This window comes from Tannerella serpentiformis (assembly GCF_003033925.1).
Classification (GTDB): Bacteria; Bacteroidota; Bacteroidia; order Bacteroidales; family Tannerellaceae; genus Tannerella; species Tannerella serpentiformis.
Genome location: NZ_CP028365.1, coordinates 2,479,872 through 2,537,542, shown reverse-complemented (window position 1 = coordinate 2,537,542; position 57,671 = coordinate 2,479,872). Strand labels below are relative to the sequence as shown.

Genomic DNA, 57,671 nt, shown 5'->3' with positions numbered 1-57,671 from the left:
CTCATAGACTATGAAAGTTATCCCACAAGTGAAAAACGATTTTCATAGCATATAAAAGTAGCTTGTGAGGAGAAAAAGAGTTGTCATAAGGCATAGCGAGGCTTGGATGGGGGTCGAAGTCTTGGTGCGGCGGGCAAGTGGGCATGGATGAGCGTCGGAATGGTGGATTGCGGTGCAACGCCCGCCTCTATACTTTACAAATGCAAGAAAGAGCGCAAAAAGAGCGGCGATTTGTTACGATCATGGGCGAGTTAATGAAAGTTTCTATTTTCGCGCCGTTCATTTTGCTCGGTGCCAATGTGCATCTGACGAGAATGAGTGGTGAGATTTCAAACCAAAACATCGACAACGAATACTTTATATCCATACACCTTATGACCTACAAATACGATTGTAAAAAGCATGGCGGGCGGAGGCTTGGATGGGCCATGATGTCACTCTGCATCGTGGCCGCAACGGGGTTACAGCCAACTTGGGCTGCGGAGTTTGACCCGACAACAGGCCACATGACAGCAACGCAACAGAAAGGAATCATCACGGGACGGATCGTGGACGAAACGGGCGAGCCGGTGGTGGGTGCGAACATCGTCGTGAAGGGTACGACGACGGGAACAACGACGGATTTAGAGGGGCGCTTCTCGCTCACGGTGGAGGGTCCGAACGTTACGCTGGTAGTCTCTTACGTGGGCTACGAGCAGATGGAACTGCCTGCGGTGGCAGGTAGCACGCTGAATCTGCGATTGGTGCCAGACTGCAAAATGCTGGACGACCTGGTCGTGATCGGCTATGGAAGCAAGGACAAGAAGAGCCTGACGAGCTCCATCTCGTCGCTGAAGAACGACGACATCGAGCGGCTGGCACGGTCGGCCTCGACGGTGGACGGCATGCTGGGCGGCGCTGTGAAGGGCGTCTTCAGTGTGCAATCGAGCGGTGCGCCAGGGGCTGGGCCACTGATTAATGTACGCGGCATCACGTCGCCCATACCGCGGGATAAGATGACGAAACAGTCCAACGCCCCGCTGTACGTGATCGACGGTATGCCCTACTTCGTCGAGGACAACAACCTGAATCCGCTGCTGGCCATCTCACCGTACGACATTGAGAGTGTCGACATCCTCAAGGACGCCTCGGCTACGGCCATCTATGGTTCGCGCGGTGCCAATGGCGTGGTGATCGTCAAGACGCGCAACGGGAGGAAGAACGAAAAGATGACGATTGATGCGGGTTACACCCTCTCCGTCGGCAACCCGATCAAGGAATACAGCCCACTCAACCCGACGGAGTTCAGGCAGCTGCAGGGCGAGATCATGGACGGAACGGTGCGCCACATCCGCGAGAACCTGGGCGGAATGATGGACGCAAACATGTACACCGTGCTCCAATCGTTCGGGAAAGTGGAAGCGACGCTGGACGAGGATACGTACCTCTATAAACTGACGGCTTACAACGGGTTGCGTGACGACGTCTTCGGTCGTGCAAACACGAATTGGAACGACGAAATCACGCACCGGAACGCCACCACGCAGCAGTATTACGTCTCACTCCGAGGTGGATCGGCGGTGACGAACTACTCCGTGTCGCTGAACGCGATGGATCAAGAGGGCCTGATGAAAAACGATCGCCTGAAGCATTACGGCGGACGGATGGCTATCGACACGGAGGTCTCGAAATGGGTCAAGGCTGGGGCTACGCTGAGCTATTCGGGATCGGCACGCCATTCGGGCAACCTGCGGGAAGGCTTTCAGGAGGGCCTGACGGCGTGGCGCATGCGCCCGGATCTGCCGGTACGTGATGAGCAGGGCAACTTCATGCGCTTCGATGCGACGCCGCTCTACGGTGTGCCCATCATGAGCCCGAACCCCGTGGCGGTAAGGGACCGGAAGAACCGCGCCGTGTCGAGTCAATTCATGGGCAATGGGTATGCGGACGTGACGATCTTGGAAGGTCTCAAGGCGCATGCTGAAGTCAACGTCTCTGTCTTTGGTCAGCGCGACCGCACCTTCATCCCCTCGCATGCGCAGTCGCTTATCCCGGGCGTGGAGCTGAAGGCTGAGCTGGGCGAGGAATACAGCACAACGACGCAGACGTCGGCCAACGTCCGGCTCGATTACAACCGCTCTTTCGGGCACCATAACCTGGCGGCCCTGCTGGGCGTGGGTGCTGACCGTACGCACTATCAGCTCCGGACGCTGAGTGCTAGCGATTTCTTCAACGAATCGGACATGGACAACATAGGGTCAGCCAATACCTACCTGCCCATCATGGACGCTTATGCCCGCGGCGGACTGAACTCCACCTACGCGCGTGTCAGCTATGACTATGCGCAGCGTTACCTGACCGAACTGAGCCTCCGCAGCGACGCCTCGTCGAAGTTTGGGCCGAACAATCGCACGGCTGTCTTCCCGGCCGTCTCTCTGGGTTGGCGCTTGGGCAATGAGCAGTTCATGGCGGGGGCGTGCAGCTGGTTAGACGACCTTAAGCTGCGACTAAGCTGGGGTAAGACGGGGTCGACGAACGTGGACGACTTCTCCTACCTCCGCTACTACTCCAAAGGCGGACGCTACGGCGAGAAGCCGGGCGTGTGGTTGGAGCGCAACCTGCCCAACCGTGACATCCGCTGGGAGATCACCACGGAGTATAACGGCGGTATCGACTTCTCCTTCTTCGACCATCGGCTCTATGGCTCAATCGACCTCTACAACCGCACGACGAAGGGCGCACTTGTCAATTCGCCCTACTTAGCCGAATCGGGCATGAACAGCTATACCTCCAACTTGATAGACATGAGTAATCGCGGCTTCGAACTGGAGCTGGGTGGCGACATCGTCCGCACGGCGGACTTCACCTGGAGCACGTCGTTCAACATCGCCTCAAACCGCAACAAGGTCTTGAAGCTGAACGGGGCCAACCTGAACAGTCAGATGCAGGATCTGATCGTCGAGGGGGAACCCGTCGGCGTGATTAAGGGCTTCCGGACCAAGGGTATCGCCAAGGATCAGGCGGAGATCGACCGCCTTAACGCTCAGGCAGCAGCGAAGGGTTACGGGGCTTACCAAACGTCCCTCGGCGTGGGGGACTACATTCTGGAGGACGTCAATGGCGACGGCCGCATCACGTCGGACGATCGCACCGTGATCGGGTCGCCCCTGCCCAAGTTCTTCGGCGGATGGAACCATACGCTCACCTATCGCAACGTGGACCTCTCGCTTTTCATGCAGTTCTCGCAGGGCGGCAAGGCGTTCTACTCCGACGTGGGGCTGGACCTGGAGAGCACCCTCGGGCAGAGCATCACCCGGGAGACCTTCCGCCGCACCTGGACGCCGGAACGCCGCGATGCGCTCTTCCCCCGACTCGTCTACGGACAGTACAGCAGCTACAATGCGAAGACCAACGACCGCATGATTTACTCCACCTCCTATTTGCGGATGAAGAACATCACCCTGACCTACCGACTCCCCAAGGCGGCCCTGCGCCTCGTGGGCGTACAGAGCGCATCCGTCTTTGCGATGGTCACCAACTTGTTCACCCTCACGGCCTGGCCCGGACTGGATCCTGAGCTCGTGGGCTCCGGCATACACCGCGGACAAGGCAACGACGCCGATCCGTACCCCCTGAGCCGCACCGTATCGTTTGGCGTGCACCTACAGTTCTAATTTCCACACATCCCCAACTATACAGTAATGAAAACGACACATGCTATCATAGGTCTCTGCCTGGCCTTGGCCCTCACGGCCTGCGAATTGGTAGGCAGCTTAGATAAGATCGAACCGGAGCACAAGCTGACGGACAACAACGTGATCACCGACGCCAAATCGGCCGAAGCGGCCCTCAACGGCGTCTATCTCTCTTGGCGCACCTACCGCATTGGCTGGATGCGCCATCTGCTCGGTGCCCTCACCGGGGTCGAGAACGAAGTGAACATCGCGGGCATCGACGGCTTTGCCGACAACGAGGTGACGGACGACAACACCGGTGTGGAAAGCAACTACATCGAGCTCTACTTCGTGGTGCAGAACGCCTCGGCGATCCTCGAGCACCTGGAGTCCACCGCCGCCATCCAGTCGCTCAGCCCCGCGCGCCGCACGGAGATCGTGGGCGAGGTGAAATGTTCGCGCGCCTTGGCCCGCCTCATGCTGCTGCGTCAGTATGGCGAGTTCTACGACCGCACGTCCGCTTATGGCATCGTCCTCTACCCCGGCAATCGCTCCATCAAAGACAATACGGCCCTGCCGCGCGCCTCCGTGGAGGAGAGCTACCGCGCCATCCTCTCCGATCTGGACGAAGCCATTGCCAAGGCCCCCGAGACGAACACGCACTATCGCATGAGCCGACTCACCGCCAAGGCGCTCAAGGCCCGCGTGATGCTCTACAGGAAGGAGTTCGCCCAGGCGGCCACCCTGGCGCGTCAAGTGATCGCCGAGGCGCCCGCGGCCGGTTACGCGCTGGAGGACAGTTTCAAGCAACTCTTCGTGAACAGTTTCCAATCGCAGGAAATGCTCTTCGCCGTCTACGCGATGGCCCCCGATGAGCTCTACAGCGACGGAGTCTGGAACCGTTCGACGGCCGGCCCGGTCACCAGTAAGCTGGCCAGCGCCGTGGCCCCCTCCGATAGCGTGCCAGACAAGCGCTTCGCAGCCATATACAAGGACCTCGATCCCGGGCGGCCGGAGGTGGTGAACAATAAGTACCCCATCACGGAGGGCCTGGCGGGCACCAAACAAGATTCGCACTACTACATCCGTCTGGCCGAGATGTACTACCTCATCGCTGAGGCCGAGGCGCGTCTGGGCAACCCCACCGCCGCACGCGCGGCCCTGAAGGAGATCCTCTGCATCGACCGCGCTGGATATACCCAGGCCTACGTGGAGGCCATTCCGGACTCCCGCCTCTTGGAGATGATCCTCCGCCATAAATGGCTGGAATTCTTCACCGAAAACAGTGAGGAATGGTTCGACTTAGTCCGCTTCCACGCTTGGGACAACTACCCCATTGCCCCCTATTACGTCAAATCCGACCGACACCTCATCCTCCCGATCCCCCGCAAGGCACTCGGCGGAAATCGGGCCTTGAAGCAGAACCCCGGCTATTGACCCGACGCCCTGAAGTGTACCTTCCGAGAGGCTCACCCACACACAACTACGTTTAATTTCTACATAAACAAGAGATGAAAAAGTACTTATTCCTCGCAGTCATGGCCTTACTCGCCGTGGCATGCAAACAGAAAGCCTCAGATGGCTTCGTGATTGACGGCAAATTGACTGGTAACGTTGAGAATGCCGTAGTAAAGATCTTCGATGCGGCTGATCCGACGATGACCGTTGTCGACAGCGCCGTGGTTAAGGAAGGCAAGTTTCAGCTGAAAGGCAAAGTGGACGAGCCGACCATGTTCCAGCTGACGATAGATCTGCCCGACGCCTCGCTCTCGGAGCAGGAGCGCACGTTAGCTTATGCTTTTTACGTCGAGAACGCACCCATGACCTTCACAGCCGATGCGGCCACCATGCCTACGCTCTTCTACATCCCGGATCGTAAGACGGTGAACCCCGTCATCACAGGCTCACCCACGCAGGAGCTGAACGAGAAGTTCAACGCCCAGATGGCCGACAAGGAGAACCGCCTGAGCGAGCTCAGCGAGAAACAGGCCTCCGTGTACTACTCCGCTGAGGAGCGCACCGACAGCATCATCGCCGAGGCCGTCCGCATGGAGAGTGAAATTGAGGCCCTCCGCAAGGAGTGCAACGACGCCCGCCTGGACTTTATCCGCAAAAACGCCGCCTCCATCGTCGCGCTGGATCAAGCCGGCATACTCGTCTACGCGGATGAGCTGACAACGACGGACGTGGACGAGATCCTCAAGGTCTTGGAGCCCTCGTGGAAGGGTAAAGCACGTTATGATCTGTTGGTACAGCAGATGACGACGAAGAAAAACATGGCTCTCGGCTCCGTCATCCCCGACGCCGACTTCTCTACGACAGATGGCAAGACCGTCAAGCTGCACGACGTGCTCCCGAAAGAGGGTTACGCGCTCGTAGAGTTCTGGGCCTCGTGGTGCTCGCCCTGCCGCGCAGAAATTCCACATCTCAAGCAGATCGTGTCGAAGTACCCCGCCTTCCATATTATTAGCATCTCCGTCGACGACGACGACGCAGCCTGGAAGAAAGCCCTCGATCAAGACAAGCCCTCCTGGACGCAGCTCCGCTGCCCTGATGGCATCCAAGGCATGGCCAACAAAGTGTACGGCATTATGGGTGTACCGGCCTGCTTCTTGGTAGACTCAGAGGGTAAGATTGTTCGGGTTGGCGCCCGCGGCCCTGTCCTGGACATGATGCTCAGCCAATTGTACGCCTCCAATAAGTAATCCGTTAACGACGGTCTATCCCGTCGATCACTAAAGGGCATCCCCACCTCGGGGATGTCCTTTTTTTGTCTCGTTTTCCAACCCCTCAGCGCGGAGATCACTAAAATGGACCTCGTTTTCCTACTCTTCAGCGCGGAGACCACCCAAATGGACCTCGTTTTCCTACTCTCCAGAGCGGAGATCACCCAAATGCGCCGCGTTTTACAACTCCTCAGCGCGGAGAACACCCAAACGCGCCGCGTTTTACAACTCTCCAGAGCGGAGAGCTCCAAAATGGACCTCGTTTTCCTACTCTCCAGCGCGAAAAGCACCAAAATGGACCGCGTTTTGGGGCCATCCATCGCAAAGAGTCCCAAAATGGACCTCATTTAGGGGTCATCCATCGCAAAGAGTCCCAAAATGGATCGCGTTTTGGGGTCATCCATCGTGGATAGTCCCAAAATGGATCGCGTTTTGGTGCCATCCATCGCGGAGAGTCCCAAAATGGATCTCGTTTTGGGGTCATCCATCGCGAAGAGTCCCAAAACGCGCCTCGTTTTGAGGTTACATCTGCTGTAGGGGCGTATTGCATACGCCCCACAGGCGATCCCCACGGGATCGAATCAAGAAATGCGGCACGTTTTCCAGATATACCCGCTGTAGGGCGCAACAGCATACGCCCCACAGGCGATCCCCACGGGATCGAATCAAGAAATGCGACACGTTTTCCAGATATACCCGCTGTAGGGCGCAACAGCATACGCCCCACAAACGATCCCCACGGGATCGAATTAGGAAATGCGGCGCGTTTTCCAGATATACCCGCTGTAGGGCGCAACAGCATACGCCCCACAGGCGATCCCCACGGGATCGAATCAAGAAATGCGGCACGTTTTCCAGATATACCCGCTGTAGGGCGCAACAGCATACGCCCCACAGACGATCCCCACGGGATCGAATCAAGAAATGCGGCACGTTTTCCAGATATACCCGCCGTAGGGCGCAACAGCATACGCCCCACAGACACCCCCATCGGGGGTGAATAGGGAAACGAGAAGCGTTTGGGAGTACCACGGATGGAAGAGGCACCTATCGAGGAGACGAGAAGCAGTCGCCATCAAGCCGGGGCGGGTCACTACTCGCGCCTATCCCTATTATTGGGTAGAGATGAAGCTAAAAAATCGCTATCATTAGCGATGCTCCGAAGAGAGTTCATGCGATGGGAAAGGTCTACTTTTGCGTCCGTGATCAATGAACGTATTGAACGAATAATGGATAAAATGCTTTTCTCGGAAAACATGAAACTGGCCGATTTGATTTCCGCCAACCATAACCTCATTCTTATGCTGCCTCGTTTCGGCATTCCTCTGGGTTTCGGGGAGCGAAGCGTAGCGCGAGTATGCGCCGCGTACGACGTGCCAGTGGATTTCTTCCTCCTGGTCTGCAACGTCTACACCTTCGATGCCTATCTGCCGAATCGTGAGACCCTTCAATCGATCGACATGCGCCTACTCGTGCCCTATTTGCATGCTTCTCATCAGTATTACTTGCGTCATTTGCCCTATTTGGGACGTCTGCTCGACGGGATGGCCTCGAAAGTGGATAAGCGATATGGAAATATGTTGCGCCACTTCTTCGCGGGGTATAAAAATGAAGTTGAGGAACATTTCGACTACGAAGAACAGGTCGTTTTTCCCTACATCGAGCGACTGCGAATAGCCTCCGAAAACGGCGAGACCTTACCCGAATCGTATCATATCCATGACTATGCCGAGGCGCACGACAATATCGAGGATAAACTCAACGACTTGACCCAAATCATCTTCAAATACCTGCCGGGGAATGTGTCGCCTGAAGACTCTATCGACGTCGTCTTCGATATATTCCAATTATCGGCCGACTTAAACAAGCATGCGCTGATCGAAGATCGTATCCTCGTCCCGTATGTCGAAATGCTGGAGGCAAAACGTGCATGAGCCGCAAAAAGAAGGTACTTATCGTCGAGCCCTCCATCATCATTAAGGAAGGGCTGATCAAAATCCTGGGGAAGTCTCCGGAGCTGGACGTCCTACGCCCATCCGACGGCACGGAGGACTACGCAGAACGCATCTCCGTGGCACGTCCAGACATTTTATTGATCAACCCGACCGTAATGCCCTACTCCAAGCGCTACCCAGTCTATAGCTTAGCCCAGGAATACCCTCACATGACCATCATAGCCCTCGTTTACCAATATATCGACAACACCATCCTGCACGCTTTCCATAGCGTGCTCGAGATACGCGAGTCCGCCGAACGGATAGTCGATATCATACTCGAGGCCTACGCATCCACGTCCGATAGAGCCGAAATGCTCGACCCCGCAGGCGGTCACGAACTGACGCGACGTGAGACAGACGTCCTCGTACTCGTAGCCAAAGGGCTGATGAGTAAGGAAATCGCCGAACGCCTCCACATCTCCGTCCACACCGTCATCTCACACCGCAAAAACATCACCCGCAAGACGAACATAAAATCCGTGGCCGGCCTGGCACTCTACGCCCTGATGAATAACCTCATGGAAGAAGGCGACGCATCGTAGCCCGAGCGCCGTCCATCAGGTCGCCACGCCACTTATCCCACACGCGCGGCCGGGACAGCCTCCGATAACGAAGCGCGTTCCGGCCGCGTGGGCATTTTACCCTACTTTTGCGCCCACAAACATTACCCATCCATCCATTAATAGAGAATATGAAAGCATTAGAACGCATCGTCGCTGAGAAGTTGCTCAAGATTAAAGCCGTCAAGCTGCAACCCGGAAACCCCTTCACCTGGGCCTCGGGCTGGAAGTCACCCATCTATTGCGACAACCGCAAAACGCTCTCCTATCCCGCCCTCCGCACCTTTCTCAAGATCGAATTGGCACGCACCATCGTAGAGAATTTCGGTGAAGTGGAGGCCGTGGCCGGCGTCGCCACAGGCGCCATTGCGCAGGGTGCCCTGGTGGCCGACCTGCTCGGACTCCCCTTCGTCTACATCCGCTCCAGGCCGAAAGATCACGGACTGGAAAACCTGATCGAGGGCGAACTGAGACCCGGATCGAAGGTCGTCGTCGTGGAAGACCTCGTCTCTACGGGCGGTAGCAGCCTCAAAGCCGTCGAGGCCGTCCGCAATTTCGGTTGCACGGTCATCGGCATGGTGGCCATCTACACCCACGGCTTCCCCGTGGCAGAAGAACAATTCCAAGCCGCCAACGTGCGCCTCATCACCCTCTCAAACTACGACGCCGTGATCGAAGAAGCCCTCAAGACCGAATACATCACCCCGACCGAGGAGGCCATCCTGCAAGAATGGCGCAAAGATCCCGCCCACTGGAACCCACAGGACTAACCCCGACTACTCCCCCACCCTACCCCCTCCTTACTCCTCCTTAGTACATACATAATGACAGAATTCACCAGCACCATCCGCCCCATTCCCCACAACGACGCCCGCGTTTTCGCCATGCTTTCCGACCTCTCCAACTTGCAACGCGTGCGCAACAGCATCCCCGAGGACAGCATCAAAGCCTTCTCCTTCACCGACGACCATTGCAGCTTCGAAGTGAGCCCCATCGGGAAGATCGAGTTCCGCATCGTCGACCGCGAGCCCAACAAAACCATCAAGTTCGAGACCACTCAATCGCCCGTCCCCTTGCAACTCTGGATCCAGCTCAAACAAGTGGCCACGAGCGACACCCGCATGAAATTGACCGTCCGCGCCGACCTCAATCCCTTCCTCAAACCGATGGTCTCCAAGCCCATGCAGGAAGCCGTCGAAAAGATCTCCGAGATCTTGGCCCGCCTGCCCTACGAAGAGCAAGACCTCACCCCATGAAACGCCCTCACATTGCGTCCATCGTTGCCACGCTGCTCGTCGGACTCGTCACGGCCTGCACCGAGCCTAACCCCATCGACAACTATCCCGTTGCGCTACGCCTCGATCTGACCTTCAACGACAAGGCCCTGCGTACCGTCCCCTCCGCAGCCACCTACACCCACTACAGCCACCCGATAAGCTCCGCCTATCAGGCCTTCGGATTCGGAGGTGTACTCGTAGTGCATGGCGTCGACGCCAAATTTTACGCCTTCGACCTCTCCTGCCCGTACGAAAATCGCTCCTCCGTACGCGTCGAGCCCGACAGCGACATCATCTACGCCGTCTGCCCACAGTGCGGCACCAAATACCTCATCAACGATGGCAGCGGCGTTCCCGTCGAGGGTGTCGGACGGCACGGCCTCAAGCCCTACAAGACCGAGAGCGATGGGCGAGGCACCGTGATCGTATACAACTGATCGCAGTCCCCGCACGGGCACTATTTTTCACTCCAGCGTTTTGCAAAAATGAGATCGCGTATATCTTTGCCGCCGCTTTAGCGAAAGCAAAGCACACAATTGACATGATTGTCACACGCGGAAGTAGCTCAGTTGGTAGAGCACAACCTTGCCCCAAAGGATGGACAAACAGCCAACCTTGGCAAGGCAGATGCAAAAGCCGACAAAAAGCACCAAGCACACATTGACACATTATTGCGGAAGTAGCTCAGTTGGTAGAGCACAACCTTGCCAAGGTTGGGGTCGCGGATTCGAGTTCCGTCTTCCGCTCTCAAGACCCAGATCTGCGGCTCGAATGGTGGAATGGTAGACACGAGGGACTTAAAATCCCTTGGCCGACAACGGCTGTGCGGGTTCAAGTCCCGCTTCGAGTACACGCCTCCCCGATTTGCAATCGGGGTACATTCTATGGTCTACGGATTTTTTCATATGGTTCAGGAGAAGCAATTTCTCCCCTCAAATTTCCCATCGAGCTGCGGTTCGGTGGGATTTTTTGGCTTAAGTACAATGGCGCCAATCAAAAAGTACAAAAACGGGACGTGTTTTTCGCGCCCCGTTTTTTGTATCCCTTTCATACCTCGAAAGGGGGTATTTTCACCCCTTTTGATTGTCTACTTTACTTCTTGGAAGGTCGTCGAGTAGATCAGATTGAACACGACGATCTTATTGCTGCGTGTCTGCATTGTGGCACGGCTGCGGCTGAGGGCGGAAACCGTATCGCCCAGCGTCTCACCTTGGAGGGCATCGTGTAGCTTTTCCACCGTGTCGAGCATTTGCAGGGCCATGTCGCGCACCTTTTCAGGGGCGAGTTTGATCTAGCAACAGGTAGGAAGGAGGGATGTACAAACTCCTCAGCGGTGTTGATGGAGGGCCTTTTGTCGAAAAAAGGAGAAAGCAGCCAAAGCCGATAGCAGATTGGTGATAAAGTTCGAGAAGCACCGATGGCGGGTATGCTCTATCTGACAAACGCTTTTTCACCTGATCATTAACAGTCTCGATCAGAGATTTTTTCCGAGTCATAATCTTGTCATGTTGAAGCATTAAGGCATTCTTCACTGACTCTTCTTTAAATGAGTGACAAGGTGAACTCCATCGATAAAGAGCTGTTCGAATAGGTCTTTCAAGATATAGCCCCTGTCTCCGAAGAGCTTCCCGAAAATCCGTTTGTGGAAGTCCATGTGTTTCAAGAGGGCTCTGTCGTCTACATTGCCCAGAGTCAAAAGAGACGCATGACAAGACGACCGCAGATGCACAGTATACTTTTCCATATCCCTGCATCTTGTGGCAAGACACCACTTATCATATCAGGGCTATGTACCTCGTAATCCGACCCATTTTATGCGCTCCATCGCGGAGGACAAAAAAATGAGGCTCATTTTGGACTTCCCACGACGGAGAGTTCCAAAACGAGCCTCGAAATGATCCTCTCTACGCTTGAAGAGGATGCGGGGCGGCCGAACGAGCGGCCTAACGGCTTCTTATTTCACGATCACTTTATGCACGGAGCCGTCGCGCAGGGTGATGATGTACGCGCCGCGCTGCATGGGGATGCTCGTTTCGCCGGCGGGCAGGTCGATGCGCTTCACCAGGCGACCCGCCACGGAGTAGATGCTCGCTACGTCGCTGCGATCGATACGGAAATGGATTTGCTCCCCGTGCGACCACACGGCCGAGCTCATGATCAGCTCGTTGGAGACGTGATCGGGGCCGAAGGTGAGGGTCACTTCTTCGCGGACGCTGGGCACGATGTATTCGTACTCCCCATTCGCGTTGAGGATGCCCGAAAGCTCTTCCAGCGCGCCACCCTGCACACGGCGATTGGTACGCACCATCAGCGGGCGGGAACCTTTCGGATAGGAGGCGCTGAAGCGGAAGTTGCTCCGGCTGTTCACCGGCCAGATGCCTGCCCGCGGTGTGGTCGTGACGCCACTCACTTCGGGCATGGTGACCGTATGCGTGAGCACCGGATCCACGGCGTTGCCGACACAGAGGTAAACGACGCCGTCCGTGGAGAGGCTCAGCGCGAGGGGGTACTCCTCGCCGTCGATCGTGACGCTCTTTCTTTTCAGCTTCAGGTTGTTGAGGCTGTTCGGAGTCACCGACTTATAGTAGATGAGCGGATAGCAGCGCTTTTCGACACGCTCGCACGGGCGGATCTCGATATGGACATTCACGGAGCCATACGTCGTGAGTCGGTCTACGTCGATGGCGTCGCTGTAGCTGCCATTCAGGCCTTGGGTGGAGCCGATGGAGAAGTGCAGATCGGCTCCGCTGTCGAGGCGTAGGTCTTTCATCGTCAGCGTGCCGGCTTGCTGCTCGTAGCATTGTCCGCGGAGGCGCAGGGAGGTGAATCCCGGGTTCAGATGTCCGCCGTTTTCGACGTGCACGTCGGTGTACTGGATGCCGAAGCCGCCAAACGTAGACGTGGTGATCACATCCAGCGCGTTGCCCGGCAGCCAAAGCTCACTTGTGGGGCGCCCACAAGCGCCGATGGGCTCGAGGTGCAGATGGCGGGTGTACATTCCGGCGTAGTCTTTCGAGAGCATCTGCGGTTCGGAGATCAGCTCCAGGTGGCCTTCCCGTTCGTGCTTCTCGTCGGTCCAAAACTCCACTTGGTTGCGCGTTTTGAGCGTATCGACAAAGAAGCGCGCGTGGCGGATGGCGCCGCCCTTGACGTGGTCGAAAGAATCCGTGAGGAAGGAGAGCACGGTGTGGTCGAGCACCAACACATTCCGACGTTCGGTGGGCGTGTTGGGGCCGAATTGGATGAACATCGTGTCGAGCGGTGTCTCGCCCGGGGCATAAATCTTACCCTTATAGTGGCTGACGCACTCGCGGCAGCGCTTGCCGTCCACGGCATACTCGGCGAAGGGGGCGGTGCGGCGGCTGTAACCCAATTTGATGATGGGTTGGTCGCCGGGTAGGCCGCTCCAGGTGGTCCATTTTATGCGATCGTCTCCGGCGCGGATCAAACTGTCGTGGCAAATCAGGGAGTCTGTCTTGATCACGATCTCGGTGTTACCTCCCGCGTTGGTGAGTGCGTCAAGCTCGAGCACGCCGAAGGTCTCGATCACGGGTGACTCCAGCACGAGGCGTTGGTTGCCAGCTTTCAGCCGGGCGTCACTGTGGAAGGTGAGGCGGGCGGTGTGGTGTAGGTAGGCGCGTGGTGTTTCGCCGCTGCCGCAGCCCGTAGCCTGACAGGTGGTGGGGCAAGAGGGCGTGTGGAGGAGCATGTTTTCCGTCCAGTTGCCCTTGTTTGCCTGCGTTTTGAGGAAGAGCCCGTAGCCGCGTACGTCTTCGCCGTGCAGCAGGCCGTTCGCCGTCGGAGGGGTGCCCAAACCTGTGCCCTCACCGCCGGTATACATCAGATTTTTGTACACATCGATCCGATCCGAGGCCACGGCCGCAAATCCGCCGCTGCGGATGGGCTTCGTGCTGCCATCACTCGCCACGTAGGTGGTGAAGGTGAGTTGCAGATCGCGAGCCTTATTTTCGTTCGGGTCCAGATCGCAGTGAAAAGCGCTGTTATCACATCCGCCATTCACCCCGCCGGCATAGCCTACGCCTCTTCTGACGGGCTGACCGTCCCTTTCTTCGTAGTCGGTGCTAAGAAATGGATCCTCGCGTGTGCCGATATTGGCCAATCCGCCATAATTCAGTTTGATGTTGTTGTCTGCGCCGATGAAAAAGCTATTATCCGAATGCGTAGAGGTATAAGAAAGGTCTTGGAGGTAGACATTATTCCGCATTTCGTCGCAATCGCAGGCTTTGATCTTAGATAATTTCTCGAGGCTATCCGTCTGGGCGAGTAATAAGACCCCTCCGCCGATTCCGCCAGTGATGTCCACGGGGTCGCGCAGATCAATATCGCCCTCGCGAGTGCGAAAAACGACGTGCCCGGTAGTGTACCGCCCGGTGAGTAAGGCGCCGCGGTTCAAGATGATATTCCCCCGCCGACCGGCGTCGAGCACAAGGCTTTCGTTGTCGCTCTTATACTCCAGCGAGCGGTGTGCGGCGCCGCGGGCCATGGTGTTCAAGTCGTTCAGTGTGCCCGGGTTCTCCAATCGGCCGGCATACGCCGCCCAGCCTGCCGCGCTTTCCACGCCGCAGCGACCGAGTCCGCCGATGATGCCCGAATGTTCGTAGCGGAGCATGCTCTGGCCCGCGCGCTGGTGCAGATTGCCGCCGTTGCAGATGTATTCGCTGGAGTAGGGGATGGTGACGCGAGCGTTCCGGCGACCTCCGCTTGGCATATCTATCGCCAGGCGGGCAAAGTAGACGTTTCCGCCCTCCATGCCTTCCGTGCGCGTCATCTGTGCATGACTATCGTCAAATCCGGCTTGCAGATGGACCTCGGCCGTGCCACCCGTGCCTTGATAGATGAACGCATTGTCGGTGCCCGTTTTACTATTCCCGACGTAAGCCTCCGTGGGCGTGTAAATCTTGGAACCGGCCGCGTAGCCGAGGTAGAGATCGCCCTTTCGAGAGATCACGTTCAGCGTGTCGGCGTTCTGTCCCGCATATTCCACGCGAGCCGTACGGATGTTATTTGCGGCTACGAGGTTGGTTTCCGTACCTCCGCCGGCCGGACGTGTGATTTTTGTGACGTCGTTGAGGTACAAATTGCCACGATGACCATTCCGATCGGCCAATCCGGCATTATCGCAGCCCGAGACAAGGGCCTGATCCGGCGTGCGATCCTCCACCCAGAAGGTCAGAAGCCCACTCGCCACGTCGTCCGTATATCCCGCGGTGTAATCAATCCCTTGGGCTATCACGTTTCGACTCTCCGAGAGGATCAGAAGGTTGTTATTCATCCCCGGCTTCCACACCTCGTCGGTGCGAAACTCCGTATTACCCAGCGCCTGGATATGCATCGCGCCGCGATTTTGCGTCAGCGGTGCATAATAGGTAGGCGCCACGGGGTCGTTGGCTCCATTGATCGCGTGTTGCACCGTGTCGCTCGTGGAAGGAAGGAAAACGAGGTTGGCCTCGCAGGCCGTTTTGTTGTCATTATTGCCATAGTTCAAAATATAGAGCGGCTTCGTGCCGGTGATCTTCAAATTGGGCGTTCCAAACCCACCGCCGAAGTGCATGGTGAAGTTATCGAGCGGCAGACAGCCCTCGAAATTCTTGAGCATACCGCCCGAGTACACATTCAGGTGCTTCCTGCCGGCGCCTTGTGGACCCAGCTCAATCACGCCGGGGTTATTTCCGGTGAAAGCTGCTGGCACGGTGTCGGTATGCACATCCGCGTTGTTCGTTGTCCAATGATAATCCCCGTACAGGCCAAAAATGGACGCTGCAGCTCCCGTAGGCGGCGCGGCAATGGGGTGGTTGGTGATATGAGCCGTCGGTTGACGGTTGAGATAGGCTCCGAGGTGCGGCTTAGCAAAGTCGTGCGTCGCGTTTCCGTCTTCATATAAATCCTTAATTCCGCAGCACTTTTTCTTGTGATATAATTTTGTGTGTTGAGGAGTCTTTTTGCCTCTACATGTGATAGGAAGCGACCTTAGACTGGTATTAGTCCTTGCAGGCGCATAAAATCCCCCACCCAAGCCAATGGGGAAAATGAATACCACAAAGAAATGCTGTTTATTCAAGGAAAACTTCAGAGTAGTATGCTTTATTGGTATAAAGGTTTAGAACGTTCTGCCTTCCTGTGCGCACCCATTTCGCTGGCACACTGACAAATTGCAGGATAAAGGCTTTCAATCTGCTTGTCTTTTTCAACGGCTTAACCTTTTCACTGATACGACGGACGAGATAGAGATAGAAGTTCTTCAGCATGGCGGTAACCATCATGAACACCATGTTCTCAGCCATAAAGGAAAAGGGCAGATGTGCCCAGCCGAAGTCATTGTTCTGTATGTCGAAGTTCTTTTCACTTGCTCCTCGTCCATTGTAAAATGTAATGATGTCTTTCTCGGTTGATACCCAATCATTGGTAAAGGATACAGCGATATGTGTATATCACTCCGAACATATCCGTCTGTTTCTTACCACCCTTGTCCCTTAAAGGACTTCGCTGTACGACAAGCCTGTATGACTTTCCTTCAATGAGGTTGTCCATGTTGATGGATGTGACATCGTATTTTTCATAACCAACCTCGACGCTCTTCCATTCTTTCAGTTGGCGGAACTCTTCATAACGAGTGCCACAGTTGGCAGCACGTATATAGAATGTGTTACAGCGTTGCTCTACGGTTTGGATAATTTCCTTTGAGAACGACCCACAGTCGGCACGGAAACGCTCTATTGTCACACCAAGTTCTGAGATTACTCGGTCCATAATGCGACGAAGCGTGTCTTCCTGATGAAATTTCACATTGGTGTTTCCATCACGATTCTCACCTCCAACGATAATGCCCCCAATGGAAGCCCAACCAGGGAAGTAGCCAAAATCCTGTTTGTAAGAATATTTTGCATCGAACTTGTGGGCAGGAATAAACTGATGATCAAAGTCCAAGTCAACATGGCTGCCTACCTTTATAAGCCCCATCTGTCGTATCATTCGCAGAAGTAAGGTGTCCAGTTTCTCTGCTGCATTGAAGCTATACGACTTCCCAGAGATCTCGCTCTTATAGACGACATTCTCTTCGGCAAGATCCTTAAGTCCACGTCCTACAGTGTCGGCACCAGGCAGTTGCGTACCAGGTCTCTGCCTGAACTGCCCTATAAGTGTATTGATATTCTCAAGACATTCTCCACCACAAAGGTAACTGAAGAAGAGAGAACCGAAAATGCTTCCATGACTAAAAGCCTTATCGCTACACCCACGTTTGCCCAAGACAGATTCTGTAAGTTTTTCAAAGCCCAACTTTGAAAATACGTCCATAATATGATAAATTCCACCGAAAGAAGTGATATTCTCGTTTTTAATTGCTACCTTTACCATGTCAGATTTTTGCTTACTTGTTATGTTTGCAGCACCAAGATAGGTGAAATTTCTGACATATCCAAGTGTTCTGAGAACTTTGTTTCTCAGACACTTGGAGTTCTTACAAGAATTTATGCTGCGGAATTAAGGTGAGATAAAAAGTTGTTAAAGATGTATGGAAAGCAGAGAAAAGATTGGTGGAAAGGACAGGGCGCGGTTCCAGAAGATGGACAAAGAAAGAGTTAAAAGAATTAAAAGAAACAGGAAAAGTAAAGGGTTACGAAGGACATCACATTAATAGTGTAAAAGGACATCCAGAAGATGCTGGTGATTCGTCAAATATTGAATTTGTGAATAAAGGTGGAGAGCGTCTTAGTAGGCATAATGGTAATTACAGTAATCCATCAAGTGGGAAGAAAATCAATAGAGATTAAATCGGATATTGTTAAATTCATCATTTTTTTAATGATGAACCTTTACCATAAATAGTATAGCGTATATAGAAAAATAGAATATGAATAAAACATATAGATATTTAATTCATAGATTTCAGAACCAAGGTATTGAAGAATCCCAATCCGCCGGTGCAATCCTTATAGGAAAAGCGCCCCATATAGCCCCCGAGGCTTGGCTAAACACCCTGTATCCTCCGCTAAGTAAGAACGATGTCCAAGCATTGGAGAAAGAATTGGGCATGGAAATTCCCATCGATTATAAAAAAATCTTGTTAGATGTAAGCAATGGGTTAGACATATTGGTTGGAACCTTTTGTTTAGACGGGTTAAGAAGAAACTATAAAAGAAGCACTGATAAAAGTCGCCAACCGTTTTCGATTATTACGGCAAACATTCGGGAAAGACCTCGAAATGCCGCAGACGACCATTTCTTTATAGGCGGTTATGACTGGGACGGTTCTTATCTTTGTATAGATAAAAGAACAAGCACCGTGCACTATTGTGATAGAGACGATGCAACCTCCCTATTCCAATGGGAAACGTTCGAGCAAATGCTTATATCAGAGTTAAAGAGGATATACTCACTGTTTGATGAGAGGGGAAGAAAAATAGATGAAGACCTTTATACCACCCCAATTAAAAGGTAATATAAAGCCTCGTGATATTAGTCATATAAGGGTATCAGTGAACACCCATACAAGGGCATTGACGAACACTCTTATAAGGGTATTAACAACGGGTATACAATAAATCCGAATCGGAAACGTTATTAGAGGTAACTATTCAGCGATAAGGTGTATAAACTATTATTGATTACCAATAAGTCATATAAATAGATACAGGCAAATTCTAATAAAGAATGTCGTTTCGAGCCTTTTCGCCACAATGTTACGTTTATAAGTTCTTGATATTCAGCGATAAGGTTCATAGACTATTATTGATTATCAGTAAATTACACAAATAGGTGCAGACAAATTCTAATAAAGAATGCCTTTTCGAGCCTTTTTGCCACAATGTTAAGTTTATAAGTTCTTGATATTCAACGTTTATTATCGCTGAATAGTTACACCATTTCTTATGGATAATAGGTTGCTGTTTTGTTAGTTTACCTATAAGTTTGAAATGCTAAGACAAAGCTGAACAAATAACTTCAGTCTATGAATACAACGGATAATAGTCTATTCGGGTCAAACAACCCACACGATTCATCATGATTCCATAACGAGCGAAAAGTATGGCTTTTGTGATGTTTTATCGTGATGAGGCTACGCTATCAATACCGAAAAAAGTTTCTCATAACATTGTGATTCTAATTAAAAACGCCTTTGCAATTCTCATGCAAAGGCGTTTTTTTTATTTTCTTAATACAGATGTTCTGCTTAGAATACTGGTACTATCCAGAAGTGCATAGCACGATTTTCAGCTGGCAACTGATATTTCTTCAGTGGTTCAGAACCCCAGCTATCAATACCGCCCACACCCATCGTTGCACCATCCAAAGTGAGATTAGTGTACTTAGACAGTGGCACCTGATAGCTATGACGCTGATGCTTCTCACTTCCCTCATCGAGGTCAGAGATATTGTAATGTAATGCACTGGCAGAGAAAGCAGCCTCGTCAAATAATACTCGGAAACCACGACCACTGTTATCAGTCTGTTGCCACCAACGGATGTCACTCTTCGTACCTGTTTCCTGTGGACGGATGTAAGGGAAAAACTGCTTATCAGCAGTCTGCTCATAGCGTCCGATGCGCTGTGATAGCTTACGATCAGCATAGTTTTCAATAGGTCCACGACCATAGAATACCGACTTATCCATCTCGTAAGGCAACTGCATCAACATACCGAAGCGAGGAAGCTGAGGAGCCTTGCTATCTTCTTTGAATTCTATATCCATACTTACGTGGAGTGCACCATCTGATGCTATATGGTAAACGAGGCACAGCTGTCCGCCAACCTGTGGTAGTTCATACACCGCTGTGAGACTATTTATCTTCTTCTCAACCTGCAGTGATTTCAGTGTCATCGCAGGATTCTTCCAAACTGACAGACGCTTCTGGAAATTGGCTCCCATATCATTATCTGTCACAGCACGCCAGAAGTTAGGCTTCAAAGTACCACCTTCACCCCAAAAACTACGACCATCAACCTTATAACTGTTAAGGAAACCTGTCTTACGATCGAAAGTGATATCGAAGTTATTGCCAGCAAAGCGAACAAAGCTGTCCTTCACATTGTCTGTGACCTTTATCTTTTGCTTGACGATAGGCTCCATCTTTGGCATTGGTTGCCAAGGCTGTACCTCCATCTGCATTTCAGCAATAGTCTGCCCTGCAGCCATCAAAGGTTCGGCAGACTTCAACTTAAAGTCAATATTCAACAACACTTCACCATCAAACTCCTTACCTGCTATTGGCAAGGTGTATTCAACTGTCTGCTGTGGTGCAATATTCAATTGGTCAATCGTACCTTTCTCAACGATTTTACCTTCATTTACAAGGCTCCACTCCATACGATAGTTGCTAAGATTGCGGAAGAAGTATTCGTTATGGACAGCAATCTTACCCTGTTTGAGGTCGACGGGGTGTGCCCAAATATTCTGATATTCGTATGCAACCTCATAGGCATGTGGATTTAGTTGACGGTCAGGACCAATCATACCATTGCAGTTGAAGTTGTTATCTGATGGGTCCGTCTTATTGTAGTCACCACCGTATGTGTATTCGGTCTTCACATTGGCAGCATCAGCCGCACGTTCATAATCTTCCAAAGAGCGAGAAGCGTCAAAATTAGGGTTGCGATGTAAGCCTTGATCTACGAAGTCCCAATCGAATCCACCTTGGAACTTAGGATACTTGCGTACAAGGTCCCAGTAGTCTTTCAAGTTACCACCTGAGTTACCCATCGTATGATTATACTCGCACTGGATAAGAGGGCGAGTGCACTTTGCGTTCTTTAAACAATCCTCACAAGCCTTTGGAGAATAGTACATTGGGCAGAAGATGTCCGTAGCATAGCCGTTTAGCTCTGCCCGCTCATATTGTACAGGGCGACTCTGGTCCTGTAACTTAATCCAATTGTATGCATCATCAAAGTTCTTGCTATAACAAGTTTCGTTACTAAGACTCCAAAAAATGACGCTTGAGTGGTTAAACTTTGTTCCGACATTATGCTGATTGCGTTCCATAATCTGCTTGGCAAAGAGCGGACTGCCCGATATAGCATTCTTGCTGTAACCAAAGCCGTGGCTTTCCTGATTAGCCTCAGCAACAACGTAGAGTCCATACTCGTCGCAAAGGTCGTACCAAATAGGGTCGTCAGGATAGTGACAAGTACGCACAGCATTGACATTCAACCTTTTCATCAGTTTAATGTCCTGAAGCATACGCTCACGTGTCACAACATAACCACCGTCTGGGTCCATCTCATGACGGTTAGCTCCCTTGAAGAGAACAGGCTGACCATTGACCAGTACTTGTGCATTCTTTATTTCAACCTTGCGGAAACCAACCTTGAGTGGGATAGTCTCGATAGCCTTGCTCGTCTTAGCATCCTCTACATTAACATAGAGGTTATAGAGGTAAGGAGTCTCAGCCGACCACTTCTTAGGGTTTCTAAGTTCCATAAAAGCCTTTGCTTGTCCTGCCTTATCAGCTGTGACGACGGTCTTAGCTGCAAGATTATTATCTGCATCCTCCAATATTAAGAACGCCTTTGTGCTACCAGCAAGTTGGAGATTGACACTAAGTGTACCATCCTTATAGTCATTGGCGAGGTCAGGTGTTACACGAATATCTTTCAGGTGCTGCTTTGCATCGCGAGCATAGAGATAGCTATCGCGAGCAACACCACTGAGCCGCCAGAAGTCCTGATCCTCACAATAGCTGCCATCTGACCAACGGAACACCTGAAAAGCAAACTGATTTTCACCCTTCTTGATGTACTTTGTTACATCAAACTCTGGTCCAATCTTTGAGTCTTCACTGTAACCTACGAACTTACCGTTCACCCACAGATATACGCAAGACGTTACAGAGCCAAAATGAGCAATAACTTGTTTACCATCCCAGTTGTCTGGTAATAGTACGACGATAAGAACCTACGTGATTTTCCGTAAAAGGAACTTCTGGAGGGTTGTTCTTAAAGTTACCACGCCATGCAAAACCGATGTTCACATAGACAGGGTCGCCATAGCCATTCACCTCCCAGATACCAGGAACGGGGAAGGTTTTCCACTGAGAATCGTCAAAATCAGTGCGAAAAAAGTCGGTTGGACGTTGATCGGCATTCTCAACCCAATTAAACTTCCAATCTCCATTGAGCGAAAGATAGTTAGCTGATTGCTTCATATCAAACTTCCTACTGTGCACATTCTCAGTCGGTGCGAAGGCAAAGAAGTCTGTATGCGTTGCAAAACGATTGACGGCATTCACCTGAAGATCATGCCATTCGGTGAAAGTAGGCTCAACAATGGTTTTCTGTGCATGAATACCAGACACAGACATGCCCATCAGCAAAGCCGTTAGAAGAATCTTATCCATATTAATGATAATTTAGGCTTCTCTCTTTAAGTTCCTCAACTCATAAAAGAGTATATATCCTTAATTCCGCAGCATAAATTCTTGTAAGAACTCCAAGTGTTCTGAGAAACAAAGTTCTCAGAACACTTGGATATGTCAGAAATTTCACCTATCTTGGTGCTGCAAACATAACAAGTAAGCAAAAATCTGACATGGTAAAGGTAGCAATTAAAAACGAGAATATCACTTCTTTCGGTGGAATTTATCATATTATGGACGTATTTTCAAAGTTGGGCTTTGAAAAACTTACAGAATCTGTCTTGGGCAAACGTGGGTGTAGCGATAAGGCTTTTAGTCATGGAAGCATTTTCGGTTCTCTCTTCTTCAGTTACCTTTGTGGTGGAGAATGTCTTGAGAATATCAATACACTTATAGGGCAGTTCAGGCAGAGACCTGGTACGCAACTGCCTGGTGCCGACACTGTAGGACGTGGACTTAAGGATCTTGCCGAAGAGAATGTCGTCTATAAGAGCGAGATCTCTGGGAAGTCGTATAGCTTCAATGCAGCAGAGAAACTGGACACCTTACTTCTGCGAATGATACGACAGATGGGGCTTATAAAGGTAGGCAGCCATGTTGACTTGGACTTTGATCATCAGTTTATTCCTGCCCACAAGTTCGATGCAAAATATTCTTACAAACAGGATTTTGGCTACTTCCCTGGTTGGGCTTCCATTGGGGGCATTATCGTTGGAGGTGAGAATCGTGATGGAAACACCAATGTGAAATTTCATCAGGAAGACACGCTTCGTCGCATTATGGACCGAGTAATCTCAGAACTTGGTGTGACAATAGAGCGTTTCCGTGCCGACTGTGGGTCGTTCTCAAAGGAAATTATCCAAACCGTAGAGCAACGCTGTAACACATTCTATATACGTGCTGCCAACTGTGGCACTCGTTATGAAGAGTTCCGCCAACTGAAAGAATGGAAGAGCGTCGAGGTTGGTTATGAAAAATACGATGTCACATCCATCAACATGGACAACCTCATTGAAGGAAAGTCATACAGGCTTGTCGTACAGCGAAGTCCTTTAAGGGACAAGGGTGGTAAGAAACAGACGGATATGTTCGGAGTGATATACACATATCGCTGTATCCTTTACCAATGATTGGGTATCAACCGAGAAAGACATCATTACATTTTACAATGGACGAGGAGCAAGTGAAAAGAACTTCGACATACAGAACAATGACTTCGGCTGGGCACATCTGCCCTTTTCCTTTATGGCTGAGAACATGGTGTTCATGATGGTTACCGCCATGCTGAAGAACTTCTATCTCTATCTCGTCCGTCGTATCAGTGAAAAGGTTAAGCCGTTGAAAAAGACAAGCAGATTGAAAGCCTTTATCCTGCAATTTGTCAGTGTGCCAGCGAAATGGGTGCGCACAGGAAGGCAGAACGTTCTAAACCTTTATACCAATAAAGCATACTACTCTGAAGTTTTCCTTGAATAAACAGCATTTCTTTGTGGTATTCATTTTCCCCATTGGCTTGGGTGGGGGATTTTATGCGCCTGCAAGGACTAATACCAGTCTAAGGTCGCTTCCTATCACATGTAGAGGCAAAAAGACTCCTCAACACACAAAATCATATCACAAGAAAAAGTGCTGCGGAATTAAGGTATATAAGGACAACACGGCAAAGTAGCAAAAAAAACTGCAATCACCGATCTATCTCCCGAAAAATATGTATATTTGCTTGGATAATCAGTATAAATAACATTTATTGCATCCTAACATGAGTAGACAATACATTCTAACCCGCTCTCTTGTTTGCTGCCTTTTGGTAATTGGTGTTACAGATGTTGCCAATGCACAGAGACGACATAAAGCGATCACTACAGAGCAAAGGCAGCCATTATTCCTTGTCAATGACACCTTTCCTGTTATCGGCTCAATGGCAAAGGTAGGTGAAAAGCAGATGAATAAAGGTTTAGTTAATTCTGCTATCAATGCCCTTTCAGGACAAGCTGTCGGTGTAAATGTCGTTACAAATGGTCAGGACCGTATGGCAATGTTGACGAGTGTGCGCGTTCGTGGTACCACATCACTTACTGGTGGTAACGATCCTCTGGTCCTCATTGATGGTGTTTCAAGTGATTTGGCAACGCTATCTACTATTTACCCAGCTGATATAGAGAGCTTTACTATTCTTAAAAATGCGTCAGAAACATCTAAGTATGGTTCACGAGGAGCATCGGGTGTTATTGAGGTAAAGACAAGGCGTGGAAATGGTAGCAAGTTTCAGATTTATTACGATGGAGCAGTTGGTTTTGATAAAGTATGCAAACATCTTCGTATGCTGAATGCAGCAGAGTATATTAGTGCTGCAAAAGCTTTAGGGTTAGATTACGTTGACAAAGGTTATGACACTGATTTTCAGAAAGAAATAGTACGAATAGGATTTGTCAATTCACATCATGTGGCTTTTAGTGGAGGTAGTGACAAATCCAACTATCGTGCCTCATTAGGCTATGTGCGTGGACAGACGGTTATAAAAACTAAGGATTACAATAACTTCATGGCTAAGTTGGATATCTCGCAACTTGCCTTTGATGAGAAATTGAAAATAGATTTTGGCGTATTCGGTTCTTCCCAGCAAGATGAAAAGATATTCGATCTTCAGGCACTTTCCTATTCTACCGCCGCAATGAATCCAACACTTTCATTCCATAAAGTTGGAAATGGATGGCAAAGGAACAACAACGCTTCACAGATTGCACCGACTGAACCACTGCTCTTTGAACGAAACGACGAGAAGAATCTTACGTTCAATTCACATCTACAATTATCCCTGCAGCTTCCTCATAACCTGCAGTTGTCTGCCTTAGGTTCCTATTCCTATACCTCAACGGAGAATGGGAAGTTTGCTCCTACATGGGTATGGGCACAGGGATTAGCTTATAGAGGAGAACGAAAGGCAGAGGAAATATTAGGTAATATCTCTCTTGATTGGAAGCATCGTTGGGGTGCAAACAACCTCTCTGCCACCATTCTTGCCGAATATCAGAAGAAGAAGATGGCTGCCTTTTGGACACAAGTAAAGGGATTAGCCAACAATTACTTTGGTTATAACAACCTTGGTGTAGCTTCAGATCGTCCTTACGGAGGTACGGGGAGCAGTTATGCCGACCCAAGTCTTGCCTCTTTTATGGGTACACTTACCTATACATTGCTCAATCGATACACACTTAATCTGACAACACGTGCAGATGGTTCGTCAATGGTTGGTAAAGACCATACTTGGGGTTTCTTCCCTTCTATCTCAGCAACATGGAATATTAAGAAAGAACGTTTCCTTCGTGATAACAATACGGTTAGTCTTATGGACCTACGAACAGGCTATGGTCAGTCAGGAAACCTTGGTGGAATCAGTTCTTATCTGACTTTAAAACAGTATATTCCGGTTGGTTTAATCTCATATAATGGAACACCAACGGTCACAATGGGTACCTTACGAAATAGTAATCCTGACCTACGTTGGGAAACACGTAGCACCTTTAATATTGGTGCTGACCTTGGTTTCTTCAAAAATCGATTATTGCTCACAGCAGAGTATTACTATTCTAAGACAACTGATATGCTTTATGAATATGACGTACCAGTACCAACTTTCGCCTTTGATAAGCTGCTGGCAAATATCGGTTCAATGTCTAATAGTGGTTGTGAGTTGGGCATAGGCATCGTTCCTATCTCAAAGAAAGACATGGAGCTCAATGTTAACATTAATATGGCATGGCAAAAGAATAAACTCCTCTCCCTCAATGGCAAACTCAATGGAAGGGATATGACAGCATCAGATATTACTCCTATCGGTGGCATGAATGGTGCCGGTTTCCATGGCGGTTATAATGATATTATTTATCAGATAGTAGGTCAACCGTTAGGTGTTTTCTATCTTCCTCATTGCAAAGGAATCGTTGACAACGGACATGGACACAACAAATACGACATTGCAGATTTGAATAATGATAACGTAATCGACCTCAGTGATCATGGTGACAGATATGTTGCAGGACAGGCTACACCAAAGATGACGTTGGGGTCAAACATCAGTTTTAGATACAAAGACTTCGATGTCTCCTTACAGATGAATGGTGCTTTCGGGCATAAGATATTTAACGGCACAGCCCTGTCTTATCTGAATATGTCGAATTTCCCAGACTATAACGTCCTTGCAGAAGCTCCAGCACGGAATATCGTTGACCAAAACGTGACTGACTATTGGTTGGAACGTGGTGATTATCTGAACTTCGATTATCTTACAATCGGTTGGAACACACCCGTTAGAAACAAATATTTCAGTTCATTACGTGTATCTTTCAGCATCAATAACCTCGCAACAATTACAAGCTATAGTGGTTTGACACCGATTATTAATAGCTATGTAGTTGACAACACGTTAGGCATTGACGACAAGCGCACCTATCCCCCTTATCGTACTTACTCTTTCGGAGTAAGCATTAAGTTCTAAGCAATTGATTACAACAAAGCATACTATTCTAAATGAAATACTTACTTCGACCTCTATTTTTTTTTAGCATCCTTACGTTAACTGGCTGCCTGGACGAGAACTGCAAAGATTGTCTCGATACACAGCATGTCTATACAACAGACAATGATGTTTATATTAATGCTGTCGCTACCTTGTATAACTACATAGGAGGTGACAAAGATAGCGAGGGGCTACAAGGTACTTATCGTGGTGTGTACGACTATAATACGTTCACAACAGATGAAGCTATCATACCGGTCCGTGGTGGTGATTGGTATGACGGAGGCTTCTGGGTAGACTTATACAGACACAACTGGGCAGTAGATAGTAAACCACTTTACGACACATGGAAGTATCTCTATAAGGTCATTGTTTTCAGTAATGAAGCACTTGCTACAATCGACAAGAACAGACAGCTACTGACCGACAATCAATACAAGGCTTATCGGGCTGAAGTCAGAGCAATCCGCGCCTTATACTACTATTATCTAATGGATATGTTTGGTAACATACCATTGGTAACAACAGTAAGCGAAGATACTGAGAACACGAAACAAACAAGTCGCCCGGAGGTATATAAGTTTATTGTAAAGGAACTACAAGAGGCAATGCCACTGCTTTCCACTGGGCATAGCAACCTTGCAGGCACAGACTATGGACGTGTAACGCGCTCTGTGGCTAACTTCTTACTTGCCAAGTTAATGCTGAATGGTGAGGTTTATTCTGATTCAGATTGGACAGATAGTCAGCAACCTAATGGTAAACAAATTTACTTTACCGTTGATGGTCAGCAAATGAATATATGGCAGGCTTGCAAATACTACTGCGATAAAGTCACTGCTGATGGATTTACGTTAGCACCAGATTACCTCAGTAACTTCTCAGTTCACAACGAGACCTCACCAGAGAATATATTTATCATTCCTGTTGACAAGCACCTTTATAAGAACCAATTCCAATATCTCTTCCGCTCTCGTCACTATGCACACGGAAGCGCTTTAGGTACAGGGGCTGAGAACGGGGCTTGTGCAACGATATCTACTGTCAATACCTTTGGGTATGGGACGAATAATGTTGACACTCGATATGCCTATAACCTTTATTCAGACACAGTTCGAGTAGATGGGAATGTTGTATATTTAGAGAATGGGAAGCCACTTGTCTATATGCCGCTTGCCGTAGAGATAAACCTTACCAACAGTTCATATATTAAGACTGCAGGTGCGAGAATGGCGAAATATGAGGTAGACCGCACCTCATACAATGATGGAAAAAATCCTAACAATGACATTGTTCTCTTCCGTTATGCTGATGTTTTACTTATGAAGGCAGAAGCGGCTGTGCGTAACGGAGAGAATGGCAACACAGAACTGAACCTTGTTCGTAGCCGTAGTGGAATGGGAAATAGAACAGCAACATTAGAGAATATCCTAAACGAACGTATTATGGAACTAATGTGGGAAGGCTGGCGTCGTAATGACCTCATCCGTTTCAACCGATTTCATAAGTCTTACGACATCCGTACAGCACCCGCAACGGAAGCCGACCGACATACTATCGTCTTCCCTATCCCATCACGTGCATTAGACCTCAATAAGAACCTAAAGCAAAATAAAGGCTATAAGCGGTAGCGATTAGATGAAGGCTTGTCAAACGATAAATAACTTCCAAGCTATAAGTATAGTCTCCCTTAATTCCGCAGCATAAATTCTTGTAAGAACTCCAAGTGTTCTGAGAAACAAAGTTCTCAGAACACTTGGATATGTCAGAAATTTCACCTATCTTGGTGCTGCAAACATAACAAGTAAGCAAAAATCTGACATGGTAAAGGTAGCAATTAAAAACGAGAATATCACTTCTTTCGGTGGAATTTATCATATTATGGACGTATTTTCAAAGTTGGGCTTTGAAAAACTTACAGAATCTGTCTTGGGCAAACGTGGGTGTAGCGATAAGGCTTTTAGTCATGGAAGCATTTTCGGTTCTCTCTTCTTCAGTTACCTTTGTGGTGGAGAATGTCTTGAGAATATCAATACACTTATAGGGCAGTTCAGGCAGAGACCTGGTACGCAACTGCCTGGTGCCGACACTGTAGGACGTGGACTTAAGGATCTTGCCGAAGAGAATGTCGTCTATAAGAGCGAGATCTCTGGGAAGTCGTATAGCTTCAATGCAGCAGAGAAACTGGACACCTTACTTCTGCGAATGATACGACAGATGGGGCTTATAAAGGTAGGCAGCCATGTTGACTTGGACTTTGATCATCAGTTTATTCCTGCCCACAAGTTCGATGCAAAATATTCTTACAAACAGGATTTTGGCTACTTCCCTGGTTGGGCTTCCATTGGGGGCATTATCGTTGGAGGTGAGAATCGTGATGGAAACACCAATGTGAAATTTCATCAGGAAGACACGCTTCGTCGCATTATGGACCGAGTAATCTCAGAACTTGGTGTGACAATAGAGCGTTTCCGTGCCGACTGTGGGTCGTTCTCAAAGGAAATTATCCAAACCGTAGAGCAACGCTGTAACACATTCTATATACGTGCTGCCAACTGTGGCACTCGTTATGAAGAGTTCCGCCAACTGAAAGAATGGAAGAGCGTCGAGGTTGGTTATGAAAAATACGATGTCACATCCATCAACATGGACAACCTCATTGAAGGAAAGTCATACAGGCTTGTCGTACAGCGAAGTCCTTTAAGGGACAAGGGTGGTAAGAAACAGACGGATATGTTCGGAGTGATATACACATATCGCTGTATCCTTTACCAATGATTGGGTATCAACCGAGAAAGACATCATTACATTTTACAATGGACGAGGAGCAAGTGAAAAGAACTTCGACATACAGAACAATGACTTCGGCTGGGCACATCTGCCCTTTTCCTTTATGGCTGAGAACATGGTGTTCATGATGGTTACCGCCATGCTGAAGAACTTCTATCTCTATCTCGTCCGTCGTATCAGTGAAAAGGTTAAGCCGTTGAAAAAGACAAGCAGATTGAAAGCCTTTATCCTGCAATTTGTCAGTGTGCCAGCGAAATGGGTGCGCACAGGAAGGCAGAACGTTCTAAACCTTTATACCAATAAAGCATACTACTCTGAAGTTTTCCTTGAATAAACAGCATTTCTTTGTGGTATTCATTTTCCCCATTGGCTTGGGTGGGGGATTTTATGCGCCTGCAAGGACTAATACCAGTCTAAGGTCGCTTCCTATCACATGTAGAGGCAAAAAGACTCCTCAACACACAAAATTATATCACAAGAAAAAGTGCTGCGGAATTAAGGTAAATAAATATCTGTCGCGGCCTGCGGAAAATTGCCTTGCTTGAAGAAGGGATCCTGCGAACCGGTCGGCGTTTGGGACATATTCACGCTGTCGATGTTGCCGCGGATGCGCAGGGTGAACCTTCCGCCGTGTGCGGAGTCGTTATTGGGGAGCGCGAGGATGGCATCCGTGGGCGGTATTGGGTAGGGCGGTGCCGGCGTGAGAGGTGGCCGGCGTCGCGGTGCGGTCTTTTACGTCGTGCGCGATACATACCCGCGCGTCGGGCTGCAGCACCACGGCGCCGTCGACGAATGTCTGCCCGATATCTACGGCTTTTTTCCAGAAGGGCTTAATTGAATAAGCAACGGATGCGCCTGAATTGCATCGACCAAGCTGCCCAATAAACTTCATAGCATCCGGCTGGATCGTGGTATCGATACTCGCTTCATCTTTTTCAAAGTACCAGCGGATATCTTCGAATATCAAGTTGCTGAATTGATGGATACCCGTCGGGAGCACGATACTCGTGGGGCGCTGATAGTTTTTCAGCGATCCCCCATTGTTCGCCGCAGAGGAGAGAGATCTGATTAGACAAAGCGGCGGCATCCTGCATCGGGCTACCCGTCAGCTGCACCAAACGCACCCCATCGTCCGTCGGATAATTCCTGCGCGTGCTGTCTGGGCTGCCTATGCGACCGAAAAAAGTAGGATCCCACGACTTCGTATAGTACCCGTCGATCGTAGAAGTATATACCGCCTCCGGGATAGGGGCAGGTCCAGAAGATGTTTCTGCATACGTTCCCGCTGGCATCTGATGCTGTATGACTCTAATGATATAACCGCCCGGCACATTGGGATCGTTTACGCAGCTGATTGCCGTAAAGACCGTTTCACCACATGGCGCGAAAGCATCCTTGCCTCCATGTCTGCTTCTTACGACTCCATTTAAAGCTGGAGTTAGGTCTGGATGATCGCCAATCCCTAACTTATACCATTTTTCTGCCTTATAGTTCGTATAATTATTCTTGTTGAAAGAGAACTCTATCAACTTGAGCTGAGGTGTTCCATCTGGTGATTTTTGAAATCGTTTAGGCTGCGTATTTGCATCCAATCCTGCTAAGTCGGGGTAGCTCGTTGGATAGGGAACGTTGTTGGGATGCATCGATTTGTTCGGAATACGATTAATTACGGAGATCCATCCCAGCGCGTATCCCTGTCCAGTATAAGCTCGGATTACCATATTTCCATTGGGACGGTTTCCGTCGACGCCGTTATCACCTATTTTGATGTCGGTTAAGCTCGGCGAGACAAAAAGTGGATAGGTGTACGCCCGATTGTAGGCTACCCCGCCGGTGTACGAGAAATCTGGATTAGGATAAGGGCTCAGCGTGAGGTTGGGACCCAGTATATTTCTCGTCGCACTCGTTCCGTTGCTGATGATCGAGGACTCTCCGGCGCCGAATGCGTTATTCACCTTCACCGTTCCGCTCGGATTGCCGTCCGGACTCAGTATAGCGCCTGCCTGCCCCCATATTTTGCCCCCGGAAGAGGCGAGAAGGGCCGCGATAAGTAGCGTAGCGTAAAGTCTTTTCTTCTTCATATTGTATCGAGTAAAAAATTGAGCCGGCAAAGATAGAAGAAGGTCCAACCGACTCCTTTCTAACCCTTTATTATCCCAGGGCAACCGCATCAAATTTTGAGGAGCTCTTTGAGATAGTCGATATTGAGAAGCTGTTTGGAATTTATTTCGGAGGATATTCAGAGGATATTTCCTGGGATTTTGTTCCATCTTTTTCGTCACATAGCTCACTATGCTCCTTAAAAGATGGAACAAAAGGGCGGAAATAGACAGGGCAACCGCATCAAATTTTGAGTAGCTTTTTGAGGTAGTCGATATTGAGAGCTGCCTTGAAGAGCCTCTTTCTAAGAGATAGCTTGTCTTTCTACTGAGAGACAATGGCTAAGGCAAGTTTCCTTATAGTGTTCAGATTCGTGGCAGCGTATTCTTTGCGCGCCCTGCAATGATCCTCTCTAAAGGTCACGTCAAGGTGCCAATGCAATCTGTTTTCTATTCCCCAATGACCACGAATATAGGAGCTGATCTTTTCCATAGCCTCAGCCGGCAAACTACTCAACTAGTACTGTTTTTCATGCCGTTCAGTCCCGTCTGATAAGGTGACAAGGCGATCGACCTGGATCAGAGAAGACAAATTTTTCCAAGCATCGCATTGCGATTCATCCAACACCTCTTGAGAGCAAAGGGCTGTATAAGTCCGCTCTTCTACCCTCCCATGATCTTTTTCCAAAGTGTTGTATGCAAACTCTTTGCAGCGGCCTGTAAAAGCGTCTTTTACGTCTTCTGCCAAGTGCTTATGATTCCCCTTCAAAGCCAAAACGTAATCAGCCTCTGATTCCACAATCTTCCCTGAGCAATACCGGTTTGCGTCCCCATGGCATCGATACTTACCACGGCACCCGAGAGGTCTATGCTGTCAAGCAATTCTGGAATGGCCGTAATTTCATTACTCTTCTCATCCACCGTCTCTCCGGCAAGGCAAATGGACTGTTCATTGACCCACGCCGAAAGTATGTGGGTGAACGAATTAGAGGATTTTGATCCGCGTATTCGTTTGCCATCAATAGAGACGTGTTTCCCTTTAAGGTCTTCTATAAGCGTATCCCCGAAGACCGATAAACACGCTCCAAAAGCCTTCGGATCAATTCGAGGAATTACTCTTTCGAAAGTGTCCACGCTCGGACAACCATTGGGCAGTTCCACCAAAGGTTCTAGGTCCTCGCCTCGTTCTCGACAGAGTTCATACATAGAATAGAGACGTAATCGGCACCACCGCAGAGATAGGTGGCTATGGCAATAATGATTATGTCACTCACTTTATGCTTACAACGTCCTTTCACCCGTGGATCGAGTGCTGATGTGATCTCTTCAAATTTTTCCATGTCCCCTAAGAACAGCATTTTGATGCGGTTGCCCTGTCATTACATCCCCTTCGCCATCACACCAGGGATGAAGTTTCGCAATCCGCTCTACGATGATCAGCGGGCGTCGTGCTTCATCTATAAGGTGCCTCGAACGGGCATTTACCGCATGAACGACTTCGGGGATCCTACCTGCTCGGGCGACTGCTTTTGGTTTGTAGCGACGCTGCACGGCATGGATTTGCAAAAGGATTTCCCTCGCATCTTGGAGAAGATCATCCGTGACCTATCCCTATCCATCCCCCTGCCGGAGAGTGCTTCCGGAACAGTTCGGTCCGGAATTGACAGCAAGCAGGTACTCCACTCAACACCGACACTTGTGGAGCCGGCTGGCAGACCTTACCGCATTGAGGAAAAGGCCTTCGACGAAAGCGAATGCGCCTATTGGGGACAGTACGGGATTACACCACATGTGTTGCAGCGCTATGGCGTCCGATCACTCCGCAGCTTCCGCAGCGAGACGGCCGAAGGGAAGCGTTACGGCTTTATGAGCAGCACCCACGAGCCACTATTCGGCTACGTGCGCAAGAATTACGTGAAGATCTATCGCCCATCAAGTGCGACCCGATTCGTCTATGGCGGCCGCCTACCGGACATCTACACGTTCGGCATAGAGCTACTCCCGCAACGGGGTGACATGCTGTTCATCACCGGCGGCGAGAAGGATGTGATGTCTCTCGCCGCACACGGCTTTCACGCTATTTGCTTCAACAGTGAGACGGCAGAGATTGACGCCTCCATCATAGAGATGCTCGTTCGACGCTTCCGTCATGTCTTCTTCCTCTACGACGCTGACGAGACGGGCGTGAAGGCTTCCACCCTCAGATGCGAACAGTTTGCCGCCTACAACGTCCGACGCATCGAACTGCCACTGGCTGGAACGAAGGCCGAGAAGGACATCTCTGATTACTTCCGCTTGGGATACAGCGCGGAGGACTTCCATCGCCTGATTGCCGACCATTTGGAGCGGCTTTATACGCAAACGCTCATGCTGCTCGACTCGTGCGAGATCGATTATCGCCATCCGCCCGACCGTTCCCAAACGGTGATCGCATCGCGCGGTGTCCCGCTGGGCACCTACGACAACCTGTTCTGTATTACCGGGGGCGAAGGGACGGGGAAAAGCAATTATGTATCGGCATTAATTGCCGGGACACTGCTGACCGAGATTCCAACACCTCCACCCGATCTACTCGGGCTGGAGGTTACGCCCAACACGTCGCAAAAGGCCGTCCTACACTACGACACAGAGCAATCCGAGTACCAGCTTCACCGCAACGTGGGGAAAACCCTGCGGCGGGTCGGACTCGATGCAATGCCGACGTTTTACCACCCCGTTTTCCTCGCTGCACTCTCTCGCAAGGATCGCTTGCAGCTCATCAAAGACAGCCTTGATCTCTACCATCACCGACACGGTGGCATCCATCTTGTTGTCATCGACGGCATCGCCGACCTGATCCGTTCGGCCAACGACGAAGCCGAGAGCATCGCCGTGGTGGATGAACTCTATCGGCTGGCGGGCATTTACCACACGTGCATCCTCTGCGTGCTCCACTTTGTGCCTAACGGCATCAAGCTGCGCGGACATATCGGCTCGGAGCTGCAACGCAAGTCGGCCGCCATTCTGTCGATTGAGAAGGACGATAACCCAGCGCTGTCGGTCGTGAAGGCGCTGAAGGTGCGTGACGGCAGTCCGCTTGATGTCCCGATCATGCTCTTCGGTTGGAATAAGGAACGCGATATGCACGTCTCCCGCGGCGAGAAGTCGGAAGAAGAGCGTGAGCGATGCAAGACTGCCGAGCTGTTGCTGATCGCCCGTGAAGTGTTCCGTGAGCGTGACCGCCTCTCGCATGACGAGCTTCTTCGATTGATCATGCAGACAGTAGAAGTAAAAGAGCGGACCGCTAAAGACTACATCCGCCACATCCAAGAGAGCGGCCTGATAGGGCAACAGAAAGACAACCATTATACATTGAAGAAATGACGAACGAGATGAAAACCAAACCAGATGAACCGAAATATTACGATGCCTTTGACGTGGCTCGTATCCTGCGCATCCACCACAAGACGGCCCTAATTTGGGGGAAGAAAGGCATGTTACCCTCCGTCAAGATCGGCAACCGCCGCTACTTTTCCGCCGAAGGCATCTTGGCGTTCAAAAAGTCGGAGAATTGCAATGAGAAGTAGAAGGTTTTGCAAAAACAATCAACCTTTGCGCCGTAATCGTTGCACTCTTTTCGAGACATATGTATATCACTGACAGTATTGCAGCACGGATCAAAGACGCTCCGCATGGGAGGTCTTCTTTGTCTCTGACTTTTCCCGTTCGGGAAATGACGTATTTATCAGTCGCGTCTTATCGAGGCTCGTGGATCAAAAGAAATTAGCTCGGCTGGCCACCGGTGTATACTATAAGCCTCGCGAAACCGATTTCGGGATGGTCAAGCCGAGCATCGAGCAGATCGTCCGCGCCATTGCTAGGCGAGATCACGCACAAATCATGCCGACGGGGCAAACAGCTGAAAATCGCTTAGGGCTATCCACGCAGATTCCCCTGAACCATGTGTATTTGACCACCGGATCAGCTCGAAGCATCGTATTAGGAAATACCCGGATCGTATTCAAACGCAGTGCACCGAGGAACTTTGCTTACAAAGGCAAATTGATCCCTACACTGATTCAAGCCATGAAGTCGATCGGCCGTGGCAACCTGACTGACCGACAGCGAACTCGAATCAAGGAGTTGCTAAGCAGCTATAATGAGCCGGAAACCTTCGAACACGACTTGGCGCTGGCTCCCTTGTGGATCAAGAAAATCATTACCCAAACGACCAAAGCACTTCAAGGATGAACTGGCTGTCTCATTCCATAGAAGATCGGCGGATCATTCTCCGTCAAACGGCCGAGACGGAAGGTCTTCCGGAATATGCGATCGAAAAAGACTGGTGGGTAACGATGACGCTGAAGGCCATATTCCAAACGGAGTGCGCCGCTTCTCTACTGTTCAAAGGCGGCACGAGCTTGAGCAAGGGCTGGAAGCTGATCCAGCGATTCAGCGAAGACATTGACCTCTCTATTGACCATCAATATTTCAGGGAAACAGTCGAAAACAACAACCAGCTAAAGATGTTGCGCAAGCAATGCCGACGTTACGTTGTCGACATGTTGGTCGGAGACATAGATTGCCGAATGGAGGCAATGGGCCTGTCCGGCTATCGGATTTATCCGGTGGTGGAACAGGGCGGCAACAAGGTGTCTACCAATAGCGATCCGACGGAGATCATCATCGAGTACCCGTCCGTCATCGGCGCGGCCTCCGACTATGTGCGGCCGGCGGTCAAAGTGGAAATCAGCTGCCTCTCCATGAAGGAACCTTTTAAGGTAAAGGAGATTACAACCTTGATCAGCGATGCGTTTCCACGTGCCGGCCGAGACACCTCGGCCGTCATTCCCATCGTGCTTCCCTCCAGAACATTCTTGGAAAAGGCCTTCCTGCTCTGCGAAGAATTTCAGAAAGAAGCGCCTCGCAGCTTGCGGATGAGCCGACACCTATATGACTTGGAGCGGTTGATGGATACCGAATTTGGCATACAGGCACTGGCTGATGCGGAGCTTTACAAAGCCATCGTCGAACATCGCAGGATGTTCTATCACGTTTCTTATGCAGACTACGACAAGAATTATCCGGATCGAATCGCTTTCTATCCTCCCGAGAGGAGCCTGAAAACGTGGGAAAGCGACTATAAGGCACTGCAAGACGCGTTTGTCTACGGGGATAAATTGCCTTTTCGCCAATTGCTGCTTCGTATAGAGGAGTTGCAGAGGCGGTTCCGAGAGATGGACATCAAATGAAAAAGATCGAAAGGTCCGGGAGCTCAAAAAGATTAGGAGTCCGATGAGTAACTGACCGGAATCACACCTGCTCTTCTGCGCAAAAATGGTGCAACGGTAATCAGATCAACGTGAGTTTGACGTAAGAAAAGGGGCGAAAAGAGGTGGGAGTCAAGAGTGAGGTTTTTATCTTTAATACGTTGAAAACAAAGAGCAAACCCAACAATGATTCTCACCAATAAAACTGTAGAGATCTACTATCTCGTAGACGAATTCTTGAAAGAATACGACGCCGTAATCAAAAGTCATTCCTTGGAAGAAGGAGCCCCAAAGAAAAGGAGGAACCGCAAATTCACTATGTCCGGTAGTGAGGTGATGACGATTCTCATCCTTTTCCACGTCTCCTCTTTTCGAGACCTGAAGCATTTCTATCTCTTCGTCCGATCACGCATGAAGTCTGATTTCCCCCATACCGTGTCCTACAACCGATTTGTAGAGTTAGAGCGAAAAGTCTGTATCCCGCTTGCTGTCTTCCTAAAAATGAAGGCTTTGGGGCAATGTGCCGGCATATCTTTTATCGATTCTACTCCCATCCGAAGCTGCCATATCAAAAGAGAAAAGCAGCATAAAACCTTCAAGGAATTTGCCCGGAAAGGGAAAAGTACGCTGGGGTGGTTCTATGGATTCAAACTCCACTTGATCATTAATGACAAGGGGGAACTGCTCGGGTTTTCTTCTGACTCCGGGCAATGTAGACGACAGAGTCCCCTTGAAACACATGGACTTCCATAAACGGATCTTCGGGTAACTCTTCGTAGACAGGGGCTATATCTCGAAAGACCTCTTCGAACAGCTCTTCATTGACGGAGTCCACCTCATCACGCGTCTGAAAAAGGGTCTGTAAAGAATGCCTTGATGCTTCAACATGACAAGATTATGCTCCGGAAAAGATCTCTGATCGAGACTGTTAATGATCAACTGAAGAACGTTTGTCAGATAGAGCTTGACCCGCCATCGTTGCTTCCCAAACTTCATTATCAATCTGTTATCGGCTTTGGCTGCTTTCTCCTTTTTCGACAAAAAGCCCTCCATCAACACCGCCGAGGAGTTTGTACATCCCTCTTTCCTGCCGGTTGCTTAAGTCGAACTCGCGTTCAAAGAAGTGGGCGCGGGCGTCGGTGGAACAATTGGGACGAGCTTCACCTTCGCCTCTTCGGCCAAAGATCAACTCATCGCCGAGGCCGCCCGAGGCGTGATGCAGGGCGCCAGTCAGCTTCTACAGAAGAAGCTCCGGACTATCAAGGTGACAGTCAAAAGCGGTCACCGACTCTTCCTCGTTCAAGCCAAATAACCCTTTCTTATTCTCCCATAAACCATGAAAAAACTCCTCCTATCCGCCGTCCTTTGCTGCGGATTCATCACCACAACCTTCGCTACAAGTACCGACACGTTGCGCACGCAGATGCGCTCTACCGGCAACCTGTATCAAGGCATGAGCCGCGCTGTCCCTAACTGCCGTTAGCCCTCTGGAAGAAACTTCCACGGTATCCTCAACCGCTGTTTGGTCTCTGGAAGAAACTTCCACGGTACCCCCAACGGAAGATAGGCCTCTGGCAGAAACTTCCACGGTGCCTCCAACGACTGTTAGGCCTTTGGCAGAAACTTCCACGGTATCTCTAACGGCTGTAAAGTCTCTGGCAGAAACTTCTACGGCACTTCAACCGGCTGTTGAGCCTCTGGCAGAAACTTCCACGGTATCTCCAACGGCTGTTAGGCCTCTGGCAGAAACTTCCACGGTTTTACTCGCCGCTCCCACCACCCATTCACATTATTTATTGCCCGCTGAGTATGCATGCCGGTTTACAAGAGTTTTATCCGGACTAATCCAGCCGCTCGTCCTTGAGAAAATCCTTATGGAAGCCACCAACGTCCTCCAATCGAAGGCCGACATCGATAAAGAGCACAAGGCGATTCGCGCCTTGTCGGAGGCGGCGGGCTGCATCTCGCTGTAGAACTGTTCCTGTCGGATCACCTGCTCTTTGTCGTCGGCGGCCGCGGACTGTTCCTCTTCGGCTCGGACGTCTATCCTTTTCGACCTGCTATCTCGGCAGGATTTCGCATCAACCTCTAACCCCAATGAATCATGAAAACGAACATCCGTAATGCGGCATGGACAATCATCGTCCTGCTCCTGGCCGGGTTTTGCTGGGTTGGCTGTGATCGCCGTCTGGACGTGCGAACGGTTTACCCGTTCCAAGTCACCACGATGCCCATCCCGAAAATCCTTGCGCCGGGCGAAGAAGTCGAGATCCGTTGCACGCTCGCGCCCGAACGCATCGTGAAGGGCACGCGCTACACCCTGCGCTATTTTCAGTACGACGGCAGTGGAGTGCTGCGCATCGGCCGACGCGGTAAACCCCTCACGCCGAACGATCGCTACGTCATCGCGCCGGGACATTTCACCCTCTATTACTATTCACTCTCTGCCGAGCGACAGTCGCTCGAGGTCGTGATCGAGGACAACCTCGGCCAGAGTCAAACGCTCGCCTTCGACTTCAACCATAAGGAGAACAAAGTCTCTTCGGAAGACATCTCTGTCTGAATGCATCTTTTTTTCATCGCCTATTTTGTTCATAACCCTGACATGAAAAGCATCTGTCCGCGACGGATCGGTGCTTTTGTCTTTTTATCCACCCCGAAAACATCTGACCACCTTATGAAAACGAAAATCGGACGCGGCCTGCTCGCGCTCCTTGTTTGTGCCCAAGCGCTCGCCGCGCCCAACGCGCATGCTTGGGCGCGGAGCGATCGGCTGTTCAGCCTTCCACGCTTCGAGCGAGCCGTCGCGTGCATCAAACATTACGAAGGGCAGCATGGCCCGAAGAACTATCCTTATGTCGGCTACGGTCACCGCCTGCTACCCGGTGAGCGGCTTTCGTGTGCGATGACAAAACGGCAGGCGGACTCTCTGCTTCGCGCAGATCTAAAGAAACGGCTCGTCACGTTTCGTCGCTTCGGGCGTGATTCGTTGCTCCTTGCCGTGTTGTCATACAGCGTCGGTGAATACCGCCTCTTAGGCTACGGCAAACAGCCGAAGAGTCGCCTCGTCCAGAAGCTGGAATCGGGCGACAGAGACATCCGAGGTGAGTACACCTCGTTCTGCCGATACCGCGGCAAAGAGCTGAAAGCACTGCGTTTACGACGTCGCGTGGAGCTTGCGCTACTCTATGAAAAGTGACGGGAAGAAGGTCTCGATAGATCCTCTCCCCGTCATTGCTATTATAGCGTCTCAAAGTAGTAGTCGGCAAACGACCCAAGCCAATGCAGCAGCAATGCAGATCCATCGGATCAGGAAGAACAGAAGGCGGAAGGCGATTTGGAGCGTTGCTCAAATAAGATACACGAAGGCAAACAGCATCAAGATGGCGGTCAATTCTTCCGAAACGCCTATGGCTTTCAACGCCACAATACAGACGACGATCCAAATGATTTTATGCGGTAATGCGAGGAGGCGTCGTTTCGTTTCAAATCCGTTTTGGGAGTGATAAGATCTTTCCGTTTTCATCGTGCTGACATTTTTTTTGCGTTCAAAGCTCGGAGTATGCCGGTTTCGTTTCGAGGGCAACAAAGGGCAGACGATGAGGGGATAAGGCAAGGCTCTACGCCGATAAAATACGCTGTGAAACGTCAGTGTAACAGGAAGATTTTATCGGTGGCGAACGCATTGGAAGCGTTCGGCCTTGACGTCACCCTTATCGTCTGCCGTCCTTCGCCCGAAGACAAGGGAACCGACATCGGCTCCGAGCCGCGAACAAAAAGTGGAAGCAGGGAAACCCGTAGAGGAAAGATCTTCGGAATAAGATATGTAGGTATCGGGGTATAAAATCGGCCGCAGCGCGATGCCACGGCCGAATGAAAAAGGGGATGCGAAAGGGGTGGAGGCTACGGTTGCACCTTCACTCCGTCCGCCTCGAGCAGCTCAGGACGATGACGCCGGTCAGTTCAGTGTAGAGCTGGTCGTACTCCGGGCTTCCGTCGAAATCGTCGCCCGGCTCGTACTTCGCAATGGTCTCGCGGATGGAGTCGCTTTGCAACAATCGCAAGGCAAAGGCCTCAGCGCGGTCGGACGGAATCGTGTTGGCGAACTCGTTCTCGATGATCTGCTCGAGCATGTAATACGGCGAAAAATGCAGTCCTGCGAAGAGGACTTCCGTAGCCATATACCCGGCTTCGAGAACAGGATAGCCTTGCCGGAAGGCGTCTTCATAGGCCTGCGCCGCGGCGTCCGATCGGTCGCGGATAAACGCCTCGTCGGCCAGCCGTTCGGGGTGATAATCTTTCAAATAGGACTCTAACCGCAGTCGGTAATAGGAGAATTCCTTCTTGTTTGTTGTTTTCATATCGTGTTTCTGTTTTTGATGTGACTTGGCTATTGTATCAGATCCCCATCGCGGAGTTGAACTTACCGAGCTTCTCGGACAGTTGCTCCATGTCGTGTTCGATCTTCTTGTTCGTGATGCGGGCGTAGATCTGCGTCGTGCGAATGTTCGTATGGCCTAACATCTTGGAAACAGATTCAATGGGGACGCCTTTGCTTAGCGACATGGTGGCAAAGGTGTGGCGGGCAAGATGGAAGGTCAGCTTCTTCTTGATCCCGCAGAGGTCGGCGATCTCCTTGAGGTACGAATTGGTCTTCTGATTCGTCAGGACGGGAAAGAGCTTGCCGTCCCGATACGTCTTGTGGCTGTACTTCGCAATGATCGCTCTCGGAATGTCGAGAAGCAGCACATTGGTCTCCACGCTCGTTTTCTGTCGCTTGGTCATGATCCACTGCTTGTCGTCCATCGTCACGATGTGGTCTGGCGTGAGGTTGGACACGTCGATGTAAGCCAGTCCGGTGAAGCAGGAAAAGATGAAAATGTCCCGCACCAGCTCCAGCCGCTGGATACCCAAATCCTTGTTGGCTACCCTGAGGATCTCTTCGTCTGTCAGGAAGCCTCTGTCCACAGGCTCCATGTGGAAGCGGAGATTGACGAAAGGATCATGGTGGAGAATGCCGAGCTTTCCCCCGAAGAGGGTAATCGTCTTGAACGTCTTCAGCGTCTTAGTGGCCGTGTTGGGCGCTTGCCCGACGGTTGTCCGAAGGTAAAGGTCGAAGTCGTGGAGCACAATATAGGTCAGTTCGGAGAGCTTTAAGTCGGTGCGGCTGTATTTGCTTTTCAGGAAGGCCGTGAAATGCTTTTTGCACACGTTGTATTTCTGCAATGTCGCGGAAGAAACCGACACGCCGACCTGCTTCTTGACATCGGTAATATGCCTGTCGAAAAGCTCCATGATCGTACCGATGTCTTCTTTCTTTCCGAGGAACTCCATTTTGATGCGCTCCAAGGATAGACTTTCGTTGAACTCCATCCTCCGAAAGATGTTTAGCAATCCGTTTTGAATGTTATCCAATTCGAGATTGAGGCTGAGCACTTCCGTGCTTCTGCCTTTCACGCGCTCTTTCTTGCCATCCCATTGAGATCGAAGGATAGCTATACCGGTAGAGCCGAGTGAGAGTCGCTCGTTGTTGAGATAGATCCTCAGCATGACGGGTACCTTCCCGTCTTTGTTCACGTAGTTGCTTCTGAGATAGAAAGCGGTTCTGAATATGGTCTTCATACACATGACTGTTTTTGGCTGCAGCCATGACCTTCAGAAAAGAAGTGTAGCCAAGGCACCTTCCGATTGTAGCCGAATACGGGTGTTTTGGCGCAAACTTCTTCTCTTCGATCACGCTTGCAAAGTTCCACATAGATAACTGAAAAACAGCTGTATATGAGCACTCCCTACATGCTCTCTACGGACTCTTGGCTACAATTTTCATTTGGCCGAAAAAGTTGTAGCCAAATTGTAGCTGTTGGGGAGTATTTTGAGCGTTTCGGCCGCTTCAATACGTGCTCTGAAATGATAGGTAGGCACAAAAGAAAAGCGCCATAACTCATTCAAGTTATGGCACTTACGTTTTCCCTAAAGAGTCTCTGAATATCTTTTTCAGAGTACCTCAAGCGGAAAGAGAGGGATTCGAACCCCCGGTACAGTCACCCGTACACCGCATTTCGAGTGCGGCCCATTCGACCACTCTGGCATCTTTCCTTTCGCTGAAGAGCGCGCAAATGTAAAATGATTTCTATACGCGCAAAACATGGACGAAAATCTTCTACTCGAAGCGGATGGTGCGGGCGGGATTGATTTTGGTGATTAGGTATGAAGGTGCCAACATCATCAGCAACGAAACGGTGAGCGTACCGACGTTGATAAGTAGCCATGACCAGATGCTGAGACGGATGGGTACGGCGTCGAGATAGTAGATCGAAGGATCGAGGGTGAGCAGGCGAAATTGCCACTGTACCCAGCACAAGGCGAGTCCGATGACGTTACCCCAGAGCATGCCGCGGCCGATCAAGAAGCTGGAGATATAAAGGAAGACACGCCGTAGGCTACGATCCGGTTGGCCGACGGCTTTGAGGATGCCAATCATGTTTGTGCGCTCGAGGATGATGATCAGTAGGCCGGAGATCATGGTGAACCCCGAAACGGCCATCATAAGTGCGAGGATCACGGCTACGTTCAGATCGAGTAGGTCGAGCCAATTGAAGATGATCGGGTTCAGCTCGCGGATGGAGCGGACGAAGTAGGTGTTGCCTGCGTTATCTCGACGGTTGAGGAGGAGGGTGTCGACACGTTCGGCGGTCTCGTCGAGACGATCGTAGTCGTCGACGAGTAGCTCCAATCCACTGACCGCGTCGGAGGGCCAGTCGTTCAGGGTGCGAATCTGTTCGATGTCGGCAAGGACGAAGAGGTGGTCGTAGTCCGAAAAGCCCGTATCGTAGATGCCACTGATGCGAAACTTGCGGGCCTTGATATCGTCCTGCACGAAGTAGGCAAGGAAGGAGTCGCCGCAACGTAGGCGGAGCAGGTCGGCCAGGTGGCGCGAGATGAGCACATCGGTCGTCATCCGTCCAGGAGTGACGCTAAAGGGGCGGCCCTCCACGAGGTGCTTGCGGAAGAAACCCCAATCGTAATCCGAACCAATGCCCTTCAGGACGATGCCTTGGAAATCGGTGTCGGTTTTGAGTAGCCCCGGCTTGGTGGCGAAGGCCTCGACGTGTCGCACACCATGCGTCTGGCGGAGCATGTCCAGCAGACTGTCGCTCACGTGGATCGGGGCCGTCTCGTAAGATGAATTGCTGTCGAAATTGGTGATCTGGATGTGTGACCCGAAGCCGATCACCTTGTCACGCACCTCCTGCTTGAAGCCCACCACGATGGCCACGGTGAGGATCATGACAGCCAAGCCGATGGCAATGCCGGCCACAGCGATGCGCACCGCTGGCGGTGTGATGCGCGTCTTCCCTTGGTCGGCTTTGCCACCGAAGTGGATGCGTCGGGCGATAAACAGCTCAACGTTCATGACCCGACGCTTCCTTATGAATGGGTGTGGGCGCGGCCAAAGTCAACGCTTGTTCCATCTGTCACGATAGGTCGTAAGCGCGGCCTCCAAGACGTCGAGCGCACGCGCCAGCTCGTCTCGTTCCAACACATAAGCGATGCGCACCTCATTGCGCCCGTAACCCGGGGTGACATAAAAGCCTGACGCAGGCGCCATCATCACCGTCTGCCCTTCGTACGAGAAGTCGCGGAGGCACCAGGCGCAGAACTTGTCGGCGTCGTCCACCGGCAACTTGGCCACCGTATAAAACGCGCCCATCGGCAGTGGCGAATAGCAACCCGGAATCTCGTTGATCCGCTTGACCAGAAAGTCGCGTCGCTGGATGTACTCCTCATAAACGCCCTTGAGATACGACTCCGGTGCGTCGATCGACGCCTCGGCCACGATTTGCCCCAAAAGCGGCGGACTGAGGCGTGCCTGCGCCCATTTCATCACGCTTTTACGCACCCGCGCGTTCCTCGTCACGATCGCTCCGACGCGGATACCGCACTCGCTGTAACGCTTCGACATGGAGTCGAACATGACCACATTCGGCTCGATGCCTTCGAGGTGGAACGACGAGACATAGGGCGCGTCCGTGTAGCGAAACTCGCGGTAGACCTCGTCCGAAAAGAGGAAGAGGTCGTGGCGGCGCACCAAGTCGCGGATGTGCCCCAGCTCCTCCCGCGTGTAGACATAGCCCGTGGGGTTGTTCGGGTTGCAGAGCAGGACGGCCTTCGTGCGCGGCGTGATGGCCTCTTCAAACGCTTCGATGGGGGGCAGTGCAAAGCCGTTGTCGATGGACGAGAGCACCGTCTTGACCACCGCACCGCACGACATGGCCATCGACATATAGTTGGCATAAGCCGGCTCCGGGATCAGAATTTCGTCACCCGGGTCGAGGCAAGCCAGGAAGACCAGCGTAAGGGCTTCGGAGGCGCCGGTGGTGATGAAAATCTCGTCCGGCGTGACCTCGATCGCAAACCGTCCGTAGTACTCCGCCATCTTTTGGCGCAGGCTGGGCAGCCCATCGCTCGGACAGTAACTAAGCACCTTTTGGTCGATCCGCCGCAGCGCCTCGAGGCCAACCTCGGGCGTCGGGATGTCGGGCTGGCCGATATTTAGGTGATACACTTTGATTCCTCTGGCTTTTGCTTCGTTGGCCAACGGCGCCAGCTTCCGTATCGGCGATTCGGGCATCTTGATACCCAATCGTGAGATCTCAGGCATTTCCTTATGAATTATTGAATTATAGGCCGCAAAAGTAGAAGCCTGATTGAGATCTTCGGAGTGTAGGAATCAATTTGAAAGTCCATAGACGGCTTTTTCGCGGCCATAAACGGGTACGCTACCCGTCGTCGTGGCTTCTCTCTCCGTCGAAACGTTCACTCCGTCCGAATCCGATCGATCCCCGCCTGAAAGTCGCGTGACACCTGCTATGACAAGAATTTTTCCATTGAAAATAGACCTTCATAGGCTATGAAAGTTTCTATTCGAGCGTATAATAATCCTCATAGCCTATGAAAGATCTTATTCAATCGTATGATGATCTTCATAGTCTATGAAAACTCTTATTCGAGTGTATAATGATCGTCATAAACTATGAAAGCTCTTATTTGAGCGTATAATGATCCTCATAGGCTATGAAAGTTCTTATTCGAGTGTACAATAATCGTCATAAGCTATGAAAGCTCTTATTCAAGTATATAATGATCGTCATAGGCTATGAAAGCTCTTATTCAAGTGTACAATGATTTTCATAGGCTATGAAAGCTCTTATTCGAGTGTACAATGATTTTCATAGCAGATAAAAAGAGGTATACGAAAGGAGAGAGACCGTAATTCATCGCAGTAAGTCTTCGACGAAAGAGGAACGGCTGTCAACTGGGTATAATGCGCTTCCGACAGCATGAAACGAGGCAGAATACTCGCTAAACGAAGGTCAAATCGTCGTTGATAGGCCAAAAACACTTGGATGGACGGTAAAAATGGCTGAAAACCGCGCGCGAGGTTGACAAATTTCAATTTCTCGAACAGAAAGTTGCCTATGTGTAAAAGCGTATATCTTTGGCCGCGCAAAGGCAAAGAATCGATAGCATAAACATGTAGAATACGTGAAAATGAAAAATAGGTTGACTAAGCAGAGCAAGAAGGAACGGAGCCGAAACCATACGCGGGCCGTCAGCCTATGCTCTGCCATACCTTCAAGGCACTAATCAACAGATAATACCAATCAATTAAAAACGGAAGTATGAAAAGGAAGTTATTTATGCTGATGGCTCTATTCCTGATCGGAATAGGAGTTGCGATGGCTCAGACACAGGTGCAAGGCACTATCGTGGATGAGCAGGGAGAACCCGTGATCGGCGCTTCTGTGCTGGTGAAAGGCACCACCACAGGGACGGTGACAAACATCGATGGAGAGTTTGCACTGTCGGCACCGTCCAACGGAACGTTGGTGATCTCGTATGTGGGCATGCAGACGATGGAAGTCGCTGTCAGTCCGCGTATCCGAGTGATCCTGAGATCAGACGCCGAACTGCTGGACGAAGTCGTCGTCACCGGCTACGGTACGTTTAAGAAGAGCTCCTTCACGGGCTCGGCAGCGACGGTGAGCACGGACAAGCTGAAGGACGTGCCCGTGACGAGCGTGTCGGACAAGCTGGCCGGTAATGTAGCCGGTGTGCAGATCAATTCCATGTCCGGTCAGCCCGGTGCCACGGAGAGCATACGCATTCGCGGTATGGGCTCTATCAATGCAGGCAACAATCCGCTCTATGTTATCGATGGTGTACCGGTACTCTCAGGAGACATGTCTGGTTTCAATTATGCCGACGCCGGAACGAGCATCCTCTCCACGCTGAACAGCAGCGATATTGAGAATATCACTGTAATCAAGGATGCTGCCGCCGCTTCGCTATACGGATCGCGCGCTGCCAACGGTGTGGTTGTGATTACCACGAAGAAGGGTAAGGCTGGCAAGACTGTTTTCAGCGTAAAAGCTAACTGGGGTTTCTCTAACATGGCCGTGGATTATCGCCCAACATTGGACGGCGATGCACGTCGTGAATTGCTGCACCTCGGTCTGGTGAACTATGCCAAGTATACTGAAGGCAAATCGGACGCTGAGGCCAAAGCTTATGCAGATGAAAACATCGATATATATGCTCCGAAACCTTGGTCAGGTTGGACAGACTGGCGCAAGATCTTGATTCGTAACGGCCAGTACCAGAACTATGACGTCAGCGCACAGGGTGGTAACGAAAAGACGAAGTTTTATAGCTCCATTTCCTATGCTAAGCAGGAAGGCATCTATGAGAACTCCGGATTTGATCGCATCACGGGTAGCGTGAATGTATCGCATCAGGCCAGTGACAAGCTGACGCTCGATGTTAGCTCACTCTTTTCCTATAGCGATCAGAGCTCCGTCAGTGAGGGCTACAGCTACTCCAGTCCGATTATGGCTATGGCCTCGATGGTATCTCCGTCGTCATATCCTTACAATAAGGACGGAACGTTGGGCCGTTATTTTCCTGCTATCGGTGATGATTGGGCCAATCCGCTTCGCGCTATTAAATACACCTCGAATAAGAATAAACTGACTCGTACCTTCAACACCCTCTCCGGTACATATACCATCACCAAGGGGCTAAAGCTGAAGGAAGTCCTCAGCTACGACTTCACGCAGAATGCCAGCATCGCATGGTGGGGGCCGCAATCCAATGATGGACGTACGGCCAACGGTGTGTTCCAGAAATACATGATCAACACCTCTAAATTCAACTCGCAGACACAGCTGACTTACGATCGCTCGTTCGACCGGGTACATAACCTGAGTTTCCTGCTCGGTTATGAGACGGAGGCGTACAAAAATGAGAATGTCTATGGCACTGGTAGTAACTACGCTGCGATGGACGACCCGAAGCCGGAGATTCAGAATGCAGCTATCACCAAATCTTCCAGTTCCATCAGCGAGTACCGCATGCTGTCCTATCTCGGTCGTGCGGATTACAACTATGATTCCAAGTATTATGTGAGCGCGAGCTATCGCCGCGATGGTTCTTCACGTCTGGCTAAGGCTAACCGTTGGGGTGACTTCTGGTCGCTCTCTGGATCATGGCGCCTGACAAACGAACCTTTCATGGAGTCGATCCGTGAGAAGGTGACGGATACAAAAATCCGAGCCTCGTATGGTGTGAATGGTACGCAGCCGTGGCGCTACTACGACTTCATGCCGGTTTATAGCTTCGGTTATAATTATGACAATCAAGTGGGAACAAGCGAATCGACGCCGGGTAATGCAAACCTGAAATGGGAAAAGAACTATGCCTTCAACGCTGGTATTGATCTTACGTTTCTCAATCGCTTCACCCTAACCGTAGAGTGGTACACCCGCAAGACGCAGGACTTGCTTCTCGAACGCCCCATTTCTGGAACTATCGGTTTTGTGGATGAATACAACCATGCCAACGAGCTCGTGAATGTCGGTGCTATGCGAAACAGTGGTATCGAATTAGAGTTGCGTTCGACTAACGTGCAGAAGAAGGACTTTACATGGAATACGACACTGACTTTGGCTCACAATCAGAATAAGATCTTACAGCTAAATAAGGATCAAGATGAGATCATAAGTTATGAGTCTATTCATCGTGTAGGTCAGCCCTATAATTCATTCTATGCCTACGAATACGCCGGCGTAGATCCGCAGACAGGTAAGGAGTTGTACTATAAAAACACCAACGACGAGCATGCTCGTGAGACAACTACGGACGAAACGAAAGCGAATAGAACGATCATTGGCAGTGCCGATCCGAAAGTAACTGGTGGTTTGACCAATACGCTGACTTGGAAGTTCATCGACTTGAACTTTACCTTCACCTACTCCTTTGGCGGCAAGGTGTACGACGGTGTAAGCTGGCTCCACTCTAACGGTGGTATCGATCTGTTTTATGGTGCAGTTCCGTCGCATTATAAGAAGGAAGATATGTGGCGCAACCCGGGAGATAATGCCAAGTTGCCGATGTTCGCCAATGGCAATGTGGATGTTCCCTCTTCGCGCTGGTTACTTCCGTCTGATCATGTGCGCTTAAAGAATCTCACCTTAGGATTCACCCTGCCGACTAAACTATCCAAAAAGGTGGGCTTCGACAGAATCCGCGCTTACATGTCAGGCAATAACCTGCTTACGTTCAAATCGAAGAAACTCTATGTGGATCCGGAGAATACAGCCAGTGGCTTTGTCTACTTCAGGGCGCCTGCCATGCGCACAGTAACTTTCGGTGTGGAATTAGGTTTTTAATCAATCAGTAAAATAGAATACCAACATGAAAAGGATTTCGATAAAGAATATCGCCCTCTTTGCAGCCACCACACTGTTGTTGAACGCTTGCTCGGGCGACTGGCTCGATCTGGAGCCATCGGATGGTATCGGTACCGAGAATGCCCTGACGGATTTAGGGAAACTGAATGCCGCGCGGATCGGTATGTACGATGGGTTGCAGGGTGACGGTACATATAATCAGTATTATGCTGCTCGTATGCTCTACTACGGTGATGTGCGTGGCGACGATATGCAGGCACGTGTCTCGGGTAAGCGTACAGCTCCTATGTATGAGATGCGTTACACGGCTACCAATGCGGATGACATCTGGTTCACGCCTTACCGTGTCCTTCGGCGTGCCAACAACATCATTGCTGCTGTGGAAGGCAGTGTGGTGAAGCCCAAAGTGGAGAGTGAACAAGCTAACATTGATAGGATCTATAGCGAAGCTCTCGTGGTGCGTGCCCTCATCCACTTCGATTTGGTCCGCGTCTACGGCTATCCTTATACGATGGATGGCGGTGCCAGCCTCGGTGTACCTATCGTTTTGAAGCCCCTGGCAACAAGTGCCCTGCCACAGAGAAACACCGTGAAGGAAGTCTATGAGCAAGTGGTCAAAGATCTACGCAAGGCTATCGATGACAACAAGCTCAACAAGACGATGACGAACGGTTACATCAATCATTGGACAGCCAAGGCCCTCTTGGCGAGGGTATATCTCTATATGGGCGACAATGCGAATGCACGCAAAGAAGCCGTGGAGGTAATCGACAACTCGCCGTATAAACTCTGGACGAACGAAGAGTATGCTGCTAACGTGTGGGACAAAACCTCGGGTGCGCATAACAAGGAAATGATCTTCGAGTTGCTCAACACCAGCACGGACGACTATACCGACCGCGAGGGCATTGCCTACCTGTACAACGAGTATGGATACAACGACGCTATCGCCACAAAATCATTCTGTGAGTTGCTACAGGCCGATCCTAACGATGTGCGCCTGACGGCTATGATGGAGACACGTGACCCGGATCGTAAGCAGATGTATGGAACGGATAAGGTCTGGATCAATAAGTTTCCAGAGAATAGTCAGGGAGAAATGCGTCTGAATAACGTCCCCCTACTCCGTCTTTCGGAGACTTATCTGATTGCTGCCGAGGCTTCAGCCAAGCTGAATGATAAGGCGGCGGCCGCAAAGTATCTGAACGCCATCGTACAGCGTGCAAACCCGAAGGCTACGCCTGTGTCAGAGGCTGATGCGACGGTAGATAGGATCCTTATCGAGCGTCGTAAGGAGCTGGTTGGCGAGGGCCATCGTTTCTTCGATGCCATGCGTAACAATCAGACGATTGTACGCTATACAGACGAAGCGAAAAAGGGCTATCACTACACGCTGACCACCCCGGATTCTCGCAAATTTGATCGGACTTACTTCCGCATTGTCCTTCCCATTCCCAGAGGTGAGACGAATGTGAATCGGAAGATCCAGCAGAACCCCGGCTATTGACCGGAAGCCATTCGGCGGGGGCTGATGCGTCGCATCGGCTCCGCTTGAAGCAATCAAAAGGCAGCAGAGAGACAGCGATGTCCCTCGGCTGCCTTTGTTACGTTTGGGCGGTTACCGATCCTCGACGAGATCGGCCAGGGTGGCGCCGACGAAGGTCGCGAGATCGGTGGGGGAGAGCTTGAGTTGAAGGCCGCGACGGCCCGCACTGACGTAGATGTGTGGGTGGTGGGTACAGGACTCGTGAATGTAGGTCGGGAGGGGTTTCTTCATGCCGATGGGCGAGCAACCGCCGCGGATATAACCTGTGGCGGGGAGCAACTCTTTCATTGGTAGCATGGATACGTGCTTATTGCCCGACACGCGTGCCGCCTTTTTCAAGTCTACCTCGGCATCGCCAGGGATGACACAGACAAAGAGTCCGTTTCGGTCGCCACGGAGGACGAGCGTCTTGAAAACTTGTGCGATGTCCTCATGCAACTGCTCGGCCACATGTGTCGCCGCCAAATCGTTCTCGTCCACCTCGTAAGGGACTGTCTCATAGATCACGCCCGCCTTGTCCAATAGTCTGGCGGCATTTGTCTTCTTCTCAGTTTTCATTGTTCGTAAATTGCTCTGTGATAAGACTATTCAAAAAATATACCACCTTTCCCCCACCCTCAAGAAAGTGTCCGGGAAAGTAATTCCCCTTCGCCCTGCCCTCGAAAAAGTATCCACGAAAAACATTCCTCTTTACCTCCTCATCAAAAAAGTATCCCCGAAAAGGACTCCCCTTTGCCCTACCCTCAAAAAAACATCTCCGAAAAGGATTCCCCTTTTCTCAGCCATCGAAAAATTATCTCCGAAAGAGATTCTCCATTCTCCTACCTTCGAAAAAATACTCCAGAAAGGATTCCTCCTTGAATATCCCTCGAAAAAACACTCCCGAAAAGGATACCCCTTTTTCCAGCCCTCAAAAAAGTATCTGGGAAAATGATTCTCCCTTGAATATCCCTCGAAAAAACATCTCCAAGAAAGATTCCTCCTTGCCTCACCCTCGAAAAAATACTCCCGAAAAAGATTCCCCATTTGATACCCCTCAAAAAAGTATCCCCGAAAAGGACTCCCCTTTATCTCCCCCTCGAAAAAACATCTCAAAAAAAGAGACTTCGTTTGTCCGATCTCAAGAAAATGGATCAGGAAAGGATTCACAGGCGGAGGATGAATCCGATCCTTATTACGAATGGCTTAGGAGATGAGGCCCCAATTCATGCGCCGACGAAAGAGGGCATTCAGGCGGGCGTTGAGTAGGACGTTCTCGGGCGAGGAGAGATTCGGGTCGGCGTCGAGAATGCGAGACGCGACGTCGCGGGCTGTGCGGAGGATGCCGCCATCCTGAGCCAGATCGGCGATGCGAAGCGATAGGCCGTCGCCACTCTGCTGCGTGCCCTCCATATCACCCGCGCCGCGGAGCTTCAGGTCTTCCTCGGCGATGCGGAAACCATCGGACGTGGAGACAATGATTCCGAGCCGTTTACGCGTAACCTCGCTCAGTTTGTAACCCGTCACCAGGATGCAATACGACTGTTCGGCACCCCGGCCTACGCGTCCCCGGAGCTGATGGAGTTGCGATAGCCCAAACCGTTCCGCACTCTCGATGACCATGACAGATGCGTTCGGTACATTCACGCCTACCTCGATGACGGTTGTGGCGACGAGGATCTGCGCCTCTCCGCGGATAAATTTTTGCATCTCGGCCTCCTTCTCTTTCGCTTTCATCTTCCCGTGCACCATGCAGACGGTGCACTCCGGGAAAACCTCGCAAAAAGTTTCGTAGCCCTGCTCGAGGGCCTTGTAATCCATTGTTTCGTTTTCCTCGATCAGGGGGTAGACCACGTAAACCTGACGCCCGCGACCAATCTCGGTGCGGAGGAAGGTGTACAGCTCGGCCTTTTTGGCGTCGTAGCGGTGGACGGTCTTGACAGGCTTGCGGCCGGGCGGTAGCTCGTCGATGACGGACACGTCGAGATCGCCGTAGACGGTCATGGCCAGGGTGCGCGGTATGGGCGTCGCGGTCATGATGAGTACGTGCGGCACGTAGGTACTCTTCACCCAGAGCTTGGAACGTTGCTCGACGCCAAAACGATGCTGCTCGTCGATGACGGAGAGACCAAGCCGGTGGAAGACTACGGCATCCTCGATGAGTGCGTGAGTGCCGATGAGGATGTCCACCTCGCCTGAGGCCACGGCCAGAAGCAGCGCCGATCGCCGTCGCTTCGTCGTCGAGCCGGTGAGAAGCTCCACCCGCACGCCTATGTCGCCGAGCAATTCTTGCAAAGTGGCAAAATGCTGCCCCGCCAAAATTTCCGTGGGCGCCATGAGGCAGGCCTGGCAACCGTTGTCCACGGCCAGGAGCATAGCCATGAGGGCAACGAGCGTCTTCCCGCTACCCACGTCGCCTTGGAGCAGGCGATTCATCTGCCTTCCGCTCCTCATGTCGTCGTGGATCTCGTGCACGACCCGCTTTTGCGCGCCGGTTAAGGCAAAGGGTAGGCGGTTGGCATAGAACGCATTGAAGGCTTTGCCTACGCGTGGGCAAGGGATTCCCTGCAACTTGTTGCGGCGGAGAGTCGCCGTGCGCAGGATATTGAGCTGGATGTAAAAAAGCTCTTCAAATTTGAGCCTGTGCTGTGCCGCTCGGAGCTTTTCGGCTGATTCGGGGAAGTGGATCTGCCGCATAGACTCAGTGAGCGGTGCCAGCGCGCGCTCCTCAAGGATCCACGCCGGGAGCGTCTCGGGCAGGCCCCCACTGACTGTGTTCAAGAGCGTGTAGATGAGATCACGGATCGCACGCGAGTGAAGCGTGGCACGTTTCATAAGCTCGGTGGTGTGGTACATCGGAACGAGGCCGCCGGAGACCCGCGCGGCACGGTCGGCCGGGTCGATCTCGGGATGGATGAATGAGAACTCATGCATGTACTCCTTCGGCTGACCAAAAATGAGATACTCCCGCCCTGGCGGATACTTATCGAGGATAAATTTTTGGCCGTGGAACCAAACCAGATCCACCGCGCCGGTACTGTCAGCAAAGCGGGCCACGAGTCGCTTCGCTCGCCCCTCCTCGGAGGCTTGGTAACCCGTGATGCGCCCCCGAAGCTGTACGAAGGGCACCCGGTCGCTGTGTCCGGACACGATATGCTCGAGCTCGCTCACGGTGTAGATGCGACTGCGATCCACATACCGATAAGGGAAATAATGGAGCAGGTCGTCGTAGGTTGTCACGTCGATCTCCTTTTTGAGGATCTCGGCGCGCCGCGGCCCGACGCCGGGAAGATACATGATGTTTTGTTCGTCTAAGCTCATAATCGAAACGTGTAGCCTGATGCGGTCAAGAAGATGAATCAGAAACGCGACAAAGATCGGTAACATATGGATTCGGTGGTTCCCATTCGGGATAAGTACATATTAAATACGTATTTATTGAATCCTATTCCCGAAAAAGAATGGATTGTATGGATCATAATGCCCATCAAACCTGATACGTTCTTGGGCGTATGCAATATGCCCATACCTATATTGGATAAATACCTGATAAATACGTATTTATTGAATCTTATTCCCGAAAAAGAATGGATTGTATGGATCATAATGCCCATCAAACCCGGTACGTACTGGGGCGTATACAATACGCCCCTACGAATACGAATCAAAAATTTGATTCCACTTTGGACGATGAATCTCAAACCCGGTACGCGCTGGGGCGTATGCAATACGCCCCTACCTATACGGATCAAAAATCTGATTCCCATTTATTGGGTGTATTTGAAACTCGTCAGGTTTTTGGGTGTATGTCTTTGCGACCAACTCCATCTCGGTGGGAGACTATTAAAATTTGTATGGGAGCACGTAAAACCCGCCGAGGATTAGATGGGTGTGATCAATGCCATACAAACCTCGACAAGTAACCGTTAAAATTTGTATGGGAGCACATGAAACCCGCCGAGGATCGGATGGGTGTGACTAATGCCACGCAAACCTCGACAAGTAACCATTAAAAATTGTATGAATGTACGCGAAACCCGGCGGGGATTAGGGGAATATGGTCATATTCACCGAAAACCCGGCGGGAATTGGACGGATATGGTCATTTTCACTGAAAACCCGGCGAGGATTGGACGGATATAGCCATATTCACTGAAAACCCGGCGAGGATTGGACAGATATGGCAATTTTCACTGAAAACCCGGCGAGGATTGGATGGATATGGCCATTTTCACTGAAAACCCGGCGGGGATTAGGCGAATATGGCCATTTTCACCGAAAACCCGGCAAGGATGGGATGAATATGGCCATATCTATCGAAAACCCGCCAAGGATTGGATGAATATGGCCACAGCTATCAAAAACCCGGCGGGAATGGGATGAATATGGCCACAGCTATCGAAAACTCGCCGAGGATGGGATAAATATAGTTACAGCTTTCTCTTCCTTGACGGGTAAGGAAAAGATGAAGTACGTGTTTTCCATATACTTACTGAGGACGGGAAATAAGAAAGCCGGGCGAATCCTGTCCTTGGTGGGGATGGGATTCGTCCGGCTTGCGTGTTCCACAAACTGGGCGGATTTTCGAGAGCGGCTAATCCATAGATTCAGATTCTTCGCTGTCGAGGCTAACGGCGGAGAGGTCGTTTCCCGGAACGTAGCGGAGTTGGCGACGTACAAAGGCCATGTTTTTGATCAGTGGCCGGAGGGCGCCGGGGTCGTGCGAGACGAGTACGACAGCCGCCTCGCGATTGATCTCCGACAGCAGGTCGCCTAACGTATCGCCAAAGCGACGGTCCATATACGTGTTCGGCTCATCTAAAACGAGCAAGCGCGGGTGGGCCACGATGGCGCGCCCAAGCATCGTGCGTTGGAGTTCGCCGCCGGAGAGCTCGCCGATAGGTCGGCGGGCTAAGTTGTTGAGTCCCATACGGTCGATGACTGCCTCCACGCGTTGGCGTTGCTCGGCCGAACAGCGCCGCCCACGTGTCTCGGCTAGGAATCCGGAGGCGACGACCTCGGCGACTGAGATCGGGAATCGGCGATCGATAGCGTTGACCTGAGGCAGGTAGCCCACGGGGAGTTTGGGAATGGGTTGGCCGTCGCGATAGAAATTCACGGCGCCGATGCGTGGCTTGAGCAGCCCGAGCAGGACGCGCAGGAGGGTTGTTTTGCCGCCGCCGTTGGGGCCTACGATGCAGAGGAAGTCGCGCTCTGCAATCTGGAGAGAGACATCGATTAGCACGTCTTTTTGGGAGTCGTAACCGGCCGTTACATGGTTTATTTGAACGAGAAGCATAGGGTGTGATGAGCTAAATTCGAAAAATGGATAGGGAGGGGAAGGCCTGAGGGGCACTGATTGATTTTTTTGATGGGGATGGGTTGGTGGGAGATGTATGTTTTCTTAAAACTAATGGGGATGGGAAAGACGGAGGGACATTGATTGATTTTTTTGATGGGGATGGGTTGGTGGGATGTGTATGTTTTCTTAAAACTAATAGGGATGGGAAGGTCTGAGGGGCACTGATTCTTTTTCCTGCCGGCAGGGTAGGGGCGTATTGAATACGCCCTCTTATACGTACCCCGGAAGGGGACGAAGTATCCACCTACTCTCAAACATTCCCTGCGGGAATGATAGAAGGGCGTATGCAATACGCCCCTACAGGCGTCCCCTTGACAGGGAACGCCACCGGGTACCGAATAACTGCTTAATAATTGATGGCGAACCACTCGTACTTTGTTAGCGCCGGTTTGTTTTTGATGAAAGAAAAGAAGGCGAAAGAAAATCAAGGCGCTAGGGGCGTCGGACAACTTTTCGGGATACTCAAAATGACTGGGAATGGGATTGTCTGTTGGGGTCACTTTGTTAGCGCCTGTCCGATTTTGAGCATCTCGTCTTTCCACTGGGCTGAAAGGGGGTCGATAACGACTACGCGGGCACCGATCTCTCTGGCAACGGATTCGGCGTGCTTGCGGTCGAACTCGCGCTGTACAAAAACGACTCGCACGTGCTGGGCCCGGGCTTCGTCGATGAGTTTTTTCATCGAGGCGGCCGAGGGCTCCTTGCCGTCGATTTCTATCGCCAGCTGCTTGAGGTGGTACGCCTGGGCGAAGTAGGTCAGCGCCGGGTGGTAAATGATGAACGTGCGGTGGGTG

The 57,671-nt window shown here is 50.9% G+C and carries 34 protein-coding genes, 3 tRNA genes and 10 pseudogenes (1 of these 47 only partly in view); 28 read left to right on the top strand and 19 right to left on the bottom strand.

Annotated elements, in window-relative coordinates; translation table 11 throughout:
- The first annotated feature begins 506 nt into the window (after positions 1-506).
- From C7123_RS10700 to C7123_RS10650, 10 genes are all read left to right on the top strand, one after another.
- Positions 507-3,653 (top strand): SusC/RagA family TonB-linked outer membrane protein, encoded by a 3,147-nt coding sequence (locus tag C7123_RS10700; protein WP_069175014.1) that lies wholly within the window; start codon positions 507-509, stop codon positions 3,651-3,653.
- A gap of 27 nt (positions 3,654-3,680) precedes the next feature.
- Entirely contained in the window at positions 3,681-5,090 is a 1,410-nt protein-coding gene (locus C7123_RS10695) for a RagB/SusD family nutrient uptake outer membrane protein (RefSeq protein ID WP_037998436.1), read from the top strand.
- Positions 5,091-5,164: 74 nt separating this feature from the next.
- On the top strand, positions 5,165-6,358 hold the full coding sequence (locus C7123_RS10690; protein ID WP_069175013.1) for a DUF4369 domain-containing protein: 1,194 nt from the start codon (positions 5,165-5,167) through the stop codon (positions 6,356-6,358).
- A gap of 1,250 nt (positions 6,359-7,608) precedes the next feature.
- The gene (locus C7123_RS10680; protein ID WP_069175011.1) at positions 7,609-8,313 is read left to right on the top strand and encodes a hemerythrin domain-containing protein; all 705 of its coding nucleotides are present in this window, start codon (positions 7,609-7,611) and stop codon (positions 8,311-8,313) included.
- Positions 8,310-8,918 carry a response regulator transcription factor gene (locus C7123_RS10675; RefSeq protein WP_069175010.1) on the top strand — a complete coding sequence of 203 codons (609 nt, stop codon included), beginning with the start codon at positions 8,310-8,312 and terminating at the stop codon, positions 8,916-8,918. Before C7123_RS10680 ends, C7123_RS10675 begins: the two co-directional genes overlap by 4 nt.
- 149 nt (positions 8,919-9,067) lie before the next feature.
- Positions 9,068-9,706: an orotate phosphoribosyltransferase gene (gene pyrE / locus C7123_RS10670; RefSeq protein WP_069175009.1), complete on the top strand. Its 639-nt coding sequence runs from the start codon at positions 9,068-9,070 to the stop codon at positions 9,704-9,706.
- A 54-nt stretch (positions 9,707-9,760) separates the two neighbouring features.
- On the top strand, positions 9,761-10,192 hold the full coding sequence (locus C7123_RS10665; RefSeq protein ID WP_037983935.1) for an SRPBCC family protein: 432 nt from the start codon (positions 9,761-9,763) through the stop codon (positions 10,190-10,192).
- On the top strand, positions 10,189-10,650 hold the full coding sequence (locus C7123_RS10660) for a Rieske (2Fe-2S) protein (protein ID WP_069175008.1): 462 nt from the start codon (positions 10,189-10,191) through the stop codon (positions 10,648-10,650). Before C7123_RS10665 ends, C7123_RS10660 begins: the two co-directional genes overlap by 4 nt.
- 236 nt (positions 10,651-10,886) lie before the next feature.
- A tRNA-Gly gene (locus tag C7123_RS10655) sits at positions 10,887-10,959 on the top strand.
- A gap of 19 nt (positions 10,960-10,978) precedes the next feature.
- Positions 10,979-11,063, top strand: a tRNA-Leu gene (locus tag C7123_RS10650).
- A 237-nt stretch (positions 11,064-11,300) separates the two neighbouring features.
- On the opposite strand, the gene C7123_RS13005 is transcribed toward C7123_RS10650, so the two are convergent.
- From C7123_RS13005 to C7123_RS10635, 4 genes and pseudogenes are all read right to left on the bottom strand, one after another.
- A complete protein-coding gene (locus C7123_RS13005; RefSeq protein ID WP_159049904.1) occupies positions 11,301-11,474 on the bottom strand; it encodes a hypothetical protein in 174 nt (57 codons plus the stop codon).
- A gap of 267 nt (positions 11,475-11,741) precedes the next feature.
- The gene (locus tag C7123_RS13480; RefSeq protein ID WP_083206838.1) at positions 11,742-11,957 is read right to left on the bottom strand and encodes a transposase; all 216 of its coding nucleotides are present in this window, start codon (positions 11,955-11,957) and stop codon (positions 11,742-11,744) included.
- 210 nt (positions 11,958-12,167) lie between these two features.
- Positions 12,168-15,938, bottom strand: coding sequence for a T9SS type A sorting domain-containing protein (locus tag C7123_RS10640; protein WP_069175007.1), 3,771 nt, complete (start codon positions 15,936-15,938; stop codon positions 12,168-12,170).
- Positions 15,939-16,284: 346 nt separating this feature from the next.
- Positions 16,285-17,587, bottom strand: a pseudogene (locus C7123_RS10635) (IS1380 family transposase).
- A 158-nt stretch (positions 17,588-17,745) separates the two neighbouring features.
- Here C7123_RS10635 and C7123_RS10625 point away from each other — a divergent pair.
- Positions 17,746-18,003 (top strand): annotated as a pseudogene (locus C7123_RS10625) (RHS repeat-associated core domain-containing protein); the annotation flags it as partial.
- Positions 18,004-18,083: 80 nt separating this feature from the next.
- A complete protein-coding gene (locus C7123_RS10620; RefSeq protein WP_069175006.1) occupies positions 18,084-18,671 on the top strand; it encodes an SMI1/KNR4 family protein in 588 nt (195 codons plus the stop codon).
- Between the two features lie 732 nt (positions 18,672-19,403).
- On the opposite strand, the pseudogene C7123_RS10615 reads toward C7123_RS10620, so the two are convergent.
- Positions 19,404-22,566: pseudogene (locus C7123_RS10615) on the bottom strand (glycoside hydrolase family 2 TIM barrel-domain containing protein).
- 191 nt (positions 22,567-22,757) lie between these two features.
- Between C7123_RS10615 and C7123_RS10605 the strand changes: the two are divergent.
- The 4 genes and pseudogenes from C7123_RS10605 to C7123_RS10585 all read left to right on the top strand — a co-directional run bounded on the left by C7123_RS10605 (position 22,758) and on the right by C7123_RS10585 (position 30,224).
- A pseudogene (locus C7123_RS10605) lies at positions 22,758-24,060 on the top strand (IS1380 family transposase).
- A gap of 283 nt (positions 24,061-24,343) precedes the next feature.
- Positions 24,344-27,079 carry a SusC/RagA family TonB-linked outer membrane protein gene (locus tag C7123_RS10600; protein WP_083206835.1) on the top strand — a complete coding sequence of 912 codons (2,736 nt, stop codon included), beginning with the start codon at positions 24,344-24,346 and terminating at the stop codon, positions 27,077-27,079.
- 32 nt (positions 27,080-27,111) lie between these two features.
- The gene (locus C7123_RS10595; protein ID WP_037979006.1) at positions 27,112-28,731 is read left to right on the top strand and encodes a RagB/SusD family nutrient uptake outer membrane protein; all 1,620 of its coding nucleotides are present in this window, start codon (positions 27,112-27,114) and stop codon (positions 28,729-28,731) included.
- Positions 28,732-28,921: 190 nt separating this feature from the next.
- Positions 28,922-30,224 (top strand): annotated as a pseudogene (locus C7123_RS10585) (IS1380 family transposase).
- A gap of 309 nt (positions 30,225-30,533) precedes the next feature.
- On the opposite strand, the gene C7123_RS10580 reads toward C7123_RS10585, so the two are convergent.
- From C7123_RS10580 to C7123_RS10570, 3 genes and pseudogenes are all read right to left on the bottom strand, one after another.
- Positions 30,534-30,857 (bottom strand): hypothetical protein, encoded by a 324-nt coding sequence (locus C7123_RS10580; RefSeq protein WP_069175005.1) that lies wholly within the window; start codon positions 30,855-30,857, stop codon positions 30,534-30,536.
- Complete coding sequence (locus C7123_RS10575) at positions 30,826-31,971, bottom strand: hypothetical protein (RefSeq protein WP_069175004.1); 1,146 nt, start codon at positions 31,969-31,971, stop codon at positions 30,826-30,828. The genes C7123_RS10580 and C7123_RS10575 overlap by 32 nt, the downstream gene beginning before the upstream one ends.
- A gap of 262 nt (positions 31,972-32,233) precedes the next feature.
- A pseudogene (locus C7123_RS10570) lies at positions 32,234-33,329 on the bottom strand (ISAs1 family transposase).
- Here C7123_RS10570 and C7123_RS10565 point away from each other — a divergent pair.
- From C7123_RS10565 to C7123_RS10525, 10 genes and pseudogenes are all read left to right on the top strand, one after another.
- Complete coding sequence (locus C7123_RS10565) at positions 33,328-35,352, top strand: bifunctional DNA primase/helicase (RefSeq protein ID WP_069175003.1); 2,025 nt, start codon at positions 33,328-33,330, stop codon at positions 35,350-35,352. The pseudogene C7123_RS10570 and the gene C7123_RS10565 sit on opposite strands and share 2 nt — an antisense overlap.
- An 8-nt stretch (positions 35,353-35,360) precedes the next feature.
- Positions 35,361-35,555, top strand: a complete 195-nt coding sequence (locus C7123_RS10560) for a helix-turn-helix domain-containing protein (RefSeq protein ID WP_237269311.1) — start codon at positions 35,361-35,363, stop codon at positions 35,553-35,555.
- A gap of 121 nt (positions 35,556-35,676) precedes the next feature.
- A pseudogene (locus C7123_RS10555) lies at positions 35,677-36,219 on the top strand (DUF6088 family protein); the annotation flags it as partial.
- Positions 36,216-37,220: a nucleotidyl transferase AbiEii/AbiGii toxin family protein gene (locus tag C7123_RS10550; protein WP_069175001.1), complete on the top strand. Its 1,005-nt coding sequence runs from the start codon at positions 36,216-36,218 to the stop codon at positions 37,218-37,220. The pseudogene C7123_RS10555 and the gene C7123_RS10550, both read left to right, overlap by 4 nt.
- Positions 37,221-37,424: 204 nt before the next feature.
- Positions 37,425-38,340, top strand: a pseudogene (locus C7123_RS10545) (IS982 family transposase).
- Positions 38,341-38,349: 9 nt separating this feature from the next.
- A pseudogene (gene traM, locus C7123_RS10540) lies at positions 38,350-38,550 on the top strand (conjugative transposon protein TraM); the annotation flags it as partial.
- Positions 38,551-38,574: 24 nt separating this feature from the next.
- Positions 38,575-38,721, top strand: coding sequence for a hypothetical protein (locus C7123_RS13000; protein WP_159049876.1), 147 nt, complete (start codon positions 38,575-38,577; stop codon positions 38,719-38,721).
- 474 nt (positions 38,722-39,195) lie between these two features.
- On the top strand, positions 39,196-39,330 hold the full coding sequence (locus C7123_RS10535; protein WP_083207024.1) for a conjugal transfer protein TraO: 135 nt from the start codon (positions 39,196-39,198) through the stop codon (positions 39,328-39,330).
- Positions 39,331-39,342: 12 nt separating this feature from the next.
- Positions 39,343-39,801 carry a DUF3872 domain-containing protein gene (locus C7123_RS10530; RefSeq protein ID WP_069174999.1) on the top strand — a complete coding sequence of 153 codons (459 nt, stop codon included), beginning with the start codon at positions 39,343-39,345 and terminating at the stop codon, positions 39,799-39,801.
- A 114-nt stretch (positions 39,802-39,915) separates the two neighbouring features.
- Positions 39,916-40,437, top strand: a complete 522-nt coding sequence (locus tag C7123_RS10525; protein ID WP_069174998.1) for a glycoside hydrolase family protein — start codon at positions 39,916-39,918, stop codon at positions 40,435-40,437.
- Positions 40,438-40,587: 150 nt separating this feature from the next.
- Here C7123_RS10525 and C7123_RS12995 read toward each other — a convergent pair whose 3' ends face one another.
- From C7123_RS12995 to C7123_RS10490, 6 genes are all read right to left on the bottom strand, one after another.
- Positions 40,588-40,764 (bottom strand): hypothetical protein, encoded by a 177-nt coding sequence (locus C7123_RS12995; RefSeq protein WP_159049902.1) that lies wholly within the window; start codon positions 40,762-40,764, stop codon positions 40,588-40,590.
- Positions 40,765-41,155: 391 nt separating this feature from the next.
- Entirely contained in the window at positions 41,156-41,599 is a 444-nt protein-coding gene (locus tag C7123_RS10510) for a DUF1896 domain-containing protein (protein ID WP_069174995.1), read from the bottom strand.
- Positions 41,600-41,636: 37 nt separating this feature from the next.
- The gene (locus tag C7123_RS10505; RefSeq protein ID WP_069176343.1) at positions 41,637-42,860 is read right to left on the bottom strand and encodes a site-specific integrase; all 1,224 of its coding nucleotides are present in this window, start codon (positions 42,858-42,860) and stop codon (positions 41,637-41,639) included.
- 387 nt (positions 42,861-43,247) lie between these two features.
- Positions 43,248-43,334 (bottom strand) — tRNA-Ser (locus tag C7123_RS10500).
- A 64-nt stretch (positions 43,335-43,398) separates the two neighbouring features.
- Positions 43,399-44,652, bottom strand: coding sequence for an ABC transporter permease (locus C7123_RS10495; protein ID WP_037983151.1), 1,254 nt, complete (start codon positions 44,650-44,652; stop codon positions 43,399-43,401).
- 42 nt (positions 44,653-44,694) lie between these two features.
- A complete protein-coding gene (locus C7123_RS10490; protein WP_069174994.1) occupies positions 44,695-45,900 on the bottom strand; it encodes a pyridoxal phosphate-dependent aminotransferase in 1,206 nt (401 codons plus the stop codon).
- A 1,021-nt stretch (positions 45,901-46,921) separates the two neighbouring features.
- On the opposite strand from C7123_RS10490, the gene C7123_RS10485 reads away from it, so the two are divergent.
- Positions 46,922-49,969 carry a SusC/RagA family TonB-linked outer membrane protein gene (locus C7123_RS10485; protein WP_083206833.1) on the top strand — a complete coding sequence of 1,016 codons (3,048 nt, stop codon included), beginning with the start codon at positions 46,922-46,924 and terminating at the stop codon, positions 49,967-49,969.
- 25 nt (positions 49,970-49,994) lie between these two features.
- The gene (locus C7123_RS10480) at positions 49,995-51,497 is read left to right on the top strand and encodes a RagB/SusD family nutrient uptake outer membrane protein (RefSeq protein ID WP_069174993.1); all 1,503 of its coding nucleotides are present in this window, start codon (positions 49,995-49,997) and stop codon (positions 51,495-51,497) included.
- 111 nt (positions 51,498-51,608) lie between these two features.
- On the opposite strand, the gene ybaK is transcribed toward C7123_RS10480, so the two are convergent.
- The 5 genes and pseudogenes from ybaK to C7123_RS13375 all read right to left on the bottom strand — a co-directional run.
- Positions 51,609-52,094 (bottom strand): Cys-tRNA(Pro) deacylase, encoded by a 486-nt coding sequence (gene ybaK, locus C7123_RS10475; RefSeq protein ID WP_069174992.1) that lies wholly within the window; start codon positions 52,092-52,094, stop codon positions 51,609-51,611.
- Positions 52,095-52,226: 132 nt separating this feature from the next.
- Complete coding sequence (locus C7123_RS10470) at positions 52,227-52,685, bottom strand: hypothetical protein (RefSeq protein WP_069174991.1); 459 nt, start codon at positions 52,683-52,685, stop codon at positions 52,227-52,229.
- A gap of 36 nt (positions 52,686-52,721) precedes the next feature.
- Entirely contained in the window at positions 52,722-54,839 is a 2,118-nt protein-coding gene (gene recG / locus C7123_RS10465; protein ID WP_173897025.1) for an ATP-dependent DNA helicase RecG, read from the bottom strand.
- A 1,270-nt stretch (positions 54,840-56,109) separates the two neighbouring features.
- A complete protein-coding gene (locus C7123_RS10455; RefSeq protein WP_069174988.1) occupies positions 56,110-56,814 on the bottom strand; it encodes a metal ABC transporter ATP-binding protein in 705 nt (234 codons plus the stop codon).
- A gap of 559 nt (positions 56,815-57,373) precedes the next feature.
- Positions 57,374-57,671: pseudogene (locus tag C7123_RS13375) on the bottom strand (metal ABC transporter solute-binding protein, Zn/Mn family); its annotated part runs 464 nt beyond the window's last position; the annotation flags it as partial.

Excerpts from the sequence above, each read along its gene's own strand:
- C7123_RS10700 (WP_069175014.1), top strand. The coding sequence starts at position 507 with ATGACAGCAACGCAACAGAAAGGAATCATCACGGGACGGATCGTGGAC.
- C7123_RS10695 (WP_037998436.1), top strand. The coding sequence starts at position 3,681 with ATGAAAACGACACATGCTATCATAGGTCTCTGCCTGGCCTTGGCCCTC.
- C7123_RS10690 (WP_069175013.1), top strand. The coding sequence starts at position 5,165 with ATGAAAAAGTACTTATTCCTCGCAGTCATGGCCTTACTCGCCGTGGCA.
- C7123_RS10680 (WP_069175011.1), top strand. The coding sequence starts at position 7,609 with ATGGATAAAATGCTTTTCTCGGAAAACATGAAACTGGCCGATTTGATT.
- C7123_RS10675 (WP_069175010.1), top strand. The coding sequence starts at position 8,310 with ATGAGCCGCAAAAAGAAGGTACTTATCGTCGAGCCCTCCATCATCATT.
- pyrE (WP_069175009.1), top strand. The coding sequence starts at position 9,068 with ATGAAAGCATTAGAACGCATCGTCGCTGAGAAGTTGCTCAAGATTAAA.
- C7123_RS10665 (WP_037983935.1), top strand. The coding sequence starts at position 9,761 with ATGACAGAATTCACCAGCACCATCCGCCCCATTCCCCACAACGACGCC.
- C7123_RS10660 (WP_069175008.1), top strand. The coding sequence starts at position 10,189 with ATGAAACGCCCTCACATTGCGTCCATCGTTGCCACGCTGCTCGTCGGA.
- C7123_RS13005 (WP_159049904.1), bottom strand. The coding sequence starts at position 11,474 with ATGGCCCTGCAAATGCTCGACACGGTGGAAAAGCTACACGATGCCCTC.
- C7123_RS13480 (WP_083206838.1), bottom strand. The coding sequence starts at position 11,957 with ATGGAAAAGTATACTGTGCATCTGCGGTCGTCTTGTCATGCGTCTCTT.
- C7123_RS10620 (WP_069175006.1), top strand. The coding sequence starts at position 18,084 with ATGAATAAAACATATAGATATTTAATTCATAGATTTCAGAACCAAGGT.
- C7123_RS10600 (WP_083206835.1), top strand. The coding sequence starts at position 24,344 with ATGAGTAGACAATACATTCTAACCCGCTCTCTTGTTTGCTGCCTTTTG.
- C7123_RS10595 (WP_037979006.1), top strand. The coding sequence starts at position 27,112 with ATGAAATACTTACTTCGACCTCTATTTTTTTTTAGCATCCTTACGTTA.
- C7123_RS10575 (WP_069175004.1), bottom strand. The coding sequence starts at position 31,971 with ATGAAGAAGAAAAGACTTTACGCTACGCTACTTATCGCGGCCCTTCTC.
- C7123_RS10565 (WP_069175003.1), top strand. The coding sequence starts at position 33,328 with ATGTCCCCTAAGAACAGCATTTTGATGCGGTTGCCCTGTCATTACATC.
- C7123_RS10560 (WP_237269311.1), top strand. The coding sequence starts at position 35,361 with ATGAAAACCAAACCAGATGAACCGAAATATTACGATGCCTTTGACGTG.
- C7123_RS10550 (WP_069175001.1), top strand. The coding sequence starts at position 36,216 with ATGAACTGGCTGTCTCATTCCATAGAAGATCGGCGGATCATTCTCCGT.
- C7123_RS13000 (WP_159049876.1), top strand. The coding sequence starts at position 38,575 with ATGAAAAAACTCCTCCTATCCGCCGTCCTTTGCTGCGGATTCATCACC.
- C7123_RS10530 (WP_069174999.1), top strand. The coding sequence starts at position 39,343 with ATGAAAACGAACATCCGTAATGCGGCATGGACAATCATCGTCCTGCTC.
- C7123_RS10525 (WP_069174998.1), top strand. The coding sequence starts at position 39,916 with ATGAAAACGAAAATCGGACGCGGCCTGCTCGCGCTCCTTGTTTGTGCC.
- C7123_RS12995 (WP_159049902.1), bottom strand. The coding sequence starts at position 40,764 with ATGAAAACGGAAAGATCTTATCACTCCCAAAACGGATTTGAAACGAAA.
- C7123_RS10510 (WP_069174995.1), bottom strand. The coding sequence starts at position 41,599 with ATGAAAACAACAAACAAGAAGGAATTCTCCTATTACCGACTGCGGTTA.
- C7123_RS10505 (WP_069176343.1), bottom strand. The coding sequence starts at position 42,860 with ATGAAGACCATATTCAGAACCGCTTTCTATCTCAGAAGCAACTACGTG.
- C7123_RS10495 (WP_037983151.1), bottom strand. The coding sequence starts at position 44,652 with ATGAACGTTGAGCTGTTTATCGCCCGACGCATCCACTTCGGTGGCAAA.
- C7123_RS10490 (WP_069174994.1), bottom strand. The coding sequence starts at position 45,900 with ATGCCTGAGATCTCACGATTGGGTATCAAGATGCCCGAATCGCCGATA.
- C7123_RS10485 (WP_083206833.1), top strand. The coding sequence starts at position 46,922 with ATGAAAAGGAAGTTATTTATGCTGATGGCTCTATTCCTGATCGGAATA.
- C7123_RS10480 (WP_069174993.1), top strand. The coding sequence starts at position 49,995 with ATGAAAAGGATTTCGATAAAGAATATCGCCCTCTTTGCAGCCACCACA.
- ybaK (WP_069174992.1), bottom strand. The coding sequence starts at position 52,094 with ATGAAAACTGAGAAGAAGACAAATGCCGCCAGACTATTGGACAAGGCG.
- C7123_RS10455 (WP_069174988.1), bottom strand. The coding sequence starts at position 56,814 with ATGCTTCTCGTTCAAATAAACCATGTAACGGCCGGTTACGACTCCCAA.